The organism is Pseudomonas sp. JY-Q (assembly GCF_001655295.1).
In the GTDB taxonomy this organism is placed as follows: domain Bacteria; phylum Pseudomonadota; class Gammaproteobacteria; order Pseudomonadales; family Pseudomonadaceae; genus Aquipseudomonas; species Aquipseudomonas alloputida.
The window spans coordinates 685960-742580 of record NZ_CP011525.1 but is presented as its reverse complement, the minus strand read 5'-3'; the positions used below and the strand labels follow the sequence as shown (position 1 = coordinate 742580).

55 protein-coding genes and 2 pseudogenes (2 of these 57 only partly in view) are annotated in these 56621 nt (G+C 61.2%); 29 read left to right on the top strand and 28 right to left on the bottom strand.

From position 1 onward, the window contains the following. The 3 genes from AA098_RS03300 to AA098_RS27865 all read right to left on the bottom strand — a co-directional run. On the bottom strand, positions 1-678 hold the start of the coding sequence (locus tag AA098_RS03300; RefSeq protein ID WP_012274340.1) for a P-loop NTPase fold protein. 1194 nt of this gene lie to the left of the window's left edge; the window shows 678 of its 1872 coding nt (coding positions 1-678); it begins with the start codon at positions 676-678; its stop codon lies off the left edge, out of view. A gap of 169 nt (positions 679-847) precedes the next feature. Further along, positions 848-2512: a hypothetical protein gene (locus AA098_RS03295; protein ID WP_041166599.1), complete on the bottom strand. Its 1665-nt coding sequence runs from the start codon at positions 2510-2512 to the stop codon at positions 848-850. Positions 2513-2550: 38 nt separating this feature from the next. Continuing rightward, positions 2551-3404 (bottom strand): IS5 family transposase gene (locus AA098_RS27865; RefSeq protein ID WP_156747500.1). Its coding sequence is split into 2 segments (ribosomal slippage): positions 2551-3048 and positions 3051-3404, totalling 852 coding nucleotides; the frame shifts between segments, so codons are not numbered across the junction. A gap of 262 nt (positions 3405-3666) precedes the next feature. On the opposite strand from AA098_RS27865, the gene AA098_RS03280 reads away from it, so the two are divergent. The 7 genes and pseudogenes from AA098_RS03280 to AA098_RS27860 all read left to right on the top strand — a co-directional run bounded on the left by AA098_RS03280 (position 3667) and on the right by AA098_RS27860 (position 10674). Beyond that, entirely contained in the window at positions 3667-4647 is a 981-nt protein-coding gene (locus AA098_RS03280; RefSeq protein ID WP_012274346.1) for an IS5-like element ISPa41 family transposase, read from the top strand. A gap of 164 nt (positions 4648-4811) precedes the next feature. Beyond that, a pseudogene (locus AA098_RS03275) lies at positions 4812-5198 on the top strand (PAS domain-containing protein); the annotation flags it as partial. 55 nt (positions 5199-5253) lie between these two features. After that, positions 5254-6282, top strand: a complete 1029-nt coding sequence (locus AA098_RS03270; RefSeq protein WP_011911495.1) for an IS30-like element ISPsp7 family transposase — start codon at positions 5254-5256, stop codon at positions 6280-6282. A gap of 92 nt (positions 6283-6374) precedes the next feature. Next, positions 6375-7493 (top strand): methyl-accepting chemotaxis protein, encoded by a 1119-nt coding sequence (locus AA098_RS03265; RefSeq protein ID WP_371914701.1) that lies wholly within the window; start codon positions 6375-6377, stop codon positions 7491-7493. A gap of 36 nt (positions 7494-7529) precedes the next feature. Beyond that, positions 7530-9236 (top strand): bifunctional diguanylate cyclase/phosphodiesterase, encoded by a 1707-nt coding sequence (locus AA098_RS03260; RefSeq protein ID WP_012274345.1) that lies wholly within the window; start codon positions 7530-7532, stop codon positions 9234-9236. Between the two features lie 234 nt (positions 9237-9470). After that, entirely contained in the window at positions 9471-9740 is a 270-nt protein-coding gene (locus tag AA098_RS03255) for a hypothetical protein (RefSeq protein WP_012274344.1), read from the top strand. Positions 9741-9820: 80 nt separating this feature from the next. Continuing rightward, positions 9821-10674 (top strand): IS5 family transposase gene (locus AA098_RS27860; protein ID WP_085985448.1). Its coding sequence is split into 2 segments (ribosomal slippage): positions 9821-10174 and positions 10177-10674, totalling 852 coding nucleotides; the frame shifts between segments, so codons are not numbered across the junction. Between the two features lie 266 nt (positions 10675-10940). Here the strand turns inward: AA098_RS27860 and AA098_RS27855 are convergent. Further along, positions 10941-11333 (bottom strand): annotated as a pseudogene (locus tag AA098_RS27855) (DEAD/DEAH box helicase); the annotation flags it as partial. A 115-nt stretch (positions 11334-11448) separates the two neighbouring features. Here AA098_RS27855 and AA098_RS03235 point away from each other — a divergent pair. Beyond that, complete coding sequence (locus AA098_RS03235) at positions 11449-11868, top strand: hypothetical protein (RefSeq protein ID WP_003249801.1); 420 nt, start codon at positions 11449-11451, stop codon at positions 11866-11868. Positions 11869-11890: 22 nt separating this feature from the next. Then, positions 11891-12763 (top strand): cation diffusion facilitator family transporter, encoded by an 873-nt coding sequence (locus tag AA098_RS03230; protein WP_003249799.1) that lies wholly within the window; start codon positions 11891-11893, stop codon positions 12761-12763. A 277-nt stretch (positions 12764-13040) separates the two neighbouring features. On the opposite strand, the gene AA098_RS03225 is transcribed toward AA098_RS03230, so the two are convergent. Next, complete coding sequence (locus AA098_RS03225) at positions 13041-13877, bottom strand: DUF6515 family protein (protein WP_004576861.1); 837 nt, start codon at positions 13875-13877, stop codon at positions 13041-13043. A 395-nt stretch (positions 13878-14272) separates the two neighbouring features. On the opposite strand from AA098_RS03225, the gene AA098_RS03220 reads away from it, so the two are divergent. After that, a complete protein-coding gene (locus tag AA098_RS03220) occupies positions 14273-14749 on the top strand; it encodes an Lrp/AsnC family transcriptional regulator (RefSeq protein ID WP_003249795.1) in 477 nt (158 codons plus the stop codon). 54 nt (positions 14750-14803) lie between these two features. Next, positions 14804-15007 (top strand): DUF2788 domain-containing protein, encoded by a 204-nt coding sequence (locus tag AA098_RS03215; RefSeq protein WP_003249787.1) that lies wholly within the window; start codon positions 14804-14806, stop codon positions 15005-15007. Positions 15008-15127: 120 nt separating this feature from the next. Here AA098_RS03215 and AA098_RS03210 read toward each other — a convergent pair whose 3' ends face one another. From AA098_RS03210 to AA098_RS03195, 4 genes are all read right to left on the bottom strand, one after another. Then, on the bottom strand, positions 15128-15760 hold the full coding sequence (locus AA098_RS03210; RefSeq protein WP_003249785.1) for a pseudouridine synthase: 633 nt from the start codon (positions 15758-15760) through the stop codon (positions 15128-15130). A 6-nt stretch (positions 15761-15766) separates the two neighbouring features. Further along, positions 15767-17230 carry an AMP nucleosidase gene (gene amn, locus AA098_RS03205; protein ID WP_003249782.1) on the bottom strand — a complete coding sequence of 488 codons (1464 nt, stop codon included), beginning with the start codon at positions 17228-17230 and terminating at the stop codon, positions 15767-15769. A 105-nt stretch (positions 17231-17335) separates the two neighbouring features. Next, positions 17336-18988, bottom strand: coding sequence for an acyl-CoA dehydrogenase family protein (locus AA098_RS03200; protein ID WP_047604691.1), 1653 nt, complete (start codon positions 18986-18988; stop codon positions 17336-17338). Between the two features lie 211 nt (positions 18989-19199). Continuing rightward, entirely contained in the window at positions 19200-21188 is a 1989-nt protein-coding gene (locus tag AA098_RS03195; RefSeq protein WP_064613823.1) for a hybrid sensor histidine kinase/response regulator, read from the bottom strand. 265 nt (positions 21189-21453) lie between these two features. Between AA098_RS03195 and AA098_RS03190 the strand changes: the two genes are divergently transcribed. The 4 genes from AA098_RS03190 (at position 21454) to AA098_RS03175 (ending at position 24978) form a co-directional block, all read left to right on the top strand. Further along, positions 21454-22251 (top strand): hydroxymethylpyrimidine/phosphomethylpyrimidine kinase, encoded by a 798-nt coding sequence (locus AA098_RS03190; protein WP_003249777.1) that lies wholly within the window; start codon positions 21454-21456, stop codon positions 22249-22251. Positions 22252-22264: 13 nt separating this feature from the next. Beyond that, positions 22265-22888: a thiamine phosphate synthase gene (thiE, locus tag AA098_RS03185; protein WP_004576913.1), complete on the top strand. Its 624-nt coding sequence runs from the start codon at positions 22265-22267 to the stop codon at positions 22886-22888. A gap of 16 nt (positions 22889-22904) precedes the next feature. Further along, positions 22905-24188: a glutamate-1-semialdehyde 2,1-aminomutase gene (hemL, locus tag AA098_RS03180; protein WP_003249773.1), complete on the top strand. Its 1284-nt coding sequence runs from the start codon at positions 22905-22907 to the stop codon at positions 24186-24188. 244 nt (positions 24189-24432) lie between these two features. After that, positions 24433-24978, top strand: a complete 546-nt coding sequence (locus AA098_RS03175) for a tetratricopeptide repeat protein (protein WP_004576914.1) — start codon at positions 24433-24435, stop codon at positions 24976-24978. A gap of 3 nt (positions 24979-24981) precedes the next feature. Here AA098_RS03175 and AA098_RS03170 read toward each other — a convergent pair whose 3' ends face one another. Further along, on the bottom strand, positions 24982-25308 hold the full coding sequence (locus tag AA098_RS03170; RefSeq protein ID WP_003249769.1) for a DUF1820 family protein: 327 nt from the start codon (positions 25306-25308) through the stop codon (positions 24982-24984). 232 nt (positions 25309-25540) lie between these two features. Here AA098_RS03170 and AA098_RS03165 point away from each other — a divergent pair, with 232 nt between their 5' ends. The 4 genes from AA098_RS03165 to lnt are packed head-to-tail and all read left to right on the top strand — an operon-like array spanning position 25541 to position 29396. After that, complete coding sequence (locus AA098_RS03165; protein ID WP_004576915.1) at positions 25541-26539, top strand: PhoH family protein; 999 nt, start codon at positions 25541-25543, stop codon at positions 26537-26539. Further along, positions 26532-27005: an rRNA maturation RNase YbeY gene (gene ybeY, locus AA098_RS03160; protein ID WP_003249763.1), complete on the top strand. Its 474-nt coding sequence runs from the start codon at positions 26532-26534 to the stop codon at positions 27003-27005. Before AA098_RS03165 ends, ybeY begins: the two co-directional genes overlap by 8 nt. Positions 27006-27030: 25 nt before the next feature. Then, a complete protein-coding gene (locus AA098_RS03155) occupies positions 27031-27870 on the top strand; it encodes an HlyC/CorC family transporter (RefSeq protein WP_003249762.1) in 840 nt (279 codons plus the stop codon). An 8-nt stretch (positions 27871-27878) separates the two neighbouring features. Next, entirely contained in the window at positions 27879-29396 is a 1518-nt protein-coding gene (gene lnt / locus AA098_RS03150; protein ID WP_064613822.1) for an apolipoprotein N-acyltransferase, read from the top strand. Between the two features lie 146 nt (positions 29397-29542). On the opposite strand, the gene AA098_RS03145 is transcribed toward lnt, so the two are convergent. Next, complete coding sequence (locus AA098_RS03145) at positions 29543-30304, bottom strand: YdcF family protein (protein ID WP_004576917.1); 762 nt, start codon at positions 30302-30304, stop codon at positions 29543-29545. 134 nt (positions 30305-30438) lie between these two features. Next, positions 30439-30753, bottom strand: a complete 315-nt coding sequence (locus tag AA098_RS03140) for a hypothetical protein (RefSeq protein ID WP_003249755.1) — start codon at positions 30751-30753, stop codon at positions 30439-30441. Positions 30754-30980: 227 nt separating this feature from the next. Between AA098_RS03140 and leuS the strand changes: the two genes are divergently transcribed. The 5 genes from leuS to AA098_RS03115 all read left to right on the top strand — a co-directional run bounded on the left by leuS (position 30981) and on the right by AA098_RS03115 (position 37358). Then, positions 30981-33587 carry a leucine--tRNA ligase gene (gene leuS, locus AA098_RS03135; protein ID WP_004576918.1) on the top strand — a complete coding sequence of 869 codons (2607 nt, stop codon included), beginning with the start codon at positions 30981-30983 and terminating at the stop codon, positions 33585-33587. 61 nt (positions 33588-33648) lie between these two features. Then, the gene (lptE, locus tag AA098_RS03130; protein WP_003249751.1) at positions 33649-34254 is read left to right on the top strand and encodes an LPS assembly lipoprotein LptE; all 606 of its coding nucleotides are present in this window, start codon (positions 33649-33651) and stop codon (positions 34252-34254) included. Positions 34255-34293: 39 nt separating this feature from the next. Beyond that, positions 34294-35331 carry a DNA polymerase III subunit delta gene (gene holA / locus AA098_RS03125; RefSeq protein ID WP_003249749.1) on the top strand — a complete coding sequence of 346 codons (1038 nt, stop codon included), beginning with the start codon at positions 34294-34296 and terminating at the stop codon, positions 35329-35331. 485 nt (positions 35332-35816) lie between these two features. Further along, a complete protein-coding gene (gene arfA / locus AA098_RS03120; protein ID WP_003249747.1) occupies positions 35817-35981 on the top strand; it encodes an alternative ribosome rescue factor ArfA in 165 nt (54 codons plus the stop codon). A gap of 60 nt (positions 35982-36041) precedes the next feature. Next, positions 36042-37358, top strand: a complete 1317-nt coding sequence (locus AA098_RS03115) for a lytic murein transglycosylase (RefSeq protein WP_003249746.1) — start codon at positions 36042-36044, stop codon at positions 37356-37358. 33 nt (positions 37359-37391) lie between these two features. On the opposite strand, the gene AA098_RS03110 is transcribed toward AA098_RS03115, so the two are convergent. From AA098_RS03110 to AA098_RS03050, 13 genes are all read right to left on the bottom strand, one after another. Then, positions 37392-38330 carry an LD-carboxypeptidase gene (locus AA098_RS03110; protein WP_064613821.1) on the bottom strand — a complete coding sequence of 313 codons (939 nt, stop codon included), beginning with the start codon at positions 38328-38330 and terminating at the stop codon, positions 37392-37394. 98 nt (positions 38331-38428) lie between these two features. Further along, entirely contained in the window at positions 38429-39445 is a 1017-nt protein-coding gene (gene lipA / locus AA098_RS03105) for a lipoyl synthase (RefSeq protein WP_003249742.1), read from the bottom strand. A gap of 2 nt (positions 39446-39447) precedes the next feature. After that, positions 39448-40095, bottom strand: coding sequence for a lipoyl(octanoyl) transferase LipB (gene lipB / locus AA098_RS03100; protein ID WP_003249738.1), 648 nt, complete (start codon positions 40093-40095; stop codon positions 39448-39450). Next, positions 40095-40370 (bottom strand): DUF493 domain-containing protein, encoded by a 276-nt coding sequence (locus tag AA098_RS03095; protein WP_003249736.1) that lies wholly within the window; start codon positions 40368-40370, stop codon positions 40095-40097. The genes lipB and AA098_RS03095 overlap by 1 nt, the downstream gene beginning before the upstream one ends. 73 nt (positions 40371-40443) lie before the next feature. Continuing rightward, positions 40444-41604, bottom strand: a complete 1161-nt coding sequence (locus AA098_RS03090) for a D-alanyl-D-alanine carboxypeptidase family protein (RefSeq protein WP_003249733.1) — start codon at positions 41602-41604, stop codon at positions 40444-40446. 220 nt (positions 41605-41824) lie between these two features. After that, complete coding sequence (locus AA098_RS03085) at positions 41825-42826, bottom strand: septal ring lytic transglycosylase RlpA family protein (protein ID WP_003249731.1); 1002 nt, start codon at positions 42824-42826, stop codon at positions 41825-41827. Beyond that, positions 42826-43836, bottom strand: coding sequence for a lytic murein transglycosylase B (gene mltB, locus AA098_RS03080; protein WP_003249729.1), 1011 nt, complete (start codon positions 43834-43836; stop codon positions 42826-42828). The genes AA098_RS03085 and mltB overlap by 1 nt, the downstream gene beginning before the upstream one ends. 17 nt (positions 43837-43853) lie before the next feature. Next, on the bottom strand, positions 43854-44957 hold the full coding sequence (gene rodA, locus AA098_RS03075) for a rod shape-determining protein RodA (protein ID WP_003249727.1): 1104 nt from the start codon (positions 44955-44957) through the stop codon (positions 43854-43856). A gap of 38 nt (positions 44958-44995) precedes the next feature. After that, entirely contained in the window at positions 44996-46885 is a 1890-nt protein-coding gene (mrdA, locus tag AA098_RS03070; protein ID WP_003249725.1) for a penicillin-binding protein 2, read from the bottom strand. 16 nt (positions 46886-46901) lie between these two features. After that, positions 46902-47369 (bottom strand): 23S rRNA (pseudouridine(1915)-N(3))-methyltransferase RlmH, encoded by a 468-nt coding sequence (rlmH, locus tag AA098_RS03065; protein ID WP_003249722.1) that lies wholly within the window; start codon positions 47367-47369, stop codon positions 46902-46904. A gap of 10 nt (positions 47370-47379) precedes the next feature. Beyond that, on the bottom strand, positions 47380-47799 hold the full coding sequence (gene rsfS / locus AA098_RS03060; RefSeq protein WP_003249719.1) for a ribosome silencing factor: 420 nt from the start codon (positions 47797-47799) through the stop codon (positions 47380-47382). Positions 47800-47842: 43 nt separating this feature from the next. Beyond that, positions 47843-48535, bottom strand: a complete 693-nt coding sequence (gene nadD, locus AA098_RS03055) for a nicotinate-nucleotide adenylyltransferase (RefSeq protein ID WP_010955423.1) — start codon at positions 48533-48535, stop codon at positions 47843-47845. Then, complete coding sequence (locus AA098_RS03050) at positions 48504-49775, bottom strand: glutamate-5-semialdehyde dehydrogenase (RefSeq protein ID WP_004576854.1); 1272 nt, start codon at positions 49773-49775, stop codon at positions 48504-48506. The genes nadD and AA098_RS03050 overlap by 32 nt, the downstream gene beginning before the upstream one ends. Before the next feature lie 330 nt (positions 49776-50105). On the opposite strand from AA098_RS03050, the gene AA098_RS03040 reads away from it, so the two are divergent. Then, entirely contained in the window at positions 50106-50774 is a 669-nt protein-coding gene (locus tag AA098_RS03040; protein ID WP_003249713.1) for a DNA-3-methyladenine glycosylase, read from the top strand. Between the two features lie 2 nt (positions 50775-50776). Further along, entirely contained in the window at positions 50777-52093 is a 1317-nt protein-coding gene (locus AA098_RS03035) for a bifunctional DedA family/phosphatase PAP2 family protein (protein WP_004576853.1), read from the top strand. Between the two features lie 111 nt (positions 52094-52204). On the opposite strand, the gene AA098_RS03030 is transcribed toward AA098_RS03035, so the two are convergent. Genes AA098_RS03030 through AA098_RS03020 form a run of 3 tightly spaced genes read right to left on the bottom strand, consistent with a single transcriptional unit; the run spans position 52205 to position 53880 of the window. Then, positions 52205-52795, bottom strand: a complete 591-nt coding sequence (locus AA098_RS03030) for an LON peptidase substrate-binding domain-containing protein (protein WP_003249708.1) — start codon at positions 52793-52795, stop codon at positions 52205-52207. Positions 52796-52804: 9 nt separating this feature from the next. Beyond that, the gene (locus tag AA098_RS03025) at positions 52805-53521 is read right to left on the bottom strand and encodes an LrgB family protein (protein ID WP_004576852.1); all 717 of its coding nucleotides are present in this window, start codon (positions 53519-53521) and stop codon (positions 52805-52807) included. Continuing rightward, entirely contained in the window at positions 53518-53880 is a 363-nt protein-coding gene (locus tag AA098_RS03020) for a CidA/LrgA family protein (RefSeq protein ID WP_064613820.1), read from the bottom strand. Before AA098_RS03020 ends, AA098_RS03025 begins: the two co-directional genes overlap by 4 nt. Before the next feature lie 143 nt (positions 53881-54023). On the opposite strand from AA098_RS03020, the gene AA098_RS03015 reads away from it, so the two are divergent. The 3 genes from AA098_RS03015 to AA098_RS03005 all read left to right on the top strand — a co-directional run. Next, positions 54024-54479 carry a MaoC family dehydratase gene (locus AA098_RS03015; RefSeq protein WP_003249703.1) on the top strand — a complete coding sequence of 152 codons (456 nt, stop codon included), beginning with the start codon at positions 54024-54026 and terminating at the stop codon, positions 54477-54479. A gap of 117 nt (positions 54480-54596) precedes the next feature. After that, on the top strand, positions 54597-55475 hold the full coding sequence (gene prmA, locus AA098_RS03010) for a 50S ribosomal protein L11 methyltransferase (RefSeq protein ID WP_004577055.1): 879 nt from the start codon (positions 54597-54599) through the stop codon (positions 55473-55475). A gap of 42 nt (positions 55476-55517) precedes the next feature. Continuing rightward, on the top strand, positions 55518-56621 hold the 5' portion of the coding sequence (locus AA098_RS03005) for a DUF3426 domain-containing protein (protein WP_054889024.1). 252 nt of this gene lie beyond the right edge of the window; the window shows 1104 of its 1356 coding nt (coding positions 1-1104); its start codon is at positions 55518-55520; the stop codon falls past the right edge of the window.

Here is a 56621-nt window from a genome sequence, read left to right as displayed (position 1 = left end):
GGGAAGGCAACGATCCAGATCATCTATGAGCACCACGAGCGTGACGCCCAACTCGTCGAGGATGTCTTCAAAGTTATCCCTGAGGGCTTGGATCTCTTTCGGAGGGGACTTCCTCGGAGGTGCGCTACGGAACAACTTTTCCGCCTCACCTTTCGCCTGTTCGACGGAGTCGTGCGCCGCCTCAATCGCGTCTTGATCGACCCCGCCAGAACGGACTCGGTCGTATACTCCTACTACATCGCGTATCAAGCCAGGCGCTGGAATGCCTGTGGCGAGGGATACAATGCCATTACCGGCAAGCTTGGCGACACGCAGCCAATTCACCCGCGCGGCGAGATCAGCAACTTTTTCCAAACCTTTTCTACGGGCCTTTGCTTCAGCTTCCAGTTGCGATGCGATCACGTCCATCAGCGCTGCGCGTGCATCGTCATAGCCTTGGTACAGCCAGGCATTGAACTCAACGAACACGAAGTCTTTGGCCGGTTTTTCACCTGGCTCGGGAGGGTTTTTTAAGGAGGCCTGGATCAGCTTGATCATCGACGACTTGCCGGCGCCCCAGGCACCAGAGACGCCGATGGAAATCGGACGGCCGTTCGCTGAGTAGATGATCTCAGCGACCGTGTCTGCTACCCCTGAGAAATTGAGGAAGTCAGTATCCGTCTCGTTATCAACCCACATGGCAACCCTCCCTGGAAGTCTTGGCGTGAAGCAGCGTCGGCCAATAGTAGCCGTGGCGCTTGGCAACTTGCCACTACAACCCGCACTACCTTCGTCGGAGGTGATCGCTAGCGTAGGATCGCCTAGCACGCTTGAAGCCGAACCAGACTATTGGGATCTCGAGCTGAGGTCAGTCAGTTGTCGCCGCAGGCTCTGATGCCTCCCAGCTTTCCAGGACAACCCAGGAGTCATCCGGATGCAGTTGGATCAATATGTCCGTATCGGCGGTGGTTTGGATTTCCACCTTGGGGCTATCCCTTTCTTCGATATCACTAAAATATACGGTCTCTATGCTCGTATAAGAGCTTTCTATCCTGGGTGCCTTTATCACGGAACCAAGTAACCCAAAAACCAATGAATTTTGTTGCAAAAGCTTGATACTTGACGGAAAAGACTTCTTCTCCAAATCTCTAAATGAGTATCCCTCGTAGTAATCAAAGGCGCCTGTGCACAGCATCCCCGGCGATCTCTTTGTATAGATTGGCCCAGCCAAAAGCTTTACGTACTTCTTCAACTCAACATAGAGTTTGTAATCAAAATCAATTTCATTGAGCAGTATGGGCTGCCCACATTTTTCAGCGACTCTTCGCGCTACGTCTAAATAGAAAATTATCCACTGCAATTGCTCATGAAACTCATCAGACCCAGCACTCACTTTGGAATCGAACGCAGCAGCATTGCTACCCACCTCTAATTCAAAGACAAGCCTTCCACTGGCCATGTGTTTTGCAGCCTTCAGGAGGCGAGAGAATCGCGGCAACTCAAGGATATTTTTTCCAAGCCACGCCTCAACGTTGAATGTCAGATCGAATTTATGGTCTTGTCCTTCGTGAGAGCAATGAGCTTTAACTGCTATGAACCCTTCTAGAGCTGTACCCTCAAAAACGGTACGCGCCGTGCCTGTGGTGTAGTAACAGGTGAAGGACTCGATGAAGACTTCTTCTTCCTTGTCGGTACGCAAATAGAGATTTGCAACAATTGGCTTCCTCACTCTTCCGATGCTCAGGGCACCCTGATCATAGCGTTGGGATTTTTGCTGAATAGCCTCAAAAAGCTTCGATCCCTTGAGCGCAAAATGTTTGCCTGGAATTAGAAGCTCCCTACCCTCTTCGATGAAGGCTTTCTTAGCCTCCCAAAAACCTTCTATCTCATCTAGCCCTTGCAGCACCAATTGGATATCGACTTTATCTTGAGCCGCTTGAATTACATGTGTGTAGTCGTTACCTATTTTGTTAACCTCAATGGTAAAGCGCGGATCGAGGTCGCTCAGGCTCGATTCATACCCTCTGATCAATTCTGGGATCGGAGTTTCAAGTGGATCGGCAGACTGATTGACCCACCTTTGAAGCATCGACACCGACCCAGCGTCTACGGCTTTTTTGACCTCGTTCTCAGTGAAGCTCTTCTGGTTCAACTGTGAATTAGAGCGGGTTTCAGCGTTGCGCTTCCATTCGAGAAGGGTTTCGACGCTATGGGCCGAATTGTCAGCATCGATCAATTTTGAATGGGTCTGGCACATCCAAATCCCGTTACTGAAATGCCTGCGTTCATCTCTAGTTTGTTCAGCGTCAAAGCGGGGGCCGCCAGGGGCAGCAGCTTTGATGTGACATGCAACACCAACAGTTAAAGCGCCCTCCCCTGATGCTTTGGCGCCGTGTGTGTGCCTGTGGCATCCAGGATATGAACAGACGTTTCCCGCACTATCACGGAGCAGCCGCACTGTTCCATCAAGGAAGTCGTGACGCTTTGGAGTGGCCGCACCTTTCTTCTTCCCTTTGGCTTTGGGCTTGCTCATGCACTGTCCTGATGAGGGATTTTGATGTGCAGATGATGCTAGGCTTTGTACGAAAAGTATTGCCGCATGCAACGTAGGCTGCAGGCCAAGGTGACCATGGCTGCAAAGCTCTTGGCCAGCTTGTCATAGCGAGTGCCGATCCTGCGATTTTCTTTCAGCCAGCCAAACATCCGCTCAATGATGTTCCGTTGCCGGTATTTGGGCCGGTCAAACAGTCGGGGCAAGCCAGGTCGAGGTTTGCGCGGCATAGCGCGCAATGGGATTACCGGCTGTATTCGGTAACGGTCGCAGTACTGGCGCAGGTGCTCGGCATCGTATCCCTTGTCAGCCAGCAACCACCGGCTACGTTTACGCGGTCGTCCTGGCTTGCCAGCAATTCTTACAGCATCCAGCAGCGGCTGAGCGTGGGAGATATCACTGGCTTGTCCTGGTGAAAGCCTGAAATGCAATGGCACGCCATTGGCATCGCACACCATGTGAATCTTGGTGGTCAGACCGCCTCGACTGCGCCCGAAGGCATGGTCTAACGGTTCTTCAGGCCCCCCTTTTCCCCGGCGCCTGAAGAGGCTCGGGTTGCTCGTACTGCGGTGGAGTCGATCATCCAGGTGTCCAAGTCGATCAGTCCTTCCCGGTTCAGCCGAATATGCAGACGCTCCAGTACTCGCTCGAATGTGCCGTCGTCGCGCCAGTCACGAAAACGCTGATACACCGTTGACCAAGGCCCAAAGCGTTCAGGCAGGTCGCGCCAGGGAGCGCCCGAGCACAGGATCCACAGAATTCCGTGGAGAACCTGACGATCATCGTTGCGAGGACGGCCCATTTTCTGTTCTGGAGAAACCAAATCCTTGATCAGCTCCCATGACGCATCAGAAAGTTCGTAACGCCTTGCCATACGGGCCTCCAACCGGTCATGGCGGCAATTTTAGCCACAACGACTTTTCGTACAAAACCTAATTCGCACTGGCAGGGGGACTTCAACCGAAGTCACCAGTGTCAGATAATGGTTGCAGCTGAGAACCATGGCTTAGCGTACAAACATCTCAGTGCTCTGTGATTTCCCTTTATTTCGCATGACCCGTTAGTCACGCTTTAGGAATCTCCGAACAAGCCTTCAGTTATGCGAGAATCCCCGCAACACCTGATCCGAGCCGCCCATGAGCCAGATGAGCTTTTCCGACTTTGAGTACGCCGGCAAGCGCAAGCAAACCCGCCGAGAGCGCTTCCTCGCCGAAATGGATCAGGTGGTGCCCTGGGCAGGCCTGCTGGAGCTGATCGAACCGTTCTACCCCAAGGCCGGCGGCGGTAGAAAACCCTATCCTCTGGAAACCATGCTGCGCATCCATCTGTTGCAGAACTGGTTCTCCCTGAGCGACCCGGCCATGGAAGAAGCGCTCTACGAAATCACGCCCATGCGCCAGTTCGCACGCCTGATGCTGAGCGCGCCAATCCCCGAAGACACCACGATCATGAACTTCCGGCACTTGCTGGAGAAGCATCAGCTCGCACCGGCAATCCTTGCGGTCATCAATGGTTATCTGCAGGAAAAAGGCCTGTCGCTGCGCCAAGGCACCATCGTCGATGCCACCATTATTCATGCCCCCAGCTCGACCATAAATAAAGAAGGCAAGCGTGATCCCGAGATGCACCAGACCAAGAAAGGCGGTCAGTATTTCTTCGGGATGAAGGCGCACATCGGTGCCGATGTCGAGTCCGGCCTGGTGCATCACGTCCATGGCACCGCTGCCAATGTGGCCGATGTCACGCAGGTGGCTGAACTGCTGCATGGCGAAGAAAACGCCGTGTATGCAGATGCCGGTTACACCGGTGTCGAAAGGCTCGAAGAGCATGAAAATCGGGGGGTGATCTGGCAGATTGCAGCGCGTCGCAGCACCTATTCCAAGCTGAACCAGCGCAGCGTACTGTACAAAGCCAAGCGCAAGATCGAGTTCTGCAAGGCTCAGACACGGGCCAAGGTCGAGCATCCGTTTCGCGTGATCAAGCGGCAGTTTGGTTACGTGAAAGTACGTTTTCGTGGGCTGATGAAAAACACGGCTCAGTTGACCACGCTGTTCGCCCTGGCAAACCTGTGGAGGGTTCGAAAACAGCTCATGGGTATGGGTGAGGTTCGCGTTTAACACGGAGAACCGGTCGAAAAAGCTCTCCGTACATGATTTTTCGGTCACTTTTCGTCCAATGACGCTGTAGGTGCCTGGAAAATTGCAACTTGCCGCGGCTGCACGACAAGTTGATCGGAGCATCCCTTATGGCATAATGACATTATTGCTCATGGAGACTCATCTTGCGCTCGAACCTGCCTGTCACAACCGTTGAACAAATATTTCCAGTCCAGCAGCGATTGATCTCTGCTACGGATACGAATGGGAATATTTCCTATGTGAATGACGAGTTTATGAGAATAAGTGGCTATTCTCGTGAAGAGTTGTTGGGCAGTCCGCACAATTTGGTTCGTCATCCCGACATGCCTCCAGCTGTTTTCGGGCTGATGTGGGGCTATCTGAAGGCTGGCAAAAGCTGGATGGGTATCATCAAGAATCGCTGCAAGAATGGTGACTTCTATTGGGTCAGTGCGTATGTGACACCTATTCTCGAAGATGGCCGCTTAACAGGCTACGAGTCCGTTAGAGTCAAGCCGACTCGGGAGCAAATTGATCGCGCACAAAAGCTGGGCGGCGGCAAAAACTGAGTGCAACACCTGACCTTTCCGGTACGGTGCTGCCCCTATGTCTTATACCGAACTCAGCGTTGAAGAGCGCGCCACCATTCAAATCGGTCGTACCCAAGGCTTCAGCCTGCGCAGGATTGCCTGCTTGATCAACCGATCCCCTTCGACCATCAGCCGTGAGCTGCGCCGTAACCGAGGTGCTTGCGGTGGCTACTCGGCCCGTCTGGCTCAGCAGCAAATGCAGGCCCGCCGCCAGGTTTGTCGACCGATGCGAAAACTGTTGCCGGGTAGCGAGCGCTTCGAACTGGTGACCCATATGCTGCGTGAGCGTTTGTCTCCCGAGCAGATTGCCGGCAAGCTGCGCAGCATGAACATACCCAACCTGCGAGATGCCTACGTCTGTCGCGAGACGATCTACAACGCGATCTATGCCCTGCCAGTGGGTGAGCTGCGTAAGGAGCTGATCATCTGTCTGCGCCAAGGCAAGACGACGCGCCGGCCGCGCTCTGGTGGCGTGGATCGGCGCGGCCAGATCCCCGAGATGGTCAGTATTCATGTGCGCCCGCCGGAGATTGAAGACAGGCTGATGCCGGGGCATTGGGAAGGCGACCTCATCAAGGGTAAGGCCAACGCCTCGTCCGTCGGTACGCTGGTGGAACGCACCAGTGGCTACCTGATGTTGGTGAAGATGAACGACGCAACGGCGACTTCGGCGCTGGAAGGCTTCAGCGCCGCGCTCAATAGCATGCCGCTGGAGATGCGCAAGAGCATGACTTACGACCAGGGCCGGGAGATGGCGCGACACGCCGAGATCACCCAAAGAACCGGCGTGGCGATCTACTTCTGCGACCCGCACAGCCCCTGGCAGCGCGGCAGCAACGAAAACATCAACGGCCTGATTCGCCAGTACTTGCCCAAGGGCACAGACCTGTCGGTACATAGCCAGGAGGAGCTGGACGCCATTGCGCTGCAACTGAACATGCGACCGCGCAAGCGCTTCGACTTCAAATGCCCCATCGAGGTGATGGGAGAGGTCATGCAAAATGCCATGGCAATGCGGCATGATGCTCCGGTTTCAATTCAATAACCGTGTTGCACTCAGCTCCTGCAACCGCCCTGTATGACCGGTTGCGTGCAGGTAAAAATTCCATTCCCCAAAATCGTCATTATGCGGCATTCATGAGGAGGATGGTCTTACCTGCAACTGCGGCTGCGTTGGCAATAGGTGCGGCTAGCGTGCTGCCAAGCCTGGCAGCACAAGCGGTAACTGCCGTGCTCTTTCTCGTTACAGGATGGTGGTCCTATACGCGGCTGGAACATCAGTTGAGTCATATCATGAAATGCGCCCCTGACGCTTTTTCAGATCCGATTAGCGCCATCACTTACAGCGATACGTATGGCCCTTCAGCGCAGTTGGAAATGATATTGATTAGTGAGGATGCACGCCTTAAAACCGCACTGACTCGGCTAAGCGATCTGGCCAGCCAAGTGGCTGAAGCCGCTGCGCATTCCTCCTTACTCTCGAACCAAACTGAAAATGCCTTGCTGGTGCAGCGAGCGGAAACGGACATGACGGCAGCCGCCATGACGGAGATGGCGGCCTCAATCAACGAAGTGGCAGGGCATGTTCAAAGAACCGCCATGGAAGCGCAAGCAGCAAATGAACTGGCTGAACAAGGTGATAAAGTCGCCGGTACTTCCCGTGAGGCCATTCAGTTGCTGGCCAGTACCGTCACGAATATCAGCACTGCTGTGGATTACCTTGCCAATGAAACCCAGCAAATTATGGCTGCTGCGGGGGTGATTCAAGCCATTGCTGATCAAACCAACCTACTCGCTCTCAACGCTGCAATTGAAGCGGCTAGGGCTGGTGAGCAGGGTCGTGGTTTTGCGGTAGTAGCTGATGAAGTCCGGGCCTTGGCCGCTAAAACCCGCGTATCGACTCAACAAATTCAAAACGTCATTGAAACCCTTAAAAAAGGCGCAGATGAGGCTGTGAGCATTGCCAAACTCGGTATTCGCGAGGCCGACCACGGTGTACAGCAAGTTATAGAGGCGCAGTGTGCTCTCCAAGGCATTCGCGATGCTGTTGAACGGATCAGTGGTATGAGCCAGCAAATGGCAGCCGCTTCAGAAGAGCAGGCTAGTGTCGCTGAAGATATTGCTCGGCAGATTAATAACGTAGCGGGAACGGTTGAGAGAACAGCGAAGAATGCTAACTCCGCCGTGATTCGTGGCCGCGAACTTGAAAGTACATCCCGTGGTTTAAACTCGTTGGTTGAACGGTTCAACAGGTAGTGACCTTATGACTATTTTGGTGAATTAGGTTTATATATGAGTGCAAGATACCGTGCAGCGGTGGATGCGGCAGCTATTTTCTCGGAAACCGATAAATCCGGAATAATCACCTATGTCAATGAACAGTTCTGTGATATTTCTGGCTATAGCGCACAGGAGTTGATTGGGCAAAACCACCGCATACTAAACTCAGGGCAGCATCCCCCTGAGTTCTTTATTGATATGTGGAAAAAAGTTTCACGTGGGCAGGTATGGAAAGGTGAAATTTGCAACCGTAAAAAGGATGGCAGCCTGTATTGGGTAGAGAGCACCATTGTACCCATGTACGATGATGCCAGCCAGCGGGTGCAGAAATACGTTTCCATTCGTTTCGATGTGACCGAAAAGCGGAAGTTGCTGGAAACCTTGCAATGGCAGGCTGAGCACGACGAGCTGACGGGTCTTCCAAATCGTTTTTTGCTGTCCAAAGCGCTTGATCAGGCTATTGTCAAAGCAAAGAGCCAGTCCAGCACGGTTGCCGTGGGCGTGCTTGATCTCGATGGGTTTAAGCAGATTAACGACCGCTATGGCCACGAGATAGGTGATCGTCTGTTAGTGGCGGTGGCTGATCGCCTGAAACATAGTATGCGTATCGAAGATACCGTAGCCCGTTTGGGAGGCGATGAGTTCGTGCTGATTTCGGGTGTGCGGGATCCCAAGGTGTTGGAAAGCGCCCTGCAGAGGCTTTTAGCTGCCCTTTCCGCCGTCTACGTCATCGATGGCATAGGCATTAATATTTCCGCCAGTATCGGTGTGACGCTCTATCCAAACGATAATGAGAATGCCGATACACTGCTGCGTCATGCCGATCAGGCTATGTATAAGGCCAAACAAAGTGGCCGTAACTGTTTCTATTTGTTTGATGTATCAAAAGATAAGCTGATTAAATCAGCTTTTGATTCCGTAATACGGGTTCGCCAAGCGTTACATGATGGTGAGTTATGCTTGCATTATCAACCAAAAATAAGTTTGAGCAGTGGGGCAGTGATTGGTTTTGAAGCACTATTGCGTTGGCAGCATCCGCGAGATGGACTTATATTACCGCAGTATTTTATACCGTTGATTGAGCAGAGCGATCTGATCGTGGAGATCGGCGAGTGGGTCATAGATCAGGCGCTCAGTCAAATAGAACAATGGGCGGACTTGGGTCATTCGTGGTCTGTGAGTGTAAACATTGCAGCATTACATTTGAAAAAAGAAAACTTTGTAAAGTCCCTAAAGTTTTTGCTGGACAGCCACCCTAATGTTTTGCCGCAGATGTTGGATATTGAGATTACCGAATCAGTGGTGATAGAACACTTATCACATGTCACTCAGTGCCTCATTGCTTGCCAGGATCTGGGTGTGACATTTTCGTTGGACGACTTTGGAACCGGGTATTCATCGCTGAGCTACCTTAAACAACTGCCCACGCAGTCAATCAAGATAGACAAATCTTTTATACGCGACATACTCATCGATAAAGACAGCTTGGGGCTGACTAAGGCGATCATCGGCCTAGCGAAATCGTTTAACCGCGAGGTTATTGCTGAAGGGGTGGAAACGGTTGAGCACGGAGTGTTGCTGATGAACCTAGGTTGTGATGTAGCGCAAGGCTATGGTATTGCGAAACCCATGCCGGTAGAACAAGTGCCATCTTGGGTGGCGAAGTTTGTCCCTGCTCATTTATCTAGAGGGGTAATAGATAAACCGCACCGTCCATGAACTGATTGCGTCGTCGCAACCTAGTGGATTGAGCGGTTAATTCATTTATCCACCGGTAACGATATACTGTGCGTCCAATGCCATGGATTGGTTATGCGCATGGCTCGACCGACTTTCCCCATTCGCTCGAAATATATTTTTTATGATACACTATCCCAGCTGTTTTTTTCTGGAACAATGAAATAATTAATATTATCATAAGCAACAAATCGATAATAATAAAGAGGATCATATATGTCGGATCAAGAGTTAATACTAGAGCAACTCCGTAACGTGAATTATGATAAGTTAAGCAAACAAGATATCGTAACAATGCTAAATGCAGGGGAACAGACTCTAGAAAATATGGCAGCATCAAGAAAAACTGCCATTGATATAATAGCAGAGGCAATGAACCAAACAAAGAATACGCTTGAGGCACTTGATTATTCTGGAAAGGTAGAAGCTGAAATCAGGAAAAATCTCAGCATACTGAGAGAGCTACTGATGACTGGCGATCTATAGCCCCCTAGACTGGGCGAATTAGGTTTTGTACGAAAAGTCGTTGTGGCTAAAATTGCCGCCATGACCGGTTGGAGGCCCGTATGGCAAGGCGTTACGAACTTTCTGATGCGTCATGGGAGCTGATCAAGGATTTGGTTTCTCCAGAACAGAAAATGGGCCGTCCTCGCAACGATGATCGTCAGGTTCTCCACGGAATTCTGTGGATCCTGTGCTCGGGCGCTCCCTGGCGCGACCTGCCTGAACGCTTTGGGCCTTGGTCAACGGTGTATCAGCGTTTTCGTGACTGGCGCGACGACGGCACATTCGAGCGAGTACTGGAGCGTCTGCATATTCGGCTGAACCGGGAAGGACTGATCGACTTGGACACCTGGATGATCGACTCCACCGCAGTACGAGCAACCCGAGCCTCTTCAGGCGCCGGGGAAAAGGGGGGCCTGAAGAACCGTTAGACCATGCCTTCGGGCGCAGTCGAGGCGGTCTGACCACCAAGATTCACATGGTGTGCGATGCCAATGGCGTGCCATTGCATTTCAGGCTTTCACCAGGACAAGCCAGTGATGTCTCCCACGCTCAGCCGCTGCTGGATGCTGTAAGAATTGCTGGCAAGCCAGGACGACCGCGTAAACGTAGCCGGTGGTTGCTGGCTGACAAGGGATACGATGCCGAGCACCTGCGCCAGTACTGCGACCGTTACCGAATACAGCCGGTAATCCCATTGCGCGCTATGCCGCGCAAACCTCGACCTGGCTTGCCCCGACTGTTTGACCGGCCCAAATACCGGCAACGGAACATCATTGAGCGGATGTTTGGCTGGCTGAAAGAAAATCGCAGGATCGGCACTCGCTATGACAAGCTGGCCAAGAGCTTTGCAGCCATGGTCACCTTGGCCTGCAGCCTACGTTGCATGCGGCAATACTTTTCGTACAAAGCCTAGGAAATAGAAAGGAATGCGATGGCTGGAGGAGGTGCAGATGAGGCTGGGCGGTGTGGATGCTCGCTGGGGGGTAGGTCTGGTCGACGTAGGCAGGTGGGTTGGGGTTGAGATCGTGGCACATACCGGCGGTGGGATCTGGGATCGCACCGGGCTTGCTGAAGGAAGGGAAAAGAGGATGGGGGCCCTAGGGATATGTCCTGGATGGAGCTCCAATGGAGGGAGAGAAATGCCCTGCATTTTGACAAGAAAGCAGGTTTTTTCGGTGAAAGTGACAAAACGTGATATTCGTCGAAAATCAGCAGGCCCACCCCTTCCAGCGCCGGGTCGGCTTGCAGGCGGCGTGTGAGGATGCCTTCGGTCACCACTTCAATACGGGTTTTCGGGCCGACCTTGCTGTCCAGACGGATGCGGTAACCCACCGTTTCCCCAACCTGCTCGCCCAGCTCACTGGCCAGCCGTTCGGCCGCTGCCCGCGCAGCCAGGCGCCGTGGCTCGAGCATGAGGATGCTCTGCCCGGCCAGCCACGGTTCGTGCAGCAGCGCCAGTGGCACGCGGGTGGTCTTGCCAGCGCCAGGCGGCGCTTCAAGCACCACTTCGTCACGCTTTTCCAGAGCCTGGCGCAGGGCGGGCAAGGCAGCATCAATGGGTAATGAAATCATGGTGGTCCTCGAACAGTCTCGCGAGTATAACGGCGAACCCAGCCTGCTCTATCATGGTCTTAGCATCAGGCGCAGGCGCTTCGCTTGCCCTGCTGAATACTTTTCGGAGATTTACATGCGTATCTCGACCCGCGTCATCGGTGGCGCCCTCATCGCCACCCTGCTGACCCAACTGACGGCCTGCGGCACCATTTTCTACCCGGACCGGCGCGGCCAAATCGGCGGCAAGATCGACCCTGTGGTTGCCGCCATGGATGCCATTGGCATCCTGTTCTATGTAATCCCGGGGCTGATTGCCTTCGGTATCGACTTTGCCACCGGCGCCATCTACTACCCAGGTGGCCGCACTGCCCAGGTTGACCCGGCCAAACTGCAAGAAGCCGTCAGCCCGGATGGCAAGGTCGACAACCTGAAGCTGCAAGCCATTCTGGAAAGCGAACTGGGCCAGCGCCTGCCGCTGAACGACCCACGGCTGATCCAGCACCGCGGCAGCATCGAACAACTGGCCAGTATGGGCCTGGTACCGGCAGCCTGAGCCACACGGACACTGACCACGGATGATCACTACTCCGGCTGAACACCAGCGCCTGCTCCGCCTGGCCACGCGTGCGTCATTGGCGGTGGCCAGCATCTTGGTGCTGAGCAAGGCGCTCGCCTGGTGGCTGAGCGGTTCGGTGAGCCTGCTGGCCGGGCTGACTGACTCGGCACTGGACGCCGTGGCCTCGTTCCTCAACCTGCTGGCGGTGCACTACGCCCTGCGCCCGGCAGACGACGATCACCGGTTCGGCCATGGCAAGGCCGAGGCCTTGGCCGGTATGGCGCAGGCGCTGTTCATCGGTGGCAGTGCGGTGCTGATCGGGGTGCAGGCGGTCGAGCGCCTGTCCACCCCGCAACCGCTGGGTGATACCTCAATTGGAATCGCGGTGATGCTGCTGTCGCTGGTGCTGACGGTCGCCCTGCTGGCGCTGCAGTACAAGGTCATCCGGCTCACCGGCTCTACTGCGGTACGGGCAGATTCCCTGCACTACCGTTCTGACTTGTTGCTCAACGGCAGCATTCTGCTGGCCCTGTTGCTGGCGCGTTTTGGCTGGCCGCAGCTGGATGCGCTGTTCGGCCTTGGCATCGCCTTTTACATCCTTTGGAGCGCGCTGCAAATTGCCCGCGAAAGTACGGCGATCCTGATGGACAAAGCGTTACCCGGCGACGTTGGCGAGGACATGGCCGCGCTGGTGCTGGCCGTTGCAGGCGTGAAAGGCGTGCATGACCTGCGCACGCGCGTGTCGGGCAACCAGTGGTTTGTGCAACTGCACCTGGAGCTGCCGGGGCAACTGCCGCTGCATGAGGCGCACAGCTTGTGCGTGGAGGCCTCGCGGGTGATCCGCCAGCGTTACCCACAGGCGGACGTGATGGTGCACGCCGACCCGGTATGAGGTAACCCCCCATGCCCCACCGATTACGCAATCCCTTGTAGGCGCGGGTTCATCGCGAAAGGGCCGGGGCTGCTGGCCAATTTCCACCTGCCGATCACCGTTGCCGCCGCTACCGTATTCGCGGGTTTACCCGCGCCTACACGCGCACAGGCCGTTGTAGGAGCGGGTTCACCCGCGAATGGGCCGGGCCTGCTGGCCAATTTCCACCCGCCGATCAACGTTGCCGCCGCTACCGTATTCGCGGGTAAACCCGCGCCTACACAGTTCCGTGCAGGGTTCAGTTGATGCTGTAACCCCGACCACTGAAGCAAGCCCCCAGCGCCCGCTGGTAGTGGCTGAGCACAGTTGCCGCCGGTGCGTACGTCGCCGTCGCCGGGTCGAAGCCTGACTGGCTCACCGCCCAGCGATGGCACTGGTAGCGGTCCTGCTCCTGCTGTTCCTGACCCTGGCCATACATCGGATAGGCCACCACGTCATACCCACCATTTGCCGGGGCCACCGGCACGGGCGACGGCACGCCGACCGGCGGATTGACCACCACATATTCCTGGCTGTCTGCCAGGTACTGGTAATAGGTATCGGCCACCAGAAAGAACAGCGCGCCCCCCAACCACACTTCCCGCGCATAAGGCGGCAGGTAATTGACCCGCACGCCGTACGGCGGGGTCACCACGATGTAACTGCCCCCGTGCGGGCGGTACCAGTAACCCCCGGAGTAGAAATAGTCAGCGCCCCGGTAGGGTACTTTCCAGTAGCGGTCAGAAAAATGGTCCACCGTGTGCCCCGGGCGATACTGCGGCCCAGGCCCCCAGCCATTGCCGTGGCCATCCGGGCGCCCGTGCCAGTCGCCACCGGGCCGTTGCCCCGGGCCACCGGCTTGCCAGTGGTGATCATCACCGTGGCGGCGGGGAATGTCCTGGTAATACCCCTGGCGCGGCGGTTGGGTCTGGCGCACTTCGTCGCGCGAGTTGAGCGAGCGCCCCGGCCCACCCTCACCTTGCACCTGCTGGCCACGTTCACCGGGCCCTTCGCCGGGCCCTTCAGCCAAGGCCCCAAGGCTGATGCTCAAACCCAGCAAACCAACACCTGCCAACTGCCAGATGCGCGACGTCATGGTGTTCCTCTCGGTAGAAAAAACTGCAACCAACGCCAGTCTACCGCGCCCACCACACAGGCCAATTAAAATTCCCGACATGAAAAAAGGGAGGCCACAGGGCCTCCCTTCAGGAATTGTCGTCCGTGCTCGGCACTTGTGGCGCCGGCTCACCTCACACCGTCTTCTGGAAGGTGTGTAGCCCGGGGGCCTGCAGATCCTGTTGGATGGCTGGCCGCAACCGCCCGCCTAGGGCGCGTCGCCGTGGACTGATGTCCGGGCAGTGATTCTGGTGATAAAGATACCGGACGGGTTGCGACAGAGGATTGCGAAGATTGCTCAGATAAATAGCACTTGCGCAATTTTTCACCCTGGATTGATAATTCGCAGCAATCCGAACAGAAAAGGCAAATGCCATGAGCAAACTTGACCGCTACGACCTGAGCATCCTCGCCGAATTGCAGCGCGATGCGCGCATTTCCAACCAGGAATTGGCCGAACGCATCGGCCTGTCGCCATCGCCATGCTCGCGTCGGGTCAAGCAACTGGAGGATGACGGCTACATTTCGCGCCAGGTGGCCCTGCTCGACCGCAAGAAGCTGGGCCTGAGCCTGACCGCCTATGTGTTGATAGGCATGGACCGCCACACCCCGGAGCGCTTTGAAACATTCGAGGCCGCCATCCGCAACCTGCCACAGGTGCTCGAGTGCAGCCTGGTCACCGGTATGGATGCCGACTATCAGTTGAAAGTGGTGGTGCCGGACATGGACCACTACCAGAAACTGCTTCTAGGCAGCCTGACGCGTATTGAAGGCGTCACCAGCGTGCGCTCGAGCTTCGTGCTCAACCAGGTGTTGGCCAGCACCGAGCTGCCATTGACCCACCTGCGTTAAATGCTCACGCCAGCCGGCGTATAATCGGACGTTCAACCCGCCTGGAGAACATCGATGGATCCCGCCGTATTCGAAGAATGGATGATGATCATCCTGGTCACCGTGTTGATCGGGTTCATGGGCTTCATCGTCTGGGACCTGGCGAAAAAGTCCAAGGCAGGCAAGTTCGGCACGCTGATCCTGTTCTTCGTGCTGGGCCTGGGAGTGCTGGCCTTCATCATCAAAAGCGTGGTGGTGGGGTTTCTGGAAGGCGTATAAAACATTTCAGGGCCATTCGCGGGCGTGCCCGCTCCCCCAAGATTTGGCGCTGCCCTCAAGTACTGCGCCGTCCCTGTGGGAGCGGGCGTGCCCGCGAACAGGCCCCTGACCTGACCTGAACTAAAGCTTGGCAGGGACCTCCCGCCAGCAACCCTGCTCCAGCCCATCCAGCGCCCAGTCACCAATGCGCACGCGCACCAGGCGCAAGGTCGGCAGCCCCACCGCCGCCGTCATACGCCGCACCTGGCGGTTACGCCCTTCGCGAATCACCAGCTCCAGCCAGCTGGTCGGCACACTTTTGCGAAACCGTACCGGCGGGTTGCGCGGCCACAGTTCGGGTTCTTCCAGGCGCCGCGCCTCAGCCGGCAAGGTCGGCCCATCATTCAGCGCCACACCATCGCGCAAACGCTGCAACTGCTCGTCACTCGGTTCGCCTTCTACCTGGACCCAGTAGGTCTTGGCCAGCTTGTGCTTCGGGTCGGCAATCCGCGCCTGCAACCCGCCATCGTTGGTCAGCAACAGCAAGCCTTCACTGTCACGGTCCAGCCGCCCGGCCGGGTATACGCCCGGGATGTCGATGAAGTCCTTGAGCGTCGCGCGCCCTTCACCGTCGCTGAACTGGGTCAGCACGTCGAACGGTTTGTTGAACAGGATCAGGCGAGGCTCGGCAGGTGGCGCCTTGGCCTGGCGACGCGGGCCGGCGGCAGGCCGCGCCTGGGGGCGGCGCGGCTTGTTACGGGGTGGCAGTGACATGAATCCTCAGCGGAACGGCGGCTCATCGAAGCTGCGCAGTTTACGCGAGTGCAGCGAGTTCAGCTCGGTGCGCAGCAGGTCGAGGGCAGCAATGCCGATCTTCAGGTGCTGGCTGACCGCTCGGTTGTAGAAGGCGTTGGCCGAACCTGGCAGTTTGATCTCGCTGTGCAGCGGCTTGTCGGACACACACAGCAAGGTGCCGTAAGGCACGCGCAAACGGTAGCCCTGGGCAGCAATGGTGCCGCTTTCCATGTCCACCGCCACGGCACGCGACAGGTTGATCAGCGGGCGTTCCTGGGCCCAGCGCAACTCCCAGTTGCGGTCGTCGTAGGTCAGCACGGTGCCGGTGCGCAGGCGCTTTTTCAACTGCTCGCCACGCTCGCCAGTGACCTGTGCGGCAGCCTCCTGCAAGGCCATCTGCACTTCGGCCAGGGCCGGGATCGGGATATTCGGCGGCACGACCCGGTCGAGAATGCCGTCACGGCGCATGTAGGCGTGTGCCAGCACGTAGTCGCCGATGGTCTGCGACTGCCGCAGGCCGCCGCAGTGGCCGATCATCAGCCAGCAATGCGGGCGCAGCACGGCCAGGTGATCGGTGATGTTCTTGGCGTTGGACGGGCCGACACCAATGTTGACCAAGGTAACGCCATTGCCGTCGGCGGCGATCAGGTGGTAGGCCGGCATCTGGAAGCGGTGCCAGACCACGCTGGCCACCAGAGCCTGGGTTTCGCCATGGTCCATGCCCTTTTCGATCACGACGTTGCCCGGCAGCACCATACGCACGAAGCGCGAGTCGTCACGCAGCTGTTCCAGGCCATGGCTGATGAACTGGTCGACATAGCGGTGGTAGTTGGTCAGCAGGATCCAAGGCTGTACATGGCGCCAGTCGCTGCCGGTGTAGTGCACCAGGCGGCGCAGCGAGAAGTCGACCCGTGCGGCATCGAACAATGCCAGTGGCATGATTTCAGCGTGGTCCCAGTCGTACAGGCCATCAGCGATGTTGTCGGTGGCCGCCGACAGGTCGGTGCTGGGGAACACCCGCGCCAACTGCGCAGCGGTAATGCCGCTGCCAGCCAATTCGTCGCCCTGGTCGACCACATAGGGATAAGGGATGTTCTGCTCGCTGACGCCGACTTCTACCGTAACGGTGTAGTCATGCATCAGCGGGCGCAGTTGCTCCAGCAGGTAGCCACGGAATGCAGCGGGCTGGGTGACGGTGACGCTGTAGGTGCCGGCAACCTGGACCTTGGCATAAGCGCGGGTGGTGGCGGCGACTTCGCCATGGCTGTAGTAGGTCAGGCGCAGTGCCGGGTAGCGGAACAGGTCGCGCTCATCGGTATCGGGCTCGGTACGGTCCTTCAGGTAACGCTTCAGGGCCTGACTCAGGGCACCTGTGGCCTGTTCATGCAAGGCCGCCAGACGGTCGACGGCCTGTTCTGGGGTATCAACGACTACAAAAGCGTGGCTCACACTGTGCTTCCTGTCTGGACATGCATGTGATCCATCTTGCCTGCCTTCTTGGTTAAATACACCCCCATTGATCGGTGTTGGGTGCATTCGCGGGCAAGCCCGCTGCTACAGCGGCCAGACAGGCGTAGCCCTGGTTACCAATGCCATCACATCCACACCTCGCGGCAGCGCCCCGTACACCCGGCCACCACCGGCCAAGCGGCTACCGATAAACGCATCACTGACCTCCGTATTCCCCGCCTCCAGCAGCAGCTTGGCCTGCAACGCCAGGGCAATATCCTCGGTCAGTTGCCGCGCGCGGTACTGCATGTCACCGGTGTCGGCAAACGCCCCCTTGAGGTTGCCGATATGCGCTGCCAGGCGCGGGTCGCCATGCCCGTCACCCAGCTCGACAAACAGTGCATCGAGTACGCCCGGCTCCTTGGACAAGGCCCGCAGCACATCCAGGCACTGCACGTTGCCCGAGCCCTCCCAGGTCGAGTTGACCGGTGCCTCGCGGTACAGCCGTGGCAGAATGCTGTCTTCCACATAACCCGCGCCACCCAGGCATTCGGCGGCCTCGTTGATCATGGCCGGCGCACGTTTGCAGATCCAGTACTTGCCCACCGCCGTGACCAGCCGGGCGAAATGCGCCTGCTGCGGGTCGTCCAGTTGCTCCAGCGCCTGGCCCATGCGCAAGCTCAGGGCAAGCGCAGCCTCGCTTTCCAGGGCCAGGTCGGCCAGCACGTTCTGCATCAGAGGTTGCTCATTGAGCACCCGCCCGCCGACCTTGCGATGCGCGCAATGGTGGGCCGCCTGCGTCAACGCCTGGCGCATCAGTGCGCTGGAGCCGACCATGCAGTCGAACCGGGTCATGGCGACCATCTCGATGATGGTCGGCACGCCGCGTCCCTCTTCGCCAATCATCCATGCCAGCGCACCGCGGAACTCCACCTCGCTGGAGGCGTTGGAGCTGTTGCCCAGCTTGTTCTTCAGGCGCTGGATATAGAACTGGTTGCGGTTGTCATCGGGGCGGTGGCGCGGCAGGAGGAAGCAGCTCAGGCCTTTTTCGGTTTGCGCCAAGGTCAGAAAAGCGTCGCACATCGGCGCCGAGCAGAACCACTTGTGGCCAACCAGCTCATAAGCCTGCCCCGGGCCTGGCGCACCGACCGGATAGGCCCGGGTAGTGTTGGCGCGCACATCGGTGCCGCCCTGCTTTTCGGTCATGGCCATGCCCAGGGTGACCCCGGCCTTGTGCCGGTCGCCAATGTTGCGCGGGTCATATTCGCAGGCAAGGACCTTCGGCAGCCAGTATTCAGCCAGCTCAGGCTGCAAGCGCAATGCCGGCACGGCGGCAAAGGTCATGGTCAGCGGGCAACCGGTGCCGGCCTCGGCCTGGCTGTGCAGGTAGGTCATCGACGCCCGTGCAACATGGGCGCCAGCACGGGGTTCGGCCCATGGTAAAGAAGGCAGGCCATGTTCGACGGCGGTACGCATCAGCTCATGGTAGGCCGGGTGGAACTCGACCAGGTCGATGCGATGGCCATAGCGGTCGTGGCTGCTGAACTCGGGTTTGTGCGCGTTGGCCAGGAAGCCTGCTTGCATCAGCGGGCCGCCGGCCAGGGCACCATAGGCGTCGATCCGCGACTCGGCCCAGCCCGCGCCAAAACGCCTTGACCATTCTTGCAATGGCAGGTCGAGGCGGTACAGGTTGGCACCGTCGAGCGGCGGCGGCTGGTTGGTGACTTCGTGGGTTTCAGCGTACTGGTGCAGGCTCATCGGGGGGCTCCTGGATCCGGGTAGGCTTGAGAGACCCAGTGAAGCACTGCTTGCGGGGTAGTCAAAGGGGTATTAATGACTAAACGTGTGGTTGCAGGCGTGCGCGCGCGCGTAGAAGCGGGTTTACCCGCGACTACGGTGGTGGCGGCAACGGTGAACGGCGGGTGGATATCGGCCAGCAGACCCGGCCCTTTCGCGGGTGAACCCGCTCCTACAGCGAGCGCCGCACCTGCAGCAGGTTCGGGCTCATCTGCACCTGCGAAATCGCCATGTTCAAACTCAACTCGAAGCGGCTACCCAGCCCGCGCGTCGATTCATGCGCCAATCTGGCCCCCAGCAACTCCCCCATCTGCCGGCAAATCGACAACCCAATCCCCAAACCGCCATACCGCCGGGTCATCGAACCATCGACCTGGAAGAACCGCTGGTACAGGGTCGACTGCTCCAGATCATCGAAACCGATACCGCTGTCGCTGACGGTAAAGGTCAACGCCAGATCATCCGGCCCCACCCGGCGGCCGCGCACCTGGATCATCACACCGCCCTGATGGGTGAACTTCAAACCGTTGTCCACCAGGCAACCCAGGCAGTGCGCCAGCTTCTGCCCGTCACCGAGCAACCCGTCCGGCAGGTCGGCCGGAATGTCCAGGCTCAGGTACAGGCCTTTGCCCAGCGCCTGCCCCGCATAACCGGCGCGCAAGCCCTGCAACAGGGTGCGTAGGCTGAACGGTGCCGGCTGCGCCCGCAGGCGGCCGGCCTGCAGTTCGGACAGGGTAAGAATGGCATTGACCATATCCATCATGCCTTGGGCAGACCCCACTGCCGTGTGATGGTACTGAGCCATTTCGGTATCCATCGGCAGGGTGTGCATCAGCTCGAGCGAGCCAATCACCCCATTCATCGGGGTGCGCAGTTCATGCGTCACGCTGGCCAGGAACTCGTCCTTCAGGCGATTGCTCCTGGCCAGTTGCAGGTTCAGTTGCTCCAGCGTACGCCCAGTGTCACGCAAGGTCTGCGCCTGCTGCTCGCGCAGGCTGTTGATGCGGTCGGCCAGCGCCAGCGACAGCAAAGCCACTTCCAAGGCCGAACCGAGCTGGCTGGCATACATGGTGATGAACACGTTCGGCAGGTAGCCCAGCACCATCAAGGTGTTGACCAGGCCACCCAGCAGGAACGCCGTCCAGGCGATGATGAACCAGCGCGCCACTCGCAAGCCGCGCCACCAGGCATACAGGCCGGCGCTGAAGACGCTTATGGTGAACAGCAGCGCCAGCAGCGTGGCCATGCGCAGCGCAATGCCGTAAGGCATGCTCACCGCCAGTACCATGACCAGCGCGCCACCCAGCATCAGCAGTTGCAACAGGCGGTCGAAGCCACGGTTGATGCTGCCCAATTGCAGGAAGTGCCGGGCGAACTGGCAACCGAACAGGCCGGCTGCACCGATGAACAAAGGCGTGGAGGCATTCGCCCACCAAGGGCTGTCTGGCCAGAAATAGGCTACACCGGCGCCGTTCACCGAGACCTGGTAAAGGCCGAACGAAGCGATGTAAAGGATGTAATAGAGGTAGCTGACGTCACGCACGCTGAGGTAGATGAACAGGTTGTACACCAGCATCACCAGCAACACGCCGTAGATCATCCCCAGCACATACAGGCGCGTGGGCTGCTCTTCCAGATAGGCTTCAGGGGACCATAGTGCCAGCGGCGCTTGCACCGAACCCTGGCTTTGCAGCCGCAGGTACGCGGTGGTCACCTTGCCAGGTGGCAGTTGCAGTTCGAACAAGTAGTTGTTCTGCCGGATCTGCCGGCTGTCGTAGGGCAAGGCATCGCCCGTGCGCTGCGCCAGGCGGTAGAAGCCGCTGCTGTCAGGCAAATACAGTTCGAGGTGATCCAGCGGCGGGTAGGCCAGCTCCAGCAGCCATTGCCGCGGGGCAGCGCTGGGCGCGGCAACGGGGCGCAGCTCGACCTTGAGCCAGAACACCGAGGTGGAGTAACCGGCGTTCAGCACATCCTCACGGTGGGGCTGAAAGTATTTGGCAAACCCGGGGGCACTGACCTGAGCGATGCTGGCATTGCCATCGGGGTCTTCATAAACCTGCATGGCCTTGCCCAGTGGGAGATGCCGGGTAGCGACGTCGAAATCGACCGCTCCGGCCAGCACGGGCAGCAAACCCATAAGCACAATCAGCAAATAGCGCATACAGCCCCAGCATGGCCTGCCCGGTCGCGTCGCGGTAGCCTCCCATCCGTTTGAGACGACGTGATCCTGCAGCACCCGTTTGTCGAGTTATCCGAGCACTCTAGCATAGCCTCACAACCTGGCAATCGGCCACATAAAAACACAAAGAAAAGGCTCTAAATCAATGCTTTCAATAGAAAAACAAACAACAACCTGACCGAACGATCAGTAAAACTCGTTTGTCGGACGATCCGCCCAAACAGGTTTGGTGGTAAGCTCGCCGACCATGAATACCTACAGCTCCCGCCCCGTTGTCCTCTGTCTCTCCGGCCACGACCCCAGTGGCGGCGCCGGCTTGCAGGCAGATATCGAAGCCCTGATCGCCCAAGGCTGCCACGCTGCACCTGCAGTGACCGCCCTGACCGTGCAGGATACCGTCAACGTTTCCGACTTCCGCGTGCTCGACCGCGAGTGGGTGCTGGCCCAGGCCAACGCCGTGCTGGCCGACTCCACGGTGGCCGCCGTCAAGTTGGGCATGCTCGGCTCGATCGAGATGGTCGACACCGTCGCCGAACTGCTGGCCGCCCACCCCCACCTGCCGCTGGTCTGCGACCCGGTGCTGCGTGCCGGTGGCGGTGGCCGCCTGGGCAAGGACGAAGTGGGCTATGCCCTGCGCGAACGCCTGCTGCCGCTGGCGACCATCGCCACGCCGAACCTGCCCGAAGCACGCATCCTCGCCGAACTGCCCGAAGGCAGCGCTGACGAATGTGCCGAGAAACTGTTGCCGTTCTGTAGACACCTGCTGATTACCGGCGGTCACGGCGACGAAGACGAAATCCACAACCGCCTGTACACCCAGGACGGCCAGCACTTCACCTGGACTTGCCAGCGCCTGCCAGGCAGCTACCACGGCTCGGGCTGCACCCTGGCCAGCGCCCTGGCCGGCCGCCTGGCGCTCGGCGAGCAGCTGGAAAGCGCCGTGCGCACCGCCCTGGACTACACCTGGCGCACCCTGCGTGACGCCGAGCAACTGGGCAAGGGCCAATACGTGCCGCGCCGCCTGCCCCTGGACTTCTGCTCCTGATACGAGGCCTTCAATGAAGCTACGCGGTCTGTACGCCATCACCGACAGCCAGCTGCTCGCCGGCCGTTTCCTGTCCCATGTCGAGGCGGCCCTGGAAGGCGGCGTGTGCCTGCTGCAGTACCGCGACAAGAGCGACGATGCAGCGCGCCGCCTGCGTGAAGCCGAAGGGCTGATGAAGCTCTGCGAGCGTTACGGCACCCAGTTGCTGATCAACGATGATGCCGAACTGGCCGCCCGCCTGGGTGTCGGCGTGCACCTGGGCCAGACCGACGGCCCACTGACCCCGGCCCGCGCATTGCTCGGCCGTCAGGCAATCATCGGTTCCACCTGCCACGCCAGCCTCGAACTGGCCGCCCAGGCTGCCAGCGAAGGCGCCAGCTACGTGGCCTTTGGCCGCTTCTTCAATTCTGTCACCAAGCCGGGCGCGCCCGCTGCCAATGTCGGCCTGCTTGAGCAGGCCCGCGCCCAGGTGAAACTGCCGATCGCCGTGATCGGTGGCATCACCCTCGACAACGCCGCCCCGCTGGTCGCCCACGGTGCCGACCTGCTGGCGGTGATCCACGGCTTGTTCGGTGCCGACAGCGCGCAGGAAGTCACCCGCCGCGCCCGCGCCTTCAACGCCTTGTTCGCATCCTGATTCGAGAGATACTTCCATGTCCCGTTCCGAAGCCCTGTTCGCCCAAGCCCAGAAGCACATCCCTGGCGGTGTCAACTCGCCAGTCCGCGCTTTCAAGAGCGTTGGCGGCACGCCGCTGTTCTTCAAGCATGCCGAAGGCGCCTATGTCGTTGACGAGGACGACAAACGCTACGTCGACTACGTCGGCTCCTGGGGCCCGATGATTCTCGGCCACGGCCACCCGGACGTGCTGGACTCGGTACGCAAGCAGCTGGAGCACGGCCTGTCCTACGGCGCGCCGACCGCCATGGAAACCGAGATGGCCGACCTGGTCTGCTCGATCGTACCGTCGATGGAAATGGTGCGCATGGTCAGCTCGGGCACTGAAGCCACCATGAGTGCCATCCGACTGGCACGTGGCTACACTGGCCGTGATGCCATCATCAAGTTCGAAGGCTGCTACCACGGCCACTCCGACAGCCTGCTGGTAAAAGCCGGCTCCGGCTTGCTGACCCAAGGCGTGCCAAGTTCGGCAGGCGTGCCAGCGGACTTCGCCAAGCACACCCTGACCCTGCCGTTCAACGACATCGCCGCCGTCGAGAAGACCCTGGCCGAAGTTGGCCAGACCGTGGCCTGCATCATCGTGGAGCCAGTGGCCGGCAACATGAACTGCGTACCACCGGCACCGGGTTTCCTCGAGGGCCTGCGCGAGCAATGCGACAAGCATGGCGTGGTGCTGATCTTCGACGAAGTGATGACCGGTTTCCGCGTCTCGCTCGGCGGCGCCCAGGGCCATTACGGCATCAAGCCGGACCTGTCGACCTTCGGCAAGATCGTCGGTGGCGGCATGCCGGTCGGCTGTTTCGGCGGCAAGCGTGAAATCATGGGCTGCATCGCCCCGCTCGGCCCGGTCTACCAGGCCGGCACCCTGTCGGGCAATCCGCTGGCCATGGCCGCCGGCCTGACCACCCTCAAGCTGATCAGCCGCCCAGGCTTCCACGCCGAGCTGACCGACTACACCAGCCGCATGCTTGACGGCCTGCAGCAACGCGCCGATGCCGCTGGCGTGCCATTCGTCACCACCCAGGCCGGTGCCATGTTCGGCCTGTACTTCAGCGGCGCCGACGATATCGTCACCTTCGAAGACGTGATGGCCAGCGATGCCGAGCGCTTCAAGCGCTTCTTCCACCTGATGCTCGACGGTGGCGTGTACCTGGCACCGAGCGCATTCGAGGCGGGCTTCACCTCCATCGCCCATGGCGACAAGGAGCTGCAGATCACCCTGGATGCGGCTGAGAAAGCCTTTGCTGCCCTGAAGTGATGGCCAGCCTGTACCGGCCTCTTCGCGAGCAAACCCACGCCTACACTCATGAAAGCGACGCCCCCTTGTAGGCGCGGGCTCACCCGCGAAGAGGCCGGTACAGGCAATAATTACGCACGCACAATCAGCTGACTTCCCCAACCAAGCAGAAATTCGAGTAAAACTTTGTAAGGTTGGCGCTGCTTATCCCATAATGTGCCACCAGAGACATTGGCCGCAGCTTTGCAGAGGTAAGTCGATCCCCATGAACCGCACCGGCCGCGCCCTGACCCTGGGCTGCCTGTTGCTTCTTCAGCCCCTGCTGGCCCTGGCGGAGGGCGGTAACTCGTTGCTGATTCCGGCGACGGGCCGCTGCACCTTGAACGTTCAGCCTGAAGACCTGGCAAACGCCCTCAAGGCCTGCGAGCAGACGGCGACTGCGGGGGATGCCCAGGCGCAATTCGAACTGGGCGAGTATTACTACACGCAAACGCCAAAAAACCTGGGCAAAGCCCTGGACTGGTTCCAGAAGGCATCGCTGCAAGGCCAAGCCGACGCCCAATACCGTCTGGGTGCCATGTTCTTCCATGGCGAAGGGGTCAAGGCCAACAACGTACAGGCCTACATCCTGCTGAAAATGGCTGCGGTCAACGGCGCCGAAGATGCGCTGGACATGGCCGACGAAGTAACCGAGCAAATGCCCCGTGACGAACTGGAGCATGCCACCCAGGTGCTCGGCCAGATTTTCCGCAAGTACCTGCTCGAACTGCAGAACGCCGAAGGGCGCACGCCGTTCTCGCCGCTTCCCTGAAGGTCACTTTTCCGGCATTGGCATCGGGAACGGCATCACATTGCCGCCGCCCTTGGCCTCGCTGATCTTCGCCGTGCCCAGGCGCTCCACCTCATCGATGCGCACAATCGAGTGCATCGGCACGAAACTGCGGACCACTCCGTCGAACTGGCTCTTGAGCTTCTCCTCACTCGGGTCCACTACCAGTTGCGAGCGCTCTCCGAACACGAACTCCTCGATTTCCAGAAAGCCCCACAGGTCACTCTGGTAGATCTGCTTGGCGTACATCTCGAAGACCTGGCCCTGGTTCAGGAAGATCACTTTATAGATGGCGGGTTCGCGTTTGCTCATGTTCGACCAGATAACACATGCGTAAGAAAAGGTGGGCATGATACCTGTTCTGGCCTGTTCACGGGTGAACCCGCGCCCATAGGATCCCCACCGGCCTTGCCGGAGTGGGTTGACCCGCGGGAAGGCCAGAACAGCCCGTACATACCGTTGAACGTTTCAGTGCTTTCGCCACTGCCATTCAAGGGTTATTCTTGAGTTCAACTCCATCGCCGTCGAGCGGCTAAAAACGACCTTGAACGCACCCATAGAACCCCATCGTTTCATCCTCGAACCCTTCGAGGCCCACCGTTTCGCCAACTTGTGCGGCCAGTTCGACGAGCACCTGCGCCTGATCGAACAGCGCCTGGCCATCGAGATCCGCAACCGCGGCAATCAGTTCGAACTGATCGGCGAACCCAGGACCACCTCCGCTGCCGAACAGCTGCTGCGCCGTCTCTATCGCGAGACCAAGGCCACCGACCTGTCACCGGAAACCGTGCACCTGTACCTGCAGGAATCGGCTGTCGAAAACATCGACAACCCGGCCGTCAACGAGGTCAGCGTGTCGCTGCGCACGCGCAAGGGCAATATCCGCCCGCGCGGGCTCAACCAGCAGCGCTACGTCAAGGAAATCCTGGCCAACGACATCAATTTCGGCATCGGCCCGGCCGGTACCGGCAAGACCTACCTGGCCGTAGCCTGCGCCGTGGACGCGCTGGAGCGCGAACAGGTGCGCCGCATCCTGCTGGTGCGCCCGGCGGTCGAGGCGGGTGAAAAGCTCGGTTTCCTGCCTGGCGACCTGGCACAGAAAATCGACCCGTACCTGCGCCCGCTGTACGACGCCCTGTACGAAATGCTCGGCTTCGAACACGTGGCCAAGCTGATCGAACGCCAGGTGATCGAAATCGCCCCTCTGGCCTACATGCGTGGCCGCACCCTGAACAACAGCTTCATCATCCTCGACGAAAGCCAGAACACCACGCTCGAGCAGATGAAGATGTTCCTGACCCGCATCGGCTTCGGCTCCACCGCGGTGATCACCGGTGACATCACCCAGGTCGACCTGCCCCGTGGTACCAAGTCGGGCCTGGCGCACGTCATCGAGGTGCTGAAGGACGTTCCGGGGATCAGCTTTACCCATTTCCAACCCAAGGATGTGGTTCGTCACCCACTGGTGCAGCGTATCGTCGAAGCCTACGACCGCTTCGAAGCCCGCCAGTCCAAGCCCGAGGCGCCCGGCAAAGATGCTTGAACTTGATATCCAACGGGCCACGGATGCTGCCACTCCAGAAGACGCTGCCTTGCGCCGCTGGTGTGAATTGGCGTTGCGCCAGCGCAGCGCCGACTCGGAAATGACCATTCGCCTGGTCGACGAAGCCGAAGGCCGGGAGCTGAACCACACCTACCGGCACAAGGACTACGCGACCAATGTGTTGTCGTTCCCGGCCGATGTGCCCGATGAGCTGCTCGATATCCCGCTGCTGGGCGACCTGGTGATCTGTGTAGCGGTGGTCGAGCGCGAAGCGGCCGAACAAGGCAAATCGCTGGAAGCGCACTGGGCGCACCTGGTCATCCACGGTTGCCTGCACTTGCTCGGCTATGACCACATCGAAGATGAGGAGGCCGAGGAAATGGAAAGCCTGGAACGGGAATTGCTGGCAGAACTGGGTCACCCTGACCCGTATGCCGATGATGAAACCGACTCAATCACACACTGATACACGAAGGATCACGAGAACCGCCATGAGCGAAGATCGATCGAGCAACGGGCAGAAGTCCTGGCTGGGTAAACTGACCCAGGCTTTTGCCCATGAGCCGAAAAACCGCCAGGAGCTGCTTGAGCTGCTGCGCGAAGCCCATCAGAACAAATTGCTGGACAGCGAAGCGCTGACCATCGTCGAAGGCGCCATTCAGGTCGCCGACCTGCAGGTTCGCGACATCATGGTGCCGCGCTCGCAGATGAACAGCATCAAGGCCGGCCAGTCGCCTCGCGAGTTCCTGCCGGCGGTGATCGATGCCGCGCACTCGCGCTACCCGGTAATCGGCGAAAGCCATGACGATGTGCTCGGGATCCTGCTCGCCAAAGACTTGCTGCCGTTGATCCTCAAGGAGAACGGCGACAGCTTCAACATCAAGGACCTGCTGCGCCCCGCCACCTTCGTACCCGAGTCCAAGCGCCTGAACGTGTTGCTGCGTGAATTCCGCGCCAACCACAACCACATGGCCATCGTCATCGACGAATATGGCGGCGTGGCGGGCCTGGTCACCATCGAGGACGTGCTGGAACAGATCGTCGGCGATATCGAAGACGAGCACGACGTCGAGGAAGACAGCTACATCAAACCACTGCCCAGCGGTGATTTTTTGGTCAAAGCGCTTACCCCGATCGAGAACTTCAACGAGTTCTTCGACAGCGAGTTCTCCGATGACGAGTTCGACACGGTCGGCGGCCTGGTAATGAGCGCCTTTGGCCACCTGCCCAAGCGCAACGAAACCACTGAGATCGGGTCTTACAAGTTCCGTATTCTCAACGCCGACAGCCGGCGGATACACTTGCTGCGCCTGACCCCGATCACCCGTTAAGGACAAACATGCGTTGGATCACCCGCCCCGGCTGGCCCGGTAACCTGCTGGCCCTGGCGGCCAGTGCTTCCACCCTCCTGGCCCTGGCGCCGTTCGACATCTGGCCGTTGGCGGTGCTGTCCATCGCGGTGCTCTACCTTGGCCTGCGCGAGCTCAGCCCGCGCCAGGCCATGTGGCGTGGCTGGTGGTTTGGGTTCGGCCTGTATGGCGCCGGCACCTGGTGGATCTACGTCAGCATGAACACCTACGGCGGCGCCTCGCCGCTGCTGGCAATCGTGTTGTTGCTGGCGTTCTTCGCCGCACTGGCCTGGTTCTTCGCCCTGCCCACCTGGCTGTGGGCGCGCTGGCTACGGCGCAACGAAGCACCACTGGCCGACGCCCTGTGCTTCGCCGCCCTCTGGCTACTGCAAGAGGCCTTCCGCGGCTGGTTCCTGACCGGCTTCCCCTGGCTCTACGCCGGCTATAGCCAACTGGACGGCCCGTTGGCCGGCCTTGCGCCGCTGGGCGGGGTATGGCTGATTTCCTTCACCCTCGCCCTCACCGCCGCCCTGCTGTGCAACCTGCACCGCCTGCGCACCCGCCCCTCGTTCCTGGCCGTGGCCAGCGTGCTGTTGCTGGCCCCTTGGGTGCTGGGCCTGGCGCTCAAGGGCCATGCCTGGACCATTCCGGCAGGCGATCCGCTGAAAGTGGCGGCGATCCAGGGCAACGTCGAGCAGGACCTGAAGTGGGACCCCGCGCACATCGACGCGCAACTGGCGCTATACCGCGACCTGAGCTTCAGTTCCAGGCCGGTGGACCTGCTGGTGTGGCCGGAAACCGCCGTTCCGGTGCTCAAGGACCAGGCGCAGGGCTACATCGACGTGATGGGCCGCTTCGCCGCCGAGCGCCATTCGGCACTGATCACGGGCGTACCGGTGCGTGAAGAAGTGCACCACCAGCGCCGCTACTACAACGGCATCACCGTCACTGGCGAAGGCGATGGCACCTACCTCAAGCAGAAGCTGGTGCCATTTGGCGAGTATGTGCCGCTGCAAGACGTGCTGCGTGGGGCCATCGAGTTCTTCAACCTGCCCATGTCGGACTTCGCCCGCGGCCCGGAAGATCAGCCGCTGCTGCAGGCCAAGGGCTACCAGATTGCGCCTTACATCTGCTACGAGGTGGTCTACCCCGAGTTCGCCGCCGGCCTGGCTGCGCGTAGCGACCTGCTGCTGACCATCAGCAACGACACCTGGTTCGGCAAATCGATCGGCCCCTTGCAGCACCTGCAGATGGCGCAGATGCGCGCGCTGGAAGCCGGCCGCTGGATGATCCGAGCCACCAACAACGGCGTGACCGCGCTGATCGACCCGTTTGGCCGCATTACCACGCAGGTTCCGCAGTTCCAGCAGGCCGTGCTGTATGGCGAGGTGGTGCCGATGCAGCAGCTGACGCCTTACCTGCAATGGCGCTCATGGCCGTTGGCAATTGTCTGTGCGTTGCTGCTGGGCTGGGCGTTGCTGGCAGGGCGTATTGCAAAAACCGTCTGATTGGCGATACGCGGCCACTGTAGGAGCGGGTTTACCCGCGAATACGGTAGTCGCGGCAACGGTGAACGGCGGGTGGAGATTGGCCGGCAGGGCAGGCCCTTTCGCGGGCAAGCCCGCTCCTACAGGGGATTATGTAAGCCGGTGAATCAGTAGAACACCCGATACCCCACCAACCCCACCACTTCATTGAACAACTGCCCGCTCTGCCACATCGCCCGGCTCTCTGGCAGCAGACCGCCAAACGGCCGCGCATGATCGCGCCCAAGGAACCCCACCGGCGCCGGCACCACCTCAAAACCCGCCTTTTCAAAACTCCAGCGGGAACGCTGCATATGCCAGGCCTGGGTCACCAGCACCACCCGGCGAAATCCCAGAGGCTGCAGCACTTTGGCCGTGAGCTGAGCATTTTCCCAGGTCGTGCGGCTGGCCTCTTCGCGCCATTTCACCTCGACCGCGAAATCTTCATGCAAGCGTTCCGCCATCAGCCTCGCCTCGCTGGGCGGCGTGCCGTAATGCAACCCACCACTGGTCAACACTGGCAGGCCCGAGGCCTTGGCCAGCCGCGCGGCAAAGCGCATACGTTCCAGTGCCGTGGCCGTGGGCTGGTCACTGCCACCCCAGGCCGGGTCCCCGCGCTCGCGCCCGGCGCCCAGCACCACAATGGCATCCGCCCGGCTCGCCAGGCCGGCCCAGTCGCTCACGGCCAGCGGCGGCTCACTTTCCAGCACACGGGCGGTTTCCTGCACCACCAGCGGCAGGCTCATCAACCACAGGCCACCCAGCCCTACGCTAAAGCAAAGCGCCGCCAACCGTGGCCGTCGCGTACGCAGCCACCATGCCGCAAGCAGCAGCAAGAACAGCACGCCCGGCGGCATCAGCCATTGTTTGATGAAGAATCGGATCGGCATCGGCCACACCTCCTTGGCAGGCGTGCAGCCTAGAAGGATCGACGCCGGTCAACAAGTGTGTACCGGCGTCGATCTTGAGTTGTGTGATAGTGAAGAACCGGCGCGCGATAGCCTGCGCCTGGCGTCCTGAACGGCTAGCGATGTGGCAGCGTCCTGGATCTCGCCGTACTGGCGGGGCGTTTCTTGTCCTTGAGCCAGATGATCTTGGCCGATGTCGGCTCCGCTTGTGGGTAACTGCCGACAGCGGCATTGTGGCGCTCCGGGAGGGAATCCAGGTAGGCCTTGATCACTTCGAACTCTGCGTGGCTCAAGCCACGCAACTCAAGCTCAGCTGGCATCTCGTCGCGCAATCGCACCGAGGTCCTGGCCGTTTCCAGTGCCAGGCCAAGCCGGTCGATCAGGCGCTCGTAAAGCTCCGGTCTGATTGCGGGTAGCTGCGTCTCTCCCATCCGTTCACCTCATTGAAGGTAAGAATATCTCCCCCCACACCTGAGCTTAGCGTCGCTGCAAAAAGCAGCCGTGCGCCGCGACCAGCGGCCATTCGCAACGAAGGTTTCCCACGATGCGCGGCGCTGCTGTATGCTACGGCGTTAACTCTAAACGACACCGGAGTGCCGGACGCAGCGAGGTTCCGCTGCCTGGAACAAGGTCTCTTCTCTCTCAGCCAAAAGTAGCCATGCACGAACAATACACGCCCCGTGATATCGAAGCCGCCGCCCAGAAGTTCTGGGACGAGCAACAATCGTTCGCTGTTACCGAACAGCCAGGCAAAGACACCTACTATTGCCTATCGATGTTCCCGTACCCGAGCGGCAAGCTACACATGGGCCACGTGCGCAACTACACCATCGGTGACGTGATTGCCCGCTACCAGCGCATGCTGGGCAAGAACGTCCTGCAACCGATGGGCTGGGACGCTTTCGGCATGCCCGCGGAAAACGCGGCGATGAAAAACAACGTCGCCCCGGCCAAGTGGACGTACGAAAACATCGACTACATGAAGACCCAGCTCAAGAGCCTGGGCCTGGCCATCGACTGGGCACGTGAAGTCACCACCTGCAAACCCGACTACTACCGTTGGGAGCAGTGGCTGTTCACCCGCCTGTTCGAAAAAGGCATCATCTACCGCAAGAACGGTACCGTGAACTGGGACCCGGCGGACCAGACCGTACTGGCCAACGAACAAGTCATCGACGGCCGTGGCTGGCGTTCGGGCGCGCTGATCGAAAAGCGCGAAATCCCGATGTACTACTTCCGCATCACCGATTACGCCGACGAACTGCTGGAGAGCCTCGACGAGCTGCCGGGCTGGCCTGAGCAGGTCAAGACCATGCAGCGCAACTGGATTGGCAAATCGCGCGGTATGGAAGTCCAGTTCCCGTACGACCAGGCCAGCATCGGCCACGAAGGCACCCTCAAGGTCTTCACCACCCGTCCGGACACGCTGATGGGCGCCACCTACGTCGCCGTCGCCGCCGAGCACCCGCTGGCCACCCAGGCTGCGCAGGGCAACCCGGCGCTGCAGGCGTTCATCGATGAGTGCAAGAGCGGCAGCGTTGCCGAAGCCGACATGGCCACTCAGGAGAAGAAAGGCATGGCCACTTCCCTGCTGGTCGAGCACCCGCTCACTGGCGAGAAGCTGCCAGTATGGGTCGCCAACTACGTGCTGATGCACTACGGTGATGGCGCGGTCATGGCCGTGCCGGCCCACGACGAGCGCGACTTCGAGTTCGCCCACAAGTACAACCTGCCGGTCAAGGCCGTGGTGCGCACCAGCGCTGGCGATGAAGTCGGCAGCGAGTGGCAGGCCGCCTATGGCGAGCACGGCCAGCTGATCAACTCCGCCGAGTTCGACGGCCTGGACTTTGCTGGCGCCTTCGACGCCATCGAAGCGGCCCTGATCCGCAAGGAACTGGGCAAATCGCGTACCCAGTTCCGCCTGCGCGACTGGGGTATCAGCCGCCAGCGCTACTGGGGCTGCCCGATCCCGATCATCCACTGCCCGTCCTGCGGCGACGTCCCGGTGCCGGAAGACCAGCTGCCGGTCACCCTGCCGGAGAACGTGGTGCCGGACGGCGCCGGTTCGCCACTGGCGCGCATGCCTGAATTCTACGAATGCAGCTGCCCGAAATGCGGTGCTGCGGCCAAGCGCGAAACCGACACCATGGACACCTTCGTCGAGTCGTCCTGGTACTTCGCCCGCTACGCCTCGCCAAACTACGACAAAGGCCTGGTCGACCCCAAAGCCGCCAACCACTGGCTGCCGGTAGATCAGTACATCGGTGGTATCGAACACGCGATCCTGCACCTGCTGTACGCGCGCTTCTTCCACAAGCTGATGCGTGACGAAGGCCTGGTCACCTCGAACGAGCCATTCAAGAACCTGCTGACCCAGGGCATGGTGGTCGCCGAGACCTACTACCGCGTTGCCAGCAACGGCGGCAAGGACTGGTTCAACCCGGCCGATGTCGAAATCGAGCGTGATGCCAAAGCCAAGATCATTGGCGCCCGCCTGAAGACCGACGGCCTGCCGGTGGAAATCGGTGGCACCGAGAAGATGTCGAAGTCGAAAAACAACGGCGTAGACCCGCAGTCCATGATCGAAGCCTACGGTGCCGACACCTGCCGCCTGTTCATGATGTTCGCCTCGCCGCCCGACATGAGCCTGGAATGGTCCGACTCCGGCGTCGAAGGTGCCAGCCGCTTCCTGCGCCGTGTCTGGCGCCTGGCTCAGGCTCACGTCAGCCAGGGCCTGCCAGGCAAGCTGGATGTTGCCGCCCTGGACGACGCGCAAAAGGTCATCCGCCGCGCCATTCATGCGGCCATCAAGCAGGCCAGCACCGATGTGGGCCAGTTCCACAAGTTCAATACCGCCATCGCCCAGGTGATGACCGTGATGAACGTGCTGGAAAAGGCCCCGCAAGCCACCGAACAGGACCGCGCCCTGCTGCAGGAAGGCCTGGAAGCCGTCACCCTGCTGCTGGCGCCGATCACTCCGCACATCTCTCACGCGCTGTGGCAGCACCTGGGCCACGCAGGCTCGGTGATCGATGCCGCCTGGCCAAGCGTCGACGAACAGGCGCTGGTGCAGGACTCCATTACCTTGGTGGTTCAGGTCAACGGTAAGCTGCGCGGCCAGGTCGAGATGCCTGCCGCTGCCAGCCGCGAAGAAGTCGAAGCCGCTGCCCGCAGCAACGAGAATGTCCTGCGCTTCATCGATGGCCTGACCATCCGCAAGGTCATCGTGGTACCGGGCAAGCTGGTCAACATCGTCGCCAACTGATGAAAACGCCCACCCGCATTGGCTGCGGGTGGGCGGAACAGGCCCAAAAGGGAGCAACAACATGATCAAACGCAATTTGCTGGTAATCGGCCTGGCGGTCATGCTCAGCGCCTGCGGTTTCCAGCTGCGCGGCACCGGCTCCACCGAGCTGAGCGTAAAGGAAATGGACGTCAGCGCGCGCAATGCCTATGGCCCGACCGTGGTCCAGCTGCGTGAAGTGCTGGAACGTAGCGGCGTCAACGTGCACGCCGGCGCACCGTATCGCCTGGTGCTGACCAACGAACAGGAGCGCGAGCGCTCGGCTACCTACAACAGCGGCAACCGTACCGCCGAGTACGAGCTGACCACCAAGCTGGATTACAGCATCCTGGGCCTGAACAACCTGGAGCTGATGAGCGACAAGCTGGAGGTGCGCAAGGTCTACGTGCGTGACGGCTCGAACATCACCGGCTCCGAGCAGGAAGCCAAACGCGCCCGCGAAGAAATGCGCCGCGACCTGATCAACGCCATGGTCGTACGTTTGCAAATGCTGTCCCCATCCCAGCTGGATGAGTTGCAGCGTAAAGCCGACGAGCGCGCCAAAGCCGAAGCTGCCGCGCTGGAGGCTGCCCGCCGCCAGCAAGCCGAGACGCCTCAGCAATCGCCACTGGAAGTACCGGGCAACTAAGCCCGCGAGGGGCGCCCTCGGGCGCCCCACCTGTTCCCCATGAAACTTGCCCCCGCCCAACTCAACAAGCACCTGCAAGGCGCCTTGGCACCGGTCTACGTGGTCAGCGGCGACGACCCGCTGCTGTGCCAGGAAGCCGCCGACGCCATCCGCAATGCCGCGCGTCAGCAAGGTTTCGATGAACGCCAGGTATTCAGTGCCGACGCCAACTTCGACTGGGGCACCCTGCTCCAGGCCGGTGCAAGCCTGTCACTGTTCGCCCAGCGTCGCCTACTGGAACTGCGCCTGCCCTCGGGCAAGCCCGGTGACAAGGGTGCCGCCGCCCTGATGGAATACTGCGCCAACCCCGCCGAAGACACGCTGCTGCTGATCAGCCTGCCCAAGCTCGACAGCAGTGCGCAGAAGACCAAGTGGGGCAAGGCATTGATAGAAGGCGCCCATTGCCAGTTCATCCAGATCTGGCCGGTGGATGTGCACCAGCTCCCGCAGTGGATCAACCAGCGCCTGCAACAGGCCGGCCTGTCGGCCCAGCGTGATGCCGTCGACCTGATTGCCGCGCGCGTGGAAGGCAACCTGCTGGCAGCCGCGCAGGAAATCGAAAAACTCAAGCTACTGGCCGAAGGCAGCCAGATCACCGTGGAAACCGTGCAGGCTGCCGTCGCCGACAGCGCTCGCTTCGATGTCTTCGGCCTGGTCGATGCCATTCTCAACGGCGAGGCTGCGCATGCCCTGCGCATGCTCGAAGGCTTGCGCGGTGAAGGTGTGGAGCCGCCAGTCATCCTCTGGGCCTTGGCCCGTGAGCTGCGCCAACTGGCGGGGCTAGCCCAGCAGTTCAGCCAAGGCGTGCCATTGGACAAGGCGTTCAGCCAGGCCCGCCCGCCCATCTGGGACAAACGCCGACCGCTGGTCAGCAAAGCCCTGCAGCGCCTCTCGGCGCAACGCTGGGCGCAATTGCTGCAGGATGCCCAGCGAATCGATGCGCAGATCAAAGGGCAGGCTGAAGGTTCGCCGTGGATTGGCCTGGCGCGGCTGTCGCTGTTGATGGCTGGCCAGCGCCTGGCCCTCCCTCCCGAGTAACTGCGGCCACTGGTAGGAGCGGGTTTACCCGCGAAGAGGCCGGACCTGCTAACCAATCTCCACCCGCCGTTCACCGTCGCCGCCACCACCGTATTCGCGGGTAAACCCGCTCCTACACACGCATCGGTGGTTGCGCACAGGCCGTCGTAGGAGCGGGTTTACCCGCGAAAGGGCCGGGCCTGCTAACCAATCTCCACCCGCCGTTCACCGTCGCCGCCACCACCGTATTCGCGGGTAAACCCGCTCCTACACACGCATCGAAGGTTGGGCGCAGGTCGTCGTAGGAGCGGGTTTACCCGCGAAAGGGCCGGGCCTGCTAACCAATCTCCACCCGCCGTTCACCGTTGCCGCCGCCACCGTATTCGCGGGTAAACCCGGTCCTACACATAGGCACCAGCGCCTCGACCATATACACAATCAATTGGCCCCCACCCTTCGGGGAGCCTACAGTGCGCCCGAAACTCACCCAACCCGGGAAGCCCACCATGAGCAAAAAGCCGAAAAAGCACGGCCCTAACAAGGCCAAGTCCATCGTTGCCCAGCCACTGTTCCGCTGCCGCCAGGAACAACCGAACAAGGGCAAAGGCAGCTACCGCCGCGAAGCCTTCCAATCGAGAGATTGGGAGGCTTCCTACTTTTTGGCTGCATGAAAGCATCGCAAGCGCAGGCATGATATGGTCGTCACCTGACCTGCAACTCTGGATCTGTGCATGCTCTTCCGTCTTATCCCCCGCTGGGAAACCCGCCAGCTGATCGCGGCCTCCAGCTTCATTCTGCTCGTGGCCTGTGCGGAAAAGCCCACCGCCGCCGACGCGCTGCCGCTGGCCCCTGCCCAACCCAATCCCGTGGTGACCGTGCCCGGCGCAACGCCCGACGTCAGCACTGACATCCAGCCCCTGCAAACCTTCGCCCAATGGCAAGCAGGCTTCCGCGAGCAGGCACTGCAAGCCGGCATTTCGCCGAGCACCTTCGACCGCGCCTTCCTCGGTGTCACCCCCGACCTGGACGTGATCAAGGCAGACCGCAGCCAGCCGGAGTTCACCCGCCCGGTGTGGGAATACCTCGAAGGCGCCCTGTCGCCCCTGCGTGTGCGCAACGGCAAGAAGCTGCTGGAGCAGAACGCCGAGCTGCTGACTCGCCTTGAGCAACGCTATGGCGTGGACCGCCAGGTGCTGGTCGCGGTGTGGGGCATGGAAAGCAACTTCGGCCAGTTCCAGGGCAACAAGTCGGTGATCCGCTCGCTGGCCACTTTGGCCTATGAGGGCCGCCGCCCACAGTTCGCCCAGGACCAGCTGATTGCCGCGCTGCAGATCATCCAGCACGGAGACATCCAGCCTGAAGCCATGCGTGGCTCGTGGGCCGGCGCCATGGGCCAGACCCAGTTCATCCCGACCACCTACAACACCCATGCCGTGGACTTCGACGGCGATGGCCGCCGCGACATCTGGAACAGCACACCAGACGCCCTGGCCTCAACAGCGCACTACCTGCAAAGTTCGGGCTGGAAACGCGGCCAACCGTGGGGCTTCGAGGTACAGGTGCCGGCCGGCTTCGACTTCTGGCAGGCCGATGGCGCACTGCGCAAACCGGTGAGTGAATGGCTGGCGATGGGCGTGAAACTGCCAGCGGGTACCCAGCTGCCGCCAGGTAGCAACCAGCTGTCTGCCGCCCTGCTGCTGCCGGCCGGTGCACGCGGCCCGGCGTTCCTGGTGCTGGACAACTTCCGCGCCATCCTCAAGTACAACAACTCGTCGTCCTATGCCCTGGCGGTGAGCCTGCTCGGGGATCGCTTCAGCGGCTGGGGCTTCATTGCCGGCAGCTGGCCGAAAGAGGACCTGCCGCTCAGCCGCAGCGAGCGCATGGAGTTGCAGAACTTGCTGAACAGCCGCGGGCATGATGCGGGTAATGCCGATGGCATTATCGGGGCCAATACCCGCAAGGCGATCCGCAATGCCCAGCAAGGGCTGGGATGGCCGGCGGATGGCTACCCGACCCATAAGCTGCTTGAGAGCCTGCGCCAGCAGTAAGCATTCCGGGGCCGCTGCGCGGCCCCGGTAATCTCACGCCCTGAACAGATCCTGCTCCAGCACCAGTGTTTGCTGAACACTGTCCAGCCTCACCCGAGCCCCCAGGGGCAAGCAGACATTCGGGTCACAGTGCCCGCTGCGCCAACCCGCCAGCACCGGCACACCCAGCGGTGCAAACGTATCCTCCAGCAACGGCGTCAGCGCCGCAGTGGTAATCCCGGCAAAGTCGCCCACCAGCACGCCCTTGACCCCCTCCAGCTTGCCTGCCAGGCGTAACTGGGTCAGCAGCCGATCCACCCGGTACAACGGCTCATTGACGTCCTCGATGAACAGGATGCAGCCCTGGGTATCCAGCTCGGCAAGGGTCCCCATGGTCGCCCCCAGCATCGACAGGTTGCCACCCAGCAGCGGTCCGCTGGCCACCCCCGGCAGCACGCAGTCCAATGCGAAGCCCGCCGGGTGCGCGACCTGCTCGCCTGCCCTCACATGCCCACCCAGTTGCGCCAGCAACGACGACTCGGTCGGTGGCAACTTGGCCCCCAACAGGTCGGCATTGAGCATCCCCCCATGGAAGGTCAGCAGCCCGGCATGCCGGTAGATCGCCGTATGCAGCGCGGTGATGTCGCTGTAGCCGATCAGCGGCTTGGGGTTGCGCCGGATCAGTTCAAAGTCGAGCTGGTCAAGCAGGCGCATGCTGCCGTAGCCCCCACGCATGCACAGGATGGCGTCCATGGCCGGATCGGCAAACGCTGCATGCAAGTCCTGCAGGCGCTGCTGGTCCGGCCCCGCCAGGTAGCCCTGCGCCTGCAGGGCACCCGGGTAGATACGGCACCGGTAGCCGCGGTCAACGAACCACTGGCTAACCTTCTGCGCATCAAGCCGCGCCGCGCCCGCCGGGGCGACAATGGCAAAACATGCGTTGGCCGGCAGCGCGGCTGGCAGGGTGGGTTGGAAGGTTTTGGCGCAATACATCGCGACTCCTTGCAGCGCATGGGACACAAACAAAAATGCCGATGCCGCCCTTGGGCGCGCATCGGCATCTGTGGCTCTGCTCTAGGCTAGCGCATAGTTCAGAGCTTGATCTTGGCTTCGTGGGCCTGCTGGTCGGCGTGGTACGAAGAACGCACCAGCGGGCCAGAAGCAACGTTCTTGAAGCCCATCTTGTAGCCTTCTTCGGCGAACCAGGCAAAGGTGTCCGGGTGAACGAAACGCTGCACCGGCAAGTGGCTACGCGACGGCTGCAGGTACTGGCCAAGGGTGAGCATGTCGATGTCATGCTCGCGCATGCGATGCATCACTTCGATCACTTCCTCGTCGGTTTCGCCCAGGCCGAGCATCAGGCCGGACTTGGTCGGTACGTGTGGCACCAACTGCTTGAATTTCTGCAGCAAGTCCAGCGACCAGTCATAGTCCGAGCCCGGGCGCGCGGCCTTGTACAGGCGCGGTACGGTCTCGAGGTTGTGGTTGAACACATCTGGTGGCTCTTGCGCGGTGATTTCCAGGGCAACGTCCATACGGCCACGGTAGTCCGGCACCAAGGTCTCCAACTGCACGCCCGGCGACAGCGCGCGGATTTCCCGGATGCAGTCAGCAAAGTGCTGGGCACCGCCGTCACGCAGGTCGTCGCGGTCCACCGAGGTGATCACCACATACTTCAGGCGCAGGTCGGCAATGGCAACCGCCAGGTTTTTCGGCTCGTCCAGATCCAGCGGCTTCGGTCGGCCATGGCCAACGTCGCAGAACGGGCAACGACGGGTGCAGATGTCACCCATGATCATGAAGGTGGCGGTACCACCCGAGAAGCACTCGCCCAGGTTCGGGCAGGAGGCCTCTTCGCATACGCTGTGCAGTTTGTGCTTGCGCAGCAGTTGTTTGATGCGGTCTACCTCGGGCGACACCGGGATACGCACGCGAATCCAGTCGGGCTTCTTTGGCAGCTCATCGGTAGGGATGATCTTCACCGGGATGCGCGCGACTTTGTCGGCACCACGCAGCTTGACCCCAGCTTCCACCTTCTTCGGCGCTGGGCGCGGGGTGGCATCCTGGGTAGGTATCAGGTTCGGCACGGCTTCTTGCACAGTTGTCATATTCAGTCGATTCCGCCCGTGAGGGTCGTCTGCTCAGCGTAGTCGAGGTGCTTGACCAGCTGTCCGCGCAGCCTTGTCCTGACCTCGTCGAGTTCGATCGGACCTGCCAGATCGCGCAGCTGGGTCATCGCCAGCCCCGCATAGCCGCAGGGGTTGATTCGGCGGAATGGCGCAAGGTCCATGTCCACGTTCAGGGCAAGGCCGTGAAACGAACGGCCGTTGCGAATTCGCAGGCCGAGGGAGGCGATTTTCGCTCCGTCGACATAGACACCCGGGGCATCGGGCTTGGCAGACGCCTGAACAGCATAGCTGGCGAGCAGGTCGATGAGGGCCAGCTCGATACGGCTGACCAGCTCACGCACGCCAAAGCCCAGCCGGCGCACATCCAGCAGCAGGTAGGCCACCAGCTGCCCGGGGCCATGGTAAGTGACCTGGCCGCCGCGGTCGGTCTGCACCACCGGGATGTCGCCCGGCACCAGCAGGTGCTCGGCCTTGCCGGCCTGCCCCTGGGTGAAGACCGCAGGGTGCTCGACCAGCCAGATTTCATCCTGGCTGTCCGGGCTGCGCTGCTCGGTAAAACGACGCATGGCCTCCAGCACCGGTTCATAGGGCTGCAGGCCAAGCTCGCGAAAACCGAGGCAGGCGGACATCAAAGCACCATTTTCACGATGCCGGTAGCGCGCAGGGCGCTGTTGATATCGTGCAACTGGTTCTCGCTTTCGGCAACGATGTGCAATTGCACGGTGGTGTACTTGCCTTCCTTGCTCTGGCGTTCGGCCAGGGTGGAAAGGTCGACTTTGGCGTGCTTGCTGAGAATCTCGATGACCGTGTCCTTGAAACCGACAACGGTGTCACCGATGACCTTGATCGGGTAATCGTCGCAAGGGAATTCGATCTTGTGCGACTTGACGTCTGGTTCGCTCATGGCGGAAACGGCCTCGTAAGCCGTGGCAACAACAACACCCCCGCGGTAGGCGCGGGGGCATGCAGGTCACGTATCAGTTGAACAACCCGTAGAAGAATAGACGGATGCTATCCCACATACGGCGGAAGAAACCACCTTCCTCGACGCCATCAAGGGCAATCAGGTCGGCGCTGTGAACCACTTTCTCGTCCAGTTTGACTTCCACTTTGCCGATCACGTCACCTTTGGCGATCGGTGCGGTGAGCTGCGGGTTCATGGTCATCGAAGCCTGCAGGCGCTTCAATTGGCCTTTAGGCATAGTCATGGTCAGGTCGTCAGCCAGGCCAGCCTTGATCTGGCTGGTAGCGCCCTTCCAGACCGGGGCCTGGGTCAGCTCGGTGCCTTTCTGGTAGAAGGTCTGGGTTTCGAAGAAGCGGAAACCGTAGGTCAGCAGCTTCTGGGTTTCGGCAGCACGCGATTGCTCGCTGTTGGTACCGAACACCACGGCGATCAGGCGCTGGCCGTCACGAACGGCCGACGCCACCATGCAGTAGCCGGCTTCGTCGGTGTGACCGGTTTTCAGGCCATCGACGGTCTTGTCGCGCCACAGCAGCAGGTTGCGGTTAGGCTGCTTGATGTTGTTCCAGAAAAACTCTTTCTGCGAGTAGATGGCGTAGTGGGCCGGGTCGACATTGATGATCGCACGGGCCAGGGTTGCCATGTCGTGCGCCGACGAGTAGTGCTCGGGGTTCGGCAGGCCGGTCGGGTTCATGAAGTGGCTGTTGGTCATGCCCAGGTCGGCAGCCGTCTTGTTCATCATGTCGGCAAAGGCGTCTTCGCTGCCGGCGATGTGCTCGGCCAACGCGACCGAGGCGTCGTTACCGGACTGGATGATGATGCCGTGCAGCAAGTCGCTGACCGTGACCTGGCTGCCAACCTTGATGAACATGCGCGAACCGCCGGTACGCCAGGCGTTTTCGCTGACGGTAACCGGGTCGCTTTCACCGATCTGGCCGCGGCGGATGTCCAGGGTGGCGATGTAGGCGGTCATCAGCTTGGTCAGGCTGGCTGGCGGCAGGCGCTCGTCACCGTTGTTCTCGACCAGCACGTTGCCGCTGGACGCGTCCATGAGTACGTAGGACTTGGCTGCCAGTTGGGGTGGCGCAGGCGTCATCTGCTCCGCCGCGAAGGCGGCAGGCGTGATCAGCAGCAGTACAGGCAGGCAAAGTCGTTTGGCAAGGTTGGTGATGTTCATCCGTCTCTCGAAAATCGCTAATGGTCTGAGATGTTCCCTGGGCAAGATCATGTGCCCAGCGCCAGTCAGTCTAGTTTTATGGCCGTTGGCCTGGCCCGCGAACGTGCGGCTTTATGTCGCTGCGGGCAAAAGCGGTCATTGTACATGGCCGCGACCGGCAATTCATGACAAAACCGACAGTTTGGTGTTGCCGTCTTCACAGACGCGCCCGCCCCCACAGTCAGTCTGCTGTGACCAGCTTTGCCTGCCCCAAGTTCGCCAGGCGAATGCTGTCTTGTGCTTGCTGGATCTCACCCTGGCTGCCGATCGGCCCCAGGCGCACGCGGTGCAGGGTCTGCTGGTTACGCACGATCGAGCTGATGAACACGGGTGCATTGACCATGGTGCTGAGCTTGGCGCGCAGCAACTCGGCAGCGTCCGGGTTGGCGAACGCGCCTACCTGCAAGAAACTGCCACCGCTACCGCCGGGCACGTTATTGCCACCCACCTGCACCGGTACCACGGGCGCGGCGTGCTGCTGTGGCGGCGGGGTCCATTGCTCGACACGCCCGGTACTGGCCGGTATTGCCTGGGTCTGCGCCACTTGCGGCTCTTTCAGCACCATAGGTGGGGTCTGGCCACGCTGGGCCCACCACTGCTGCGGGTCGATGCCCTCGACGCGCACGTGCGCGGTACCGATCTCGGCATAACCGAGCTTTTTTGCCGCAGCGTAGGACAAATCGATGATGCGGTCGGAATAGAACGGGCCACGGTCGTTGACCCGCAGGATCACGCTGCGGTTATTGGCGAGGTTGGTCACCTTGACGTAGGCCGGCAGAGGCAGGGTCTTGTGAGCCGCGCTCATGCCATACAGGTCGTACAGTTCGCCATTGGCGGTGTTCTGCCCATGGAACTTGGTGCCGTACCACGACGCCGTACCCTCGGCGCGGTAGTTGCGCGAGTCCTGCATCGGGTAGTAGGTCTTGCCAAGCACCGTGTAGGGGTTGGCCTTGTAGTTACCGGTGTGCACGGTCGGGGTGGCATCGGGGATCTTGTTCACATCCACGTCCCACCACGGTGCGCCGTCCTTGTGCGCCCGGTTGATGTCCAGGCCCGGCTGGCTGCGCACGACGTTACCACTGCTTTTCGGGGCCGGCCGGTTGGAAGAGCAGCTGGCCAGCGCCACACCGACGGCGAGGCAGGTGAGCAGCTTGAAAGCGTTGCCAGAGATGATTGCGCGCATTACTTGACGCCCCGTACTTGAACCAGCTGTTCCGCAAGCTGATGTACCGCCATGGCATACATCACGCTGCGGTTGTAGCGAGTGATCGCGTAGAAGTTCTTCAGGCCCATCCAGTACTCGGGGCCGCTCTCGCCCTCGAGACGGAAGGCGGTAACCGGCAGATCATCGCGCAGCGAATCATGAACCGACCAGCCAAGCGTACGCAACTCCCCTACCGTTTTCACCGGCTCGATGCCGGTGGTCAGGCCCTCGTCGGCGCGCATGCCTTCCACCCAGGCGCGGCTGACCACACCCTCGCCGGCCACCCAGCCGTGGCGCTTGAAGTAGCTGGCCACACTGCCGATGGCATCGTCAGGGTTGTTCCAGATATTGATGTGGCCGTCCCCGTCGAAGTCCACCGCGTAGTTGCGGAAGCTGCTTGGCATGAACTGCGGCAGCCCCATGGCGCCAGCGTACGAGCCCTTGAGCGTCAAGGGGTCGAGCTGCTCATCCCGGGCCAGCAGCAGGAACTCACGCAGCTCCTTGCGGAAGAACTCGGCCCGTGGCGGGTAGTCGAAGCCCAGCGTCGACAGGGCGTCGATCACCCGGTAGTTGCCGGTATTGCGGCCAAAAAAGGTTTCCACGCCGATGATTGCGACAATGTACTGCGCAGGTACGCCGTACTCCTGCTCGGCACGTGCCAACACAGCCTCGTGCTGACGCCAGAAATCCACACCGCGAGCGATACGTGCATCGGTGATGAACATCGGCCGATAGTCCTTCCACGGTTTGACCCGCTCGGCCGGGCGCGATATGGCGTCGAGGATCGACTGCTTGCGCTGTACCTCACGGAACACACCCATCAGTTGCTCAGGCGCAAAACCATAGTCGCGGCTCATTTCGCCAACGAACGCGGCTACCTGGGGCGAGCCGTCGTATTCGCCGGCATGGGCCAGCTGTACAGCGCCGAACAGGCCCACCGCACCGATCCAAGGCGCACAACGGGCAGCCCAGTTACGCACTGCTTGCATGAAATTGTTCACCTTATTCAAACCTGCGCGATCCATTTGCGGTGCGTATGGATCGACATCAAAACGCCAAACGCTGACAGCAGCGTCACCAACGATGTTCCGCCATAGCTGATGAAAGGTAGCGGCACGCCCACCACGGGCAGAAGGCCACTTACCATTCCGATATTGACGAACACGTATACAAAAAAAGTCATGGTCAGGCTGCCCGCAAGCAGCTTGCCGAACAGGGTCTGCGCCTGGGCGGTGATCACCAGACCACGGCCGATCAGCAGCAGGTAGACAATCAGCAGCAGGCAGATGCCAACCAGGCCGAACTCCTCGCCGAGCACGGCGATGATGAAGTCGGTGTGGCTTTCCGGCAAAAAGTCCAGGTGCGACTGCGTGCCAAGCAGCCAGCCTTTGCCAAACACCCCGCCCGAGCCGATCGCCGCCTTGGACTGGATGATGTTCCAACCGGTGCCCAACGGGTCGCTTTCAGGGTCGAGGAAGGTCAATACCCGCTGCTTCTGGTAGTCGTGCATGACGAAGAACCACATGGCCACCGCGACGGGCACGGCTGCCGCCAGCACGCTGAGGATCCAGCGCCAGCGCAAGCCGCCCATGAACAGCACGAAGGCACCGGAGGCCAGGATCAGCAGCGCAGTCCCCAGGTCGGGCTGACGTACGATCAGCATGAACGGCACGCCGATCAGCACCAGGCTGATCGCCACGTGCTTCAAATGGGGCGGCAAGGTGCGCTTGGACAGGTACCAGGCGATGGTCGCCGGCATGATGATCTTCATGAATTCCGAGGGCTGGAAGCGGATCACCCCCGGAATGTTGATCCAGCGCGTGGCACCCATGGCGTTGTGGCCCATCACGTCCACCACTACCAGCAACAGCACCCCGGCCAGGTAGGCCAGCGGCACCCAACGCGCCATGAAGCGCGGCTCCAGCTGGGCGATGACGAACATCGACACCAGACCGATGCCAAACGAGGTGGCTTGCTTGAGCAGCAGGTCCCAGTTCTTGCCACTGGCCGAATACAGTACGAACAGGCTGCCGGCCGCAAGGGTCAGCAGAATGATCAGCAAGGGGCCGTCGATATGAATGCGTTGCAGAAAGCTCGCACGCCGACGCATCACATCCTCGCTGGAGAGCATGCGATCGAAATTGTTCATCACAGGGCCGATTCCTGGGTAACGGTGGCGGGCGCGAACTCGGGTTTGAGCCGGCCGTTTTCGTCGAGCAGCCAGGCGTCCATGATCTGGCGAACCACCGGAGCGGCGACACCCGAGCCGGACTCACCGTTCTCGACCATCACCGAAACCACGATTTTCGGGGCTTCGGCTGGCGCAAACGCGACGAACAAGGCATGGTCGCGGTGGCGCTCCTGGAGTTTGTTGCGGTCATACTTCTCGCCCTGCTTGATCGCCACCACCTGGGCGGTGCCGCTCTTGCCGGCAATGCGGTACTGGGCACCGGCAGCTGCCTTGCGCGCGGTACCGCGGGCGTTGTGCATCACCTGTTCCATGCCATGGGTGACCTTGGCCCAGTCGGACTTGTCACGCAGCACGATGTCTTCCATGGGGTTGTCGTCCACCGGCGGCAGGCCTTCGATGGTCTTGGCCAGGTGTGGGCGGTTCCAGACACCTTTGTTGGCGATCAATGCAGTGGCCTGGGCCAGCTGCAGCGGCGTGGCCTGCATGTAACCCTGGCCGATGCCGAGAATCAGGGTTTCGCCGGGGAACCAGGCCTGGCGTCGGGTGGCACGCTTCCATTCGCGCGACGGCATCAACCCGGCAGACTCCTCGAACATATCGAGGGATACCCGCTGGCCGATACCGAACTTGTTCATGTAGCTGGACAACCGATCGATGCCCATCTTGTGCGCAAGGTCATAGAAGTAGGTGTCGTTCGAGCGCATGATGGCGGTGTCCAGGTCGACCCAGCCATCACCGGAGCGGTTCCAGTTACGGTATTTATGGTCGTAGTTGGGCAACTGGTAGTAGCCAGGGTCGAACACCCTGCTGCTGGCATTCACGACGCCACTGTCCAGACCGGCAATAGCCACCGCCGGCTTGATGGTCGACCCCGGCGGGTACAGGCCACGCAGCACGCGGTTGAACAGCGGCCGATCGATCGAATCGCGCAATTCGGCATACGCCTTGAAGCTGATGCCGGTGACGAACAGGTTGGGGTCGAAGCTAGGCTGACTCACCATCGCCAGTACCTCGCCGGTGCGCGGGTCGAGCGCAACCACTGCACCACGCCGGCCTCCCAGGGCGGCTTCAGCGGCCTCCTGCAGCTTGATGTCCAGGCTCAGCACAATGTCCTTGCCGGGCTTCGGGTCGGTGCGCTTGAGCACCCGCAGCACACGGCCACGGGCGTTGGTCTCGACTTCCTCGTAACCCACCTGACCGTGCAGGGCGGCCTCGTAGAAGCGCTCGATGCCGGTCTTGCCGATATGGTGGGTACCGCTGTAGTTCACCGGGTCGAGCGTTTTCAGCTCTTTCTCGTTGATCCGCCCTACATAACCCACCGAATGGGCAAAATGCGCACCCTGCGGGTAATGCCGCACCAGCTGGGCCACCACCTCGACACCCGGCAGGCGGAACTGGTTTACCGCCACGCGGGCAATCTGCTCTTCGTTGAGCTCGAACAGAATCGGCACCGGCTCGAATGGCCGGCGGCCTTGGCGCATGCGCTTCTCGAACAGGGCACGGTCGTCAGCGGTGAGCTCAAGCACTTCGACGATGGTATCCAGCACTTCCTGCCAGTTACCCGCACGTTCGCGGGTCATCGACAGGCTGAAGCTGGGCCGGTTGTCGGCAACGATCACCCCGTTGCGGTCGAAGATCAACCCGCGGGTCGGCGGGATCGGCTGCACATGCACCCGGTTGTTCTCCGACAGCGTGGAGTGGTAGTCGTACTGGATGATCTGCAGGTAGTACAGCCGTGCGATCAACACGCACACAAGCAGCATGATCGCCACTGCGCCGACCACGACGCGGTTGCGCACCAGGCGGGCGTCTTTCTCGTGGTCCTTGAGACGGATCGGCTGCGACATCGGACTGCTTACAGGCTCATTTGTGGTAAGGGTGCCCGGACAACACGGTCCAGGCGCGGTAGATCTGCTCGCCGATGAGTATCCTTACCAACGGGTGCGGCAACGTCAGCGGCGACAGCGACCAACGTTGCTCGGCGCGTGCGCAAACCTCAGGCGCCAGGCCCTCCGGGCCACCCACCATCAAATTCACCGTGCGCGCATCCAGGCGCCAGCGGTCCAGCTCGGTGGCCAGCTGTTCGGTACTCCAGGGCTTGCCATGGACCTCGAGGGTGACAATGCGTTCCCCAGGCTGCACCTTGCTCAGCATGGCTTCGCCCTCCTGACGGATCAGGCGGGCGACGTCGGCATTCTTGCCACGGGTATTCAGCGGGATTTCCACCAGCTCCAGCGACAGCTCGGCGGGCAGGCGCTTGGCATATTCATGCCAGCCTTCCTCGACCCACTTCGGCATGCGCGAGCCGACCGCAATCAGGCGCAGACGCACAGCGCTTTCCTTATTCGCGGTCTTTGAGCTTGTCGGAGTACTCGTGGGCATGGTCCGGGCTGTGGTGCTTGCCATCGGCGGCACGGCTTTGCTCGGCACCCTGCCACAGGCGCTCAAGGTCGTAGAACTGGCGGGCAGCGGCGGTCATCATGTGCACGATGACGTCGTTCAGGTCCAGCAGCACCCAGTCGCTGTCGCCCTTGCCTTCTTCACCCAGTGGCTGGGCGCCTTTGGCCTTGACGGCTTCACGGACCTTTTCGGCCATCGCATTGATCTGGCGGTTGGAGGTACCGGTGGCAATGATCATGTAGTCGGTCAGGCTGTGCTTGTCGCGCACGTCGATGACCTGGATGTCCTGGGCCTTGACGTCTTCCAGCGCTGCCTTGGTCACTGCGACCAGTTCTTCGCCGTAAATTTTCTGCTTGGTCATATAAAACTCGTTCAACTCGTTGGATGAGGCGCCAGAGGCACCGTCAGTTGGGCGCACGATACAGTTCGTGCGCCTCGATATAGGCCAGTACGGCGTCCGGCACCAGGAACCTCACCGATTTGCCGCTGGCCAGCAGCTGTCGGATCTGTGTAGCCGACACCGCAAGCGGCGTCTGCCAGACGAACGAAATATTTCCCGCCGGGCCGGACATGGCGGTGGGATCGCTCTCCGAGCGCGCAGCCAACAGGTTGCGCAACTCGTCAGGGGGTTCTACGTCGGCATCCGGACGTTGCAGTACCAGGATGTGACAGTGTTGCAGCAATTCTTCCCAGCGATGCCAGGCGGGCAGACCACAGAAGGCATCCCAACCCAGCACCAGGAACAGCTGGTCGTGGCCGGACAGCTCGGCGCGGATCGATTCCAGCGTATCGATGGTGTACGACGGCTTGTCACGTTCCAGCTCGCGGGCATCGACGCTCAGGCAAGCGACGCCCTGCACCGCTTCACGGACCATGGCCAGGCGATCCTGCGCGGCCACCTGTGGCGTGTCGCGGTGCGGCGGCCGGGCATTGGGCAACAGGCGTAGCTCATCCAGCCCCATGAACTCGGCCACTTCCAGCGCGCTGCGCAAGTGGCCGATATGCACGGGGTCGAAGGTACCACCTAGAATGCCGATACGCCGGACTGCCTGGGCCTTGCTCAACTCAGCAGGACCCCTGGCCGCGCAACTGGCCATCGCCGATCACCACGTACTTCTCGCAGGTCAGGCCTTCCAGGCCGACAGGGCCGCGGGCATGCAGCTTGTCGGTGGAAATACCGATTTCCGCACCCAGGCCGTACTCGAAGCCATCGGCAAAGCAGGTCGGGGTGTTGAGCATGACCGACGCCGAATCGACCTCAGCCATGAACTGACGGGCTTCACCCTGGTGTTCGCTGATGATCGAGTCGGTGTGGTGCGAGCCATAGTGGTTGATGTGCTCGATGGCCTGGTTCAGGCCGTCGACCACGCGAATCGACAGGATCGCATCGAGGTATTCCGTGTGCCAGTCGGCTTCGGTGGCCGGTTTGGCGCTGATGATAGCCTGGGTACGCTCGCAACCGCGCAGCTCCACGCCCTTCTCCACGAAGCGGCGGGCCATTTCTGGCAGGAAGCGCTCAGCCACTTGTTGGTCGACCAGCAGCGTTTCCATGGCACCGCAGATGCCGTAGCGGTAGGTCTTGGCGTTGAAAGCCACATTCCAGGCCTTGTCCAGGTCGGCATGCTGGCTGACATAGATGTGGCAGATGCCGTCCAGGTGCTTGATCACCGGCACGCGGGCATCGCGGCTGATGCGCTCGATCAGGCCACGGCCTCCGCGCGGTACGATGACATCGACGAATTCCGGCATGCTGATCAGCGCGCCCACCGCTTCGCGGTCGGTGGTTTCGACCACCTGCACCACCGCCGCCGGCAGGCCGGCTTCGGCCAGGCCACGCTGAATGCAGGTGGCAATGGCGCGATTGGAGTGGATGGCTTCGGAACCGCCACGCAGGATGGTTGCATTGCCCGACTTGAGGCACAGGCTGGCGGCATCAATGGTCACGTTCGGGCGCGATTCATAGATGATCCCGATCACCCCCAGCGGGGTACGCATCTTGCCTACCTGAATGCCCGATGGGCGGTAGCTCATGTCGCGAATGGCACCGACCGGGTCCGGCAGGCTGGCCACCTGGCGCAAGCCGGTGATCATGCCGTCGATACGCGCCGGGGTCAGCGCCAGACGGTCGAGCAGTGCGGGCTCCAGGCCACTGGCGCGGCCGGCGGCCAGGTCCAGCTCGTTGGCAGCGGTGAGCTCGGCACGGGCAGCGTCCAGCGCGTCGGCGGCGGCTTGCAGGGCGCGGTTCTTCTGCGCGGTGCTGGCACGGCCAATCACCCGGGAAGCCTCACGGGCAGCGCGACCCAGGCGGGTCATATAGTCAAGAACGGACTCAGTCATGGGTTCGGTGTCTTGGCGAAGGGGAAATCGGCTGATTATAACTGCCGCGCAGGTGTACGCCCAGCGGCGGGTGGCGGATGGTCGAAAATGGATGGGGCAATGTGTAGGAAAGATGTAACCGGGGTTATCGAGATTTCCATCGCCTGTTGCGGCCCTTTCGCGGGCACGCCCGCTCCCACAGGGATTTCACAAGGCCTGGACCTATGCACCACCAGTGGGAGCGGGCATGCCCGCGAAAGGGCCGGCACTGCCAACATCACCCTCCAATTCAGCCTCGATTAAGCCATTCATTGCTATCATCCCCGCCTCTCCAGCCACGAACTGCCCCGCATGCCAGCCCTGCCCGACAGCTTTTTCGACCGCGACGCCCAGACCCTGGCCAAGGCCCTGCTGGGCAAGGTCATCCGTCACCGCCACGGCGACCTGTGGCTGGCCGCGCGGATCATCGAGACCGAGGCCTACTACCTTTCCGACAAAGGTAGCCACGCTTCGCTCGGCTACACCGAAAAACGCAAGGCGCTGTTCCTGGATGGGGGGCATATCTACATGTACTACGCCCGCGGCGGCGACTCGCTGAACTTCAGCGCCCACGGGCCGGGCAACGCGGTGCTGATCAAGTCTGCCTATCCTTGGCAGGACGCCCTCTCGGGACCCGACAGCCTGGCGCAGATGCAACTGAACAACCCCGATGCAAGCGGCAATATCCGCCCGCAAGAGCGCCTGTGCGCCGGCCAGACCCTGCTATGCCGGGCCCTGGGCCTGAAAGTGCCGCATTGGGACGCCCAGCGTTTCGACGCCGAACGCCTGTACGTCGAGGACTGCGGCAACGCCGTGCCCCGAGTGATCCAGGCCGCTCGCCTGGGCATCCCGCACGGGCGCGACGAGCACCTGCCGTACCGCTTCGTCGATGCCGGGTACGCCCGTTTCTGCACACGGAACCCGTTACGTCGCGGCCAAGTCGAAGGCCGTGATTTCTTCATTCTCGAACAAGGAAGCTGAACATGGGCCAATGGCTCGACAGCCTGACCGGCTGGCTCAGCGCCAACCCACAGTGGCTTGGCCTGGCGATTTTCCTGGTGGCCTGCATCGAATGCCTGGCCATCGCCGGCATTATCGTGCCGGGCACCGTACTGCTGTTCGCCGTGGCGGTACTGGCCGGCAGCGGCACGTTCAGCCTGGGCGAAACGCTGCTCCTCGGCTTTCTCGGCGGCCTGCTGGGCGACGCCTTGTCTTACACAGTGGGCAAGTACTTCCACCAGAACATCCGCCGCCTGCCGCTGCTACGCCACCATCCGGAATGGATCGGCAGCGCCGAAAGCTACTTCCAGCGTTATGGCATCGCCAGCCTGCTGGTAGGCCGCTTCATCGGCCCGCTGCGGCCGATGCTGCCAATGGTCGCCGGCATGTTCGACATGCCCCTGCCGCGCTTCATCGCCGTCAGCCTGCTGGCGGGTGCCGGCTGGTCGGTCGCCTACCTGCTACCCGGCTGGGCCACCGGCGCCGCCATGCGCCTGCCCCTGCCGGAAGGCTTCTGGCTGGACGCCGGGATCATCGCCGGCGCCCTCGCGGTGCTGATCGGCCTGAGCCTGAATACCAGCCTGCGAGACCAACGCCACGGCACCCGGCTGGTTGCCGCGCTCAGCTTCATCACCCTGGCCGGTGTATTCCTCGGCTGGCCCTACCTCCATGAGTTCGACCAAGGCGTGATGACACTGGTCCAGGAGCATCGCAGCCAGGCCATCGACAGCACCGTGGTGCTGGTGACACGGCTAGGCGATTTCCGCACCCAGTTGTTCCTCGGCGGCCTGCTGACCGGCCTGCTGCTGCTTGCCCGTCAGTGGCGACACGCATTTTTCGCCGCTGGCGCGTTGATGGGTACGGCGATCGCCAACGGCACACTGAAATGGCTATTTGCCCGGGCCAGGCCGGAAGTACTGACCGACCCACTGACCAGCTACAGCATGCCCAGCGGGCACAGCTCGGCATCGTTCGCGTTCTTCCTGGTCATGGCCGTACTGGCGGGGCGTGGGCAGCCACCACGCATGCGCCTGACCTGGGTGATGCTGGGGTGCATTCCGGCGCTGGCGATTGCCCTGTCGCGGGTGTACCTGGGGGCGCACTGGCCAACCGATATCCTGGCTGGGGCCCTGCTGGCCTGTTGCGTATGCGCACTCAGCCTGACATTGGTGCAACGCCAGCAGACCCTGCCAGCCCTGCCGCTGCGGGTGTGGTGGCTGGTGTTGCCGGCATGTGTGGCGCTGCTGACGTTCTTCGCCATGCATGCGCTGCCGCAAGCGTTGGTCAGGTATCAATATTGATGTTGCCTGTGCCGGCCTATTCGCGGGTAAACCCGCTCCTACACTGGGTATCGCGCTTGTCGTAGGAGCGGGTTTACCCGCGAATAGGCCGACACAGGCAATGCAGATCCATCAGGCGAACAACTCACCCTGAATCCGCTCCAGCAGCTTCTGGATTTCCCCCAGCCGCTGCTGCGGCGAATCGAGGGTCAGCAGGTCCAGCTTGTCTTCTTCCATGAACGGCAACAAGTACGCCAGCTGATTGGCCAGCGCCTGACGCCCGTCCACCGGGCGCGGCATGCCCAGCGCTTCGACCATGGGGTGCTCACCCAGGGCCACCAACAGCGCCAGCAGGTCGTCATCGGCCTCCAGCAACGGGCTGTCTGCCTGCTCCGGCAGCCATTGCACCTGGCCCACCAGCAACTGGTCCTTCTGCACCTCGGAGCTTTCCAGATTGAAGCGCCGCACGCCCTCGACGCGAATACCCAGCAAGCCATTATCCTGCTGCACGAAGTCGCGGATCACCGCTTCACAGCCGATCGAGGCGACCACCGGCGGCGCCTTGCCAACTTGTTCGCCCTCAAGGATGCACACCACACCAAACCCTTCGCCCTGCTTCATGCAGCGCCCGATCATGTCCAGGTAGCGTGCCTCGAAAATCTGCAAATCGAGGAAGCAGCCAGGAAACAGCACGGTATTGAGCGGAAACAGCGGTAGCGTCATCACAATTCCTCAAGCCACCAGGCTGACTGCCAGCGGCAGGAACACCGCTGTAGCCACCCCCATCAGGCTCATCGCCAGCGCGGCAAAGGCGCCGCATTCGTCACTTTCCTGCAGGGCCACCGAAGTGCCCACTGCGTGTGCGGTCACGCCCAGCGACATGCCGCGCGCCTCAGGGCTGTGCACGCCGAAGCGGCTCAGCAACGCCGGGCCGAAGATCGCCCCGATCACCCCGGTAATCAACACGAACACTGCCGCCAGGGCCGCCACGCCGCCAATCTGCTCAGCCACCAGCATGGCGATCGGCGAGGTGACGGACTTCGGCGCCATGGTCATCAGGATCATGTGCTCGGCACCGAACCACCAACCCAGCACCAGGCAGCAGAGCGTGGCAAACAGGCCTCCGACTACCAGCGTAGTAAATGTCGGCCAGAACAGCTGGCGGATACGCCGCAGGTTGAGGTAGAGCGGCACAGCCAGGGCCACCGTAGCGGGCCCCAGCAGGATGTTCATGATTTCGGTGCTTTTGCGGTATTCGCTGTAATCGATACCGCACAGCAGCAACACACCGATCACCAGCAGCATCGACACCAGTACAGGTTGCAGGAAGATCCAGCGGGTTTTCTCGTAGGCTGCCAGCACGACCTGATAGGCCCCCAGCGTGATGCCAATACCGAACAATGGGTGGTGAATGACCGCATCGAGTGCGCCCTGCCAGTCGAGCATCATGGCTGCTCCTCACGCTTGCCCTGGCGCTGGATGAGCTTTTGCATCAGCACACCGACGAACACAAGGGTCATCAGACAGGAGATCAGCAAGGCCCCGACAATCGCCCAGAAGTCGGCGGCAATGTCCTTGGCATATACCATCACCCCGACTGCCGGCGGTACCAGCAGCAGCGGGAGATAGCGCAGCAAGCTGCTGGCGGCCTCGTTCAGCGGCTTGCCGACCTCACCGCGAGCCATGAGAAAGAGCAGCAGCAACAACAGGCCGATGATCGGCCCGGGCAAAAACGGCACAAACAGGTGATTGATCGCCGTCCCCAGCAGCTGGAACAGTACCAGCCAGGTCAAACCACGCAACAGCATAAGCATCTCCCTCGGGCATGGCCGCCATTATAAGCACGCTCAGCTATAGACCGATATTCGCCGAAAAGCGGGCAACTTGACTGAAACGGTTCGCCGTGCTGATCTTGTACTTTCGTACCAACTGACAACCCGGAGAGTCCGCGATGCCCCATGTACCGGTTACAGAGCTTTCGCAGTACGTTGGCAAGGAGCTGGGCCACTCGGAGTGGGTGAAGATCGACCAGCAGCGCATCAACCTGTTCGCCGAGGCGACCGGCGACTTCCAGTTCATCCATGTCGACCCTGAGAAGGCAGCAAAAACCCCGTTTGGCGGCACGATCGCCCATGGTTTCCTGACCTTGTCGCTGATCCCCAAGCTGATCGAGGACATCCTCGTCCTGCCGCAAGGGCTGAAGATGGTGGTGAACTACGGGCTGGACAGCGTGCGCTTCATTCAGCCGGTCAAGGTCGACAGCCGGGTTCGGCTGAAGGTAAAGCTGGGCGAGGTGACCGAGAAAAAACCGGGGCAGTGGCTACTCAAGGCGATTGCCACGCTGGAGATCGAGGGTGAAGAGAAGCCTGCTTATATAGCCGAGTCGCTGTCGCTCTGTTTTGTCTGATACATGCCCGGGGGGCTGCAGTGCAGCCCCCGATCCACAAATCCCCCGCACTCGCGTAAACTGCCAGCCTTCGCGCAGCCTAGGGCTGCCCCTGTCGATTTATCAAAGGTGCCCGCCATGCCCTGGCTGCAAGTACGCCTGGCCATCAGCCCGGAACAAGCCGAAACCTATGAAGATGCGCTGCTTGAAGTAGGCGCCGTCTCGGTCACGTTCATGGATGCCGAAGATCAACCGATCTTCGAACCAGACCTCAACACCACCCCGCTGTGGTCGCACACTCACCTGCTGGCGCTGTTCGAGGCCGATGCCGACCCTGAACAGGTGTTCGCCCACTTGCGCCTGCTGACCGGCGCCGAGCTGCCCGAGCACCAGGCCGAGGTGATCGAGGATCAGGACTGGGAGCGCAGCTGGATGGACAACTTCCAGCCGATGCGCTTCGGCGGCCGCCTGTGGATCGTGCCCAGCTGGCACGATGCCCCGGAAAAGGACGCCGTGAACCTGCTGCTCGACCCGGGCCTGGCCTTTGGCACCGGCACCCACCCCACCACGGCCCTGTGCCTGGAATGGCTCGACGGCCAGCAGCTTGAAGGCACCCAGGTGCTGGACTTTGGCTGCGGTTCGGGCATCCTGGCCATCGCTGCGCTGCTGCTGGGCGCCCGCGAAGCGGTAGGTACCGACATCGACGTGCAGGCCATCGAGGCTTCGCGCGACAACGCCCAACGCAACGGCATTGCCGACGAGAAACTGGCGCTGTACCTGCCCGAACACATGCCGGCGATGCAGGCCGACGTGCTGGTTGCCAACATCCTCGCCGGCCCGCTGGTGTCGCTGGCGCCACAGTTGTCCGGCCTGGTTCGCCCAGGTGGCCTGCTGGCGCTGTCGGGCATCCTCGCCGAGCAAGGTGAAGACGTGGCCGCCGCTTATGCCGCCGACTTTGAACTGGACCCGATCGTCGTGCGCGACGGCTGGGTGCGCATCAGTGGTCGGCGTCGCTAAGCGGGCCTAGAATACTTTTCTGCACAGCTCCCGGATCGCCGCATGACCGACAGTTTCGTCACCCAGTGCCCGCATTGCCAGACCAGCTTTCGCGTCACCCACCACCAGTTGGGCGTGGCGCGTGGCGTGGTGCGCTGCGGTCACTGCCTGCAGGTATTCAATGCCGCCAAGCAGCTGCTGGAGCAAAACCGCGCCGCTACCACCAGCGCCCCCGTGGTGCCGGCACCGGTACCTGCAGTGCCTGCCGAGCCGCTGGCCGAGCTGGCGCCAGAGCCTGCCATCAGTGTACGCGGCACCCCTCCTGACCAGGACTGGGCGCTGACTGCCCAGGCGCTGGACGAGCTCGACCTCGACAAGGAACTGGAGCGCCTGGAGCGTCGCGGCCAACCGGCCCCGACCCACCCGGCCAGCCAGGATGACAAGCTGCAGGCACGGCGCGATGAACTTCACCCGGACGAGCACGCAGAAGACCTTTTCGGTACGGCTACCGATGAGCCCTACGCGCCGCAGGAACCGGCAGAGCCTACCCCGGTGCTACTGGAACCGGAACCTTTGGAGCTGGACCTGGAGCCTGCCCCCGGCGAGCGTACCGAGCCTACCCTGGGCAGCAACCTTGACCTGGACATCGATGGCGAGCCGCCTGTGCACCGTGCGGCCGAACGCGATGACCAGCCCGCATTCAGCGAACCGCTGCGTATCAGCGATGACGAAACCCCGGAAACGGGCCTGAGCGCCCGCGACGACGAGCCACTGGCGCTGCGCCTGTCGGCGCATGACGACGAGCCCGTCGAGCCGCTGCCCGGAGAGCGCTTGGAACCAGGCTTTGCTGGCAAGCCCGAGCGCCCCTCGCGCAAGGAGCCGCTGGTCGATGTGGTCGATGACCCGCTGCAGCTAGGCTGGGAAAAACCCGCACCCAACTGGGGCAAGCGCCTGCTGTGGGGCTTTCTGACCCTGCTGGCTGCCGGCCTGCTGGCGTTCCAGTACGTGTGGTTCCATTTCGACGAAATGGCCCGCCAGGACCAGTATCGGCCGATTTTCCAGCAGATCTGCCCGATGATCGGTTGCCAGGTGCCTACCCGCGTCGATATTGCACGCATCAAGAGCAGCAATCTGGTGGTGCGCAGCCACCCGGACTTCAAGGGCGCA

Bases quoted from the DNA above. Each gene is read 5' to 3' on its own strand.
- AA098_RS03030 (WP_003249708.1), bottom strand. From the start codon at position 52,795: ATGACGCTACCGCTGTTTCCGCTCAATACCGTGCTGTTTCCTGGCTGC.
- AA098_RS03200 (WP_047604691.1), bottom strand. From the start codon at position 18,988: ATGAGCCTGCACCAGTACGCTGAAACCCACGAAGTCACCAACCAGCCG.
- AA098_RS03235 (WP_003249801.1), top strand. From the start codon at position 11,449: ATGCGTATCTCGACCCGCGTCATCGGTGGCGCCCTCATCGCCACCCTG.
- AA098_RS03220 (WP_003249795.1), top strand. From the start codon at position 14,273: ATGAGCAAACTTGACCGCTACGACCTGAGCATCCTCGCCGAATTGCAG.
- lipB (WP_003249738.1), bottom strand. From the start codon at position 40,095: ATGTCCGCCTGCCTCGGTTTTCGCGAGCTTGGCCTGCAGCCCTATGAA.
- AA098_RS03155 (WP_003249762.1), top strand. From the start codon at position 27,031: ATGAGCGAAGATCGATCGAGCAACGGGCAGAAGTCCTGGCTGGGTAAA.
- lnt (WP_064613822.1), top strand. From the start codon at position 27,879: ATGCGTTGGATCACCCGCCCCGGCTGGCCCGGTAACCTGCTGGCCCTG.
- hemL (WP_003249773.1), top strand. From the start codon at position 22,905: ATGTCCCGTTCCGAAGCCCTGTTCGCCCAAGCCCAGAAGCACATCCCT.
- AA098_RS03025 (WP_004576852.1), bottom strand. From the start codon at position 53,521: ATGATGCTCGACTGGCAGGGCGCACTCGATGCGGTCATTCACCACCCA.
- AA098_RS03095 (WP_003249736.1), bottom strand. From the start codon at position 40,370: ATGAGCGAACCAGACGTCAAGTCGCACAAGATCGAATTCCCTTGCGAC.
- thiE (WP_004576913.1), top strand. From the start codon at position 22,265: ATGAAGCTACGCGGTCTGTACGCCATCACCGACAGCCAGCTGCTCGCC.
- lipA (WP_003249742.1), bottom strand. From the start codon at position 39,445: ATGACAACTGTGCAAGAAGCCGTGCCGAACCTGATACCTACCCAGGAT.
- AA098_RS03090 (WP_003249733.1), bottom strand. From the start codon at position 41,604: ATGAACATCACCAACCTTGCCAAACGACTTTGCCTGCCTGTACTGCTG.
- AA098_RS03215 (WP_003249787.1), top strand. From the start codon at position 14,804: ATGGATCCCGCCGTATTCGAAGAATGGATGATGATCATCCTGGTCACC.
- holA (WP_003249749.1), top strand. From the start codon at position 34,294: ATGAAACTTGCCCCCGCCCAACTCAACAAGCACCTGCAAGGCGCCTTG.
- AA098_RS03280 (WP_012274346.1), top strand. From the start codon at position 3,667: ATGAGCCAGATGAGCTTTTCCGACTTTGAGTACGCCGGCAAGCGCAAG.
- lptE (WP_003249751.1), top strand. From the start codon at position 33,649: ATGATCAAACGCAATTTGCTGGTAATCGGCCTGGCGGTCATGCTCAGC.
- AA098_RS03175 (WP_004576914.1), top strand. From the start codon at position 24,433: ATGAACCGCACCGGCCGCGCCCTGACCCTGGGCTGCCTGTTGCTTCTT.
- AA098_RS03110 (WP_064613821.1), bottom strand. From the start codon at position 38,330: ATGTATTGCGCCAAAACCTTCCAACCCACCCTGCCAGCCGCGCTGCCG.
- AA098_RS03035 (WP_004576853.1), top strand. From the start codon at position 50,777: ATGGGCCAATGGCTCGACAGCCTGACCGGCTGGCTCAGCGCCAACCCA.
- AA098_RS03115 (WP_003249746.1), top strand. From the start codon at position 36,042: ATGCTCTTCCGTCTTATCCCCCGCTGGGAAACCCGCCAGCTGATCGCG.
- AA098_RS03225 (WP_004576861.1), bottom strand. From the start codon at position 13,877: ATGACGTCGCGCATCTGGCAGTTGGCAGGTGTTGGTTTGCTGGGTTTG.
- AA098_RS03270 (WP_011911495.1), top strand. From the start codon at position 5,254: ATGTCTTATACCGAACTCAGCGTTGAAGAGCGCGCCACCATTCAAATC.
- AA098_RS03050 (WP_004576854.1), bottom strand. From the start codon at position 49,775: ATGACTGAGTCCGTTCTTGACTATATGACCCGCCTGGGTCGCGCTGCC.
- AA098_RS03255 (WP_012274344.1), top strand. From the start codon at position 9,471: ATGTCGGATCAAGAGTTAATACTAGAGCAACTCCGTAACGTGAATTAT.
- leuS (WP_004576918.1), top strand. From the start codon at position 30,981: ATGCACGAACAATACACGCCCCGTGATATCGAAGCCGCCGCCCAGAAG.
- mrdA (WP_003249725.1), bottom strand. From the start codon at position 46,885: ATGTCGCAGCCGATCCGTCTCAAGGACCACGAGAAAGACGCCCGCCTG.
- AA098_RS03040 (WP_003249713.1), top strand. From the start codon at position 50,106: ATGCCAGCCCTGCCCGACAGCTTTTTCGACCGCGACGCCCAGACCCTG.
- rodA (WP_003249727.1), bottom strand. From the start codon at position 44,957: ATGCGTCGGCGTGCGAGCTTTCTGCAACGCATTCATATCGACGGCCCC.
- AA098_RS03015 (WP_003249703.1), top strand. From the start codon at position 54,024: ATGCCCCATGTACCGGTTACAGAGCTTTCGCAGTACGTTGGCAAGGAG.
- arfA (WP_003249747.1), top strand. From the start codon at position 35,817: ATGAGCAAAAAGCCGAAAAAGCACGGCCCTAACAAGGCCAAGTCCATC.
- nadD (WP_010955423.1), bottom strand. From the start codon at position 48,535: ATGGCCAGTTGCGCGGCCAGGGGTCCTGCTGAGTTGAGCAAGGCCCAG.
- prmA (WP_004577055.1), top strand. From the start codon at position 54,597: ATGCCCTGGCTGCAAGTACGCCTGGCCATCAGCCCGGAACAAGCCGAA.
- AA098_RS03020 (WP_064613820.1), bottom strand. From the start codon at position 53,880: ATGCTGTTGCGTGGTTTGACCTGGCTGGTACTGTTCCAGCTGCTGGGG.
- AA098_RS03265 (WP_371914701.1), top strand. From the start codon at position 6,375: ATGAGGAGGATGGTCTTACCTGCAACTGCGGCTGCGTTGGCAATAGGT.
- AA098_RS03085 (WP_003249731.1), bottom strand. From the start codon at position 42,826: ATGCGCGCAATCATCTCTGGCAACGCTTTCAAGCTGCTCACCTGCCTC.
- rsfS (WP_003249719.1), bottom strand. From the start codon at position 47,799: ATGACCAAGCAGAAAATTTACGGCGAAGAACTGGTCGCAGTGACCAAG.
- ybeY (WP_003249763.1), top strand. From the start codon at position 26,532: ATGCTTGAACTTGATATCCAACGGGCCACGGATGCTGCCACTCCAGAA.
- AA098_RS03170 (WP_003249769.1), bottom strand. From the start codon at position 25,308: ATGAGCAAACGCGAACCCGCCATCTATAAAGTGATCTTCCTGAACCAG.
- AA098_RS03140 (WP_003249755.1), bottom strand. From the start codon at position 30,753: ATGGGAGAGACGCAGCTACCCGCAATCAGACCGGAGCTTTACGAGCGC.
- AA098_RS03145 (WP_004576917.1), bottom strand. From the start codon at position 30,304: ATGCCGATCCGATTCTTCATCAAACAATGGCTGATGCCGCCGGGCGTG.
- AA098_RS03190 (WP_003249777.1), top strand. From the start codon at position 21,454: ATGAATACCTACAGCTCCCGCCCCGTTGTCCTCTGTCTCTCCGGCCAC.
- AA098_RS03210 (WP_003249785.1), bottom strand. From the start codon at position 15,760: ATGTCACTGCCACCCCGTAACAAGCCGCGCCGCCCCCAGGCGCGGCCT.
- AA098_RS03230 (WP_003249799.1), top strand. From the start codon at position 11,891: ATGATCACTACTCCGGCTGAACACCAGCGCCTGCTCCGCCTGGCCACG.
- AA098_RS03260 (WP_012274345.1), top strand. From the start codon at position 7,530: ATGAGTGCAAGATACCGTGCAGCGGTGGATGCGGCAGCTATTTTCTCG.
- AA098_RS03195 (WP_064613823.1), bottom strand. From the start codon at position 21,188: ATGCGCTATTTGCTGATTGTGCTTATGGGTTTGCTGCCCGTGCTGGCC.
- mltB (WP_003249729.1), bottom strand. From the start codon at position 43,836: ATGCAAGCAGTGCGTAACTGGGCTGCCCGTTGTGCGCCTTGGATCGGT.
- AA098_RS03295 (WP_041166599.1), bottom strand. From the start codon at position 2,512: ATGAGCAAGCCCAAAGCCAAAGGGAAGAAGAAAGGTGCGGCCACTCCA.